The 55,947-nt window shown below is 70.5% G+C and carries 54 protein-coding genes and 3 pseudogenes (1 of these 57 only partly in view); 27 read left to right on the forward strand and 30 right to left on the reverse strand.

The window, feature by feature from the left end:
* Positions 1-146 precede the first annotated feature (146 nt).
* The 8 genes and pseudogenes from C8250_RS29105 to nucS form a co-directional block, all read right to left on the reverse strand.
* Positions 147-1,526 (reverse strand): helix-turn-helix transcriptional regulator, encoded by a 1,380-nt coding sequence (locus tag C8250_RS29105; protein ID WP_138357351.1) that lies wholly within the window; start codon positions 1,524-1,526, stop codon positions 147-149.
* A 73-nt stretch (positions 1,527-1,599) separates the two neighbouring features.
* Positions 1,600-1,959: pseudogene (locus C8250_RS29110) on the reverse strand (transposase); the annotation flags it as partial.
* Positions 1,960-2,083: 124 nt separating this feature from the next.
* Positions 2,084-2,428, reverse strand: a complete 345-nt coding sequence (locus tag C8250_RS29115; RefSeq protein WP_138357352.1) for a hypothetical protein — start codon at positions 2,426-2,428, stop codon at positions 2,084-2,086.
* 1,040 nt (positions 2,429-3,468) lie between these two features.
* Entirely contained in the window at positions 3,469-3,711 is a 243-nt protein-coding gene (locus C8250_RS44915) for a transposase (RefSeq protein WP_346268776.1), read from the reverse strand.
* On the reverse strand, positions 3,699-3,938 hold the full coding sequence (locus tag C8250_RS44920; protein WP_346268777.1) for a transposase: 240 nt from the start codon (positions 3,936-3,938) through the stop codon (positions 3,699-3,701). Before C8250_RS44920 ends, C8250_RS44915 begins: the two co-directional genes overlap by 13 nt.
* The gene (locus C8250_RS44925) at positions 3,935-4,228 is read right to left on the reverse strand and encodes a winged helix-turn-helix domain-containing protein (protein WP_346268778.1); all 294 of its coding nucleotides are present in this window, start codon (positions 4,226-4,228) and stop codon (positions 3,935-3,937) included. The genes C8250_RS44920 and C8250_RS44925 overlap by 4 nt, the downstream gene beginning before the upstream one ends.
* An 82-nt stretch (positions 4,229-4,310) precedes the next feature.
* Positions 4,311-4,538 (reverse strand): helix-turn-helix domain-containing protein, encoded by a 228-nt coding sequence (locus C8250_RS44930; RefSeq protein WP_346268779.1) that lies wholly within the window; start codon positions 4,536-4,538, stop codon positions 4,311-4,313.
* Between the two features lie 80 nt (positions 4,539-4,618).
* Positions 4,619-5,368, reverse strand: coding sequence for an endonuclease NucS (gene nucS, locus C8250_RS29130; protein WP_138357353.1), 750 nt, complete (start codon positions 5,366-5,368; stop codon positions 4,619-4,621).
* Between the two features lie 224 nt (positions 5,369-5,592).
* Here nucS and C8250_RS29135 point away from each other — a divergent pair, with 224 nt between their 5' ends.
* Complete coding sequence (locus C8250_RS29135) at positions 5,593-5,985, forward strand: SCO5389 family protein (protein ID WP_138357354.1); 393 nt, start codon at positions 5,593-5,595, stop codon at positions 5,983-5,985.
* Between the two features lie 39 nt (positions 5,986-6,024).
* On the opposite strand, the gene C8250_RS29140 is transcribed toward C8250_RS29135, so the two are convergent.
* Positions 6,025-7,053 carry an LLM class flavin-dependent oxidoreductase gene (locus tag C8250_RS29140; RefSeq protein ID WP_138357355.1) on the reverse strand — a complete coding sequence of 343 codons (1,029 nt, stop codon included), beginning with the start codon at positions 7,051-7,053 and terminating at the stop codon, positions 6,025-6,027.
* Positions 7,054-7,248: 195 nt separating this feature from the next.
* Between C8250_RS29140 and C8250_RS29145 the strand changes: the two genes are divergently transcribed.
* Positions 7,249-7,575, forward strand: a complete 327-nt coding sequence (locus C8250_RS29145; protein ID WP_138357356.1) for an ATP/GTP-binding protein — start codon at positions 7,249-7,251, stop codon at positions 7,573-7,575.
* A gap of 11 nt (positions 7,576-7,586) precedes the next feature.
* Here the strand turns inward: C8250_RS29145 and C8250_RS43755 are convergent, their stop codons facing one another.
* The 7 genes and pseudogenes from C8250_RS43755 to mce all read right to left on the reverse strand — a co-directional run bounded on the left by C8250_RS43755 (position 7,587) and on the right by mce (position 17,028).
* Positions 7,587-8,480: an ABC transporter permease subunit gene (locus C8250_RS43755; protein ID WP_138357357.1), complete on the reverse strand. Its 894-nt coding sequence runs from the start codon at positions 8,478-8,480 to the stop codon at positions 7,587-7,589.
* A 92-nt stretch (positions 8,481-8,572) separates the two neighbouring features.
* A pseudogene (locus tag C8250_RS29150) lies at positions 8,573-9,809 on the reverse strand (ATP-binding cassette domain-containing protein).
* 110 nt (positions 9,810-9,919) lie between these two features.
* Positions 9,920-10,693 carry an ABC transporter permease gene (locus tag C8250_RS29155; RefSeq protein WP_138357151.1) on the reverse strand — a complete coding sequence of 258 codons (774 nt, stop codon included), beginning with the start codon at positions 10,691-10,693 and terminating at the stop codon, positions 9,920-9,922.
* Positions 10,694-10,695: 2 nt separating this feature from the next.
* Positions 10,696-11,715 (reverse strand): ATP-binding cassette domain-containing protein, encoded by a 1,020-nt coding sequence (locus C8250_RS29160; protein WP_138357150.1) that lies wholly within the window; start codon positions 11,713-11,715, stop codon positions 10,696-10,698.
* Positions 11,716-11,830: 115 nt separating this feature from the next.
* Positions 11,831-12,769, reverse strand: a complete 939-nt coding sequence (locus C8250_RS29165) for a cellulose-binding protein (protein ID WP_138357149.1) — start codon at positions 12,767-12,769, stop codon at positions 11,831-11,833.
* Positions 12,770-12,872: 103 nt separating this feature from the next.
* Entirely contained in the window at positions 12,873-16,367 is a 3,495-nt protein-coding gene (scy, locus tag C8250_RS29170; protein WP_232485231.1) for a polarized growth protein Scy, read from the reverse strand.
* Positions 16,368-16,599: 232 nt separating this feature from the next.
* Positions 16,600-17,028 carry a methylmalonyl-CoA epimerase gene (mce, locus tag C8250_RS29175; RefSeq protein WP_138357147.1) on the reverse strand — a complete coding sequence of 143 codons (429 nt, stop codon included), beginning with the start codon at positions 17,026-17,028 and terminating at the stop codon, positions 16,600-16,602.
* Between the two features lie 163 nt (positions 17,029-17,191).
* On the opposite strand from mce, the gene C8250_RS29180 reads away from it, so the two are divergent.
* Positions 17,192-18,367 (forward strand): acetyl-CoA C-acetyltransferase, encoded by a 1,176-nt coding sequence (locus C8250_RS29180; protein WP_138357157.1) that lies wholly within the window; start codon positions 17,192-17,194, stop codon positions 18,365-18,367.
* A 20-nt stretch (positions 18,368-18,387) separates the two neighbouring features.
* Positions 18,388-19,344, forward strand: coding sequence for a methylmalonyl Co-A mutase-associated GTPase MeaB (meaB, locus tag C8250_RS29185; protein ID WP_138357146.1), 957 nt, complete (start codon positions 18,388-18,390; stop codon positions 19,342-19,344).
* Between the two features lie 79 nt (positions 19,345-19,423).
* Here the strand turns inward: meaB and C8250_RS29190 are convergent, their stop codons facing one another.
* The 5 genes from C8250_RS29190 to C8250_RS29210 are packed head-to-tail and all read right to left on the reverse strand — an operon-like array spanning position 19,424 to position 22,850.
* Positions 19,424-19,900: a MarR family transcriptional regulator gene (locus tag C8250_RS29190; protein ID WP_138357145.1), complete on the reverse strand. Its 477-nt coding sequence runs from the start codon at positions 19,898-19,900 to the stop codon at positions 19,424-19,426.
* A 55-nt stretch (positions 19,901-19,955) separates the two neighbouring features.
* Positions 19,956-20,744: an AIM24 family protein gene (locus C8250_RS29195; protein ID WP_138357156.1), complete on the reverse strand. Its 789-nt coding sequence runs from the start codon at positions 20,742-20,744 to the stop codon at positions 19,956-19,958.
* 5 nt (positions 20,745-20,749) lie between these two features.
* Positions 20,750-21,400: an AIM24 family protein gene (locus C8250_RS29200; RefSeq protein WP_138357144.1), complete on the reverse strand. Its 651-nt coding sequence runs from the start codon at positions 21,398-21,400 to the stop codon at positions 20,750-20,752.
* Complete coding sequence (locus C8250_RS29205) at positions 21,400-22,038, reverse strand: AIM24 family protein (protein ID WP_138357143.1); 639 nt, start codon at positions 22,036-22,038, stop codon at positions 21,400-21,402. The genes C8250_RS29200 and C8250_RS29205 overlap by 1 nt, the downstream gene beginning before the upstream one ends.
* A 2-nt stretch (positions 22,039-22,040) precedes the next feature.
* Positions 22,041-22,850, reverse strand: coding sequence for a DUF2127 domain-containing protein (locus C8250_RS29210; protein WP_138357142.1), 810 nt, complete (start codon positions 22,848-22,850; stop codon positions 22,041-22,043).
* Positions 22,851-23,245: 395 nt separating this feature from the next.
* Here C8250_RS29210 and C8250_RS29215 point away from each other — a divergent pair, with 395 nt between their 5' ends.
* From C8250_RS29215 to C8250_RS29225, 3 genes are all read left to right on the forward strand, one after another.
* Complete coding sequence (locus C8250_RS29215; RefSeq protein ID WP_138357141.1) at positions 23,246-24,448, forward strand: RNA-guided endonuclease TnpB family protein; 1,203 nt, start codon at positions 23,246-23,248, stop codon at positions 24,446-24,448.
* Between the two features lie 69 nt (positions 24,449-24,517).
* Entirely contained in the window at positions 24,518-24,859 is a 342-nt protein-coding gene (locus C8250_RS29220) for a DUF3817 domain-containing protein (protein WP_138357140.1), read from the forward strand.
* Complete coding sequence (locus tag C8250_RS29225) at positions 24,856-25,185, forward strand: MTH1187 family thiamine-binding protein (RefSeq protein ID WP_138357139.1); 330 nt, start codon at positions 24,856-24,858, stop codon at positions 25,183-25,185. Before C8250_RS29220 ends, C8250_RS29225 begins: the two co-directional genes overlap by 4 nt.
* A 9-nt stretch (positions 25,186-25,194) precedes the next feature.
* On the opposite strand, the gene C8250_RS29230 is transcribed toward C8250_RS29225, so the two are convergent.
* Complete coding sequence (locus C8250_RS29230; protein WP_138357138.1) at positions 25,195-26,178, reverse strand: DUF5937 family protein; 984 nt, start codon at positions 26,176-26,178, stop codon at positions 25,195-25,197.
* A gap of 70 nt (positions 26,179-26,248) precedes the next feature.
* Here C8250_RS29230 and C8250_RS29235 point away from each other — a divergent pair, with 70 nt between their 5' ends.
* Positions 26,249-27,547, forward strand: a complete 1,299-nt coding sequence (locus C8250_RS29235) for an MFS transporter (RefSeq protein ID WP_138357137.1) — start codon at positions 26,249-26,251, stop codon at positions 27,545-27,547.
* Positions 27,548-27,630: 83 nt separating this feature from the next.
* Here the strand turns inward: C8250_RS29235 and C8250_RS29240 are convergent, their stop codons facing one another.
* Entirely contained in the window at positions 27,631-28,815 is a 1,185-nt protein-coding gene (locus C8250_RS29240) for a peptidoglycan bridge formation glycyltransferase FemA/FemB family protein (RefSeq protein ID WP_138357136.1), read from the reverse strand.
* A gap of 301 nt (positions 28,816-29,116) precedes the next feature.
* On the opposite strand from C8250_RS29240, the gene murJ reads away from it, so the two are divergent.
* From murJ to C8250_RS29285, 9 genes are all read left to right on the forward strand, one after another.
* Complete coding sequence (gene murJ / locus C8250_RS29245) at positions 29,117-30,772, forward strand: murein biosynthesis integral membrane protein MurJ (RefSeq protein WP_138357155.1); 1,656 nt, start codon at positions 29,117-29,119, stop codon at positions 30,770-30,772.
* Positions 30,773-30,873: 101 nt separating this feature from the next.
* A complete protein-coding gene (locus C8250_RS29250) occupies positions 30,874-31,383 on the forward strand; it encodes a SigE family RNA polymerase sigma factor (RefSeq protein ID WP_138357135.1) in 510 nt (169 codons plus the stop codon).
* Complete coding sequence (locus C8250_RS29255) at positions 31,376-32,308, forward strand: hypothetical protein (protein WP_138357134.1); 933 nt, start codon at positions 31,376-31,378, stop codon at positions 32,306-32,308. Before C8250_RS29250 ends, C8250_RS29255 begins: the two co-directional genes overlap by 8 nt.
* 14 nt (positions 32,309-32,322) lie before the next feature.
* Positions 32,323-33,576 (forward strand): Ig-like domain-containing protein, encoded by a 1,254-nt coding sequence (locus C8250_RS29260; protein ID WP_244809436.1) that lies wholly within the window; start codon positions 32,323-32,325, stop codon positions 33,574-33,576.
* Positions 33,577-33,722: 146 nt separating this feature from the next.
* The gene (locus C8250_RS29265; protein WP_138357132.1) at positions 33,723-34,235 is read left to right on the forward strand and encodes a MarR family transcriptional regulator; all 513 of its coding nucleotides are present in this window, start codon (positions 33,723-33,725) and stop codon (positions 34,233-34,235) included.
* A 62-nt stretch (positions 34,236-34,297) separates the two neighbouring features.
* A complete protein-coding gene (locus C8250_RS29270; protein ID WP_138357131.1) occupies positions 34,298-34,636 on the forward strand; it encodes a DUF3817 domain-containing protein in 339 nt (112 codons plus the stop codon).
* A 149-nt stretch (positions 34,637-34,785) separates the two neighbouring features.
* Positions 34,786-36,486 (forward strand): methylmalonyl-CoA mutase family protein, encoded by a 1,701-nt coding sequence (locus C8250_RS29275; RefSeq protein ID WP_138357130.1) that lies wholly within the window; start codon positions 34,786-34,788, stop codon positions 36,484-36,486.
* Positions 36,487-36,605: 119 nt separating this feature from the next.
* Positions 36,606-37,190 carry a Uma2 family endonuclease gene (locus C8250_RS29280; RefSeq protein WP_138357129.1) on the forward strand — a complete coding sequence of 195 codons (585 nt, stop codon included), beginning with the start codon at positions 36,606-36,608 and terminating at the stop codon, positions 37,188-37,190.
* A gap of 108 nt (positions 37,191-37,298) precedes the next feature.
* Positions 37,299-37,463 (forward strand): DUF397 domain-containing protein, encoded by a 165-nt coding sequence (locus tag C8250_RS29285; RefSeq protein ID WP_138357128.1) that lies wholly within the window; start codon positions 37,299-37,301, stop codon positions 37,461-37,463.
* On the opposite strand, the gene C8250_RS29290 is transcribed toward C8250_RS29285, so the two are convergent.
* A complete protein-coding gene (locus tag C8250_RS29290) occupies positions 37,460-38,908 on the reverse strand; it encodes a HAMP domain-containing sensor histidine kinase (RefSeq protein WP_138357127.1) in 1,449 nt (482 codons plus the stop codon). The two genes, C8250_RS29285 and C8250_RS29290, sit on opposite strands and share 4 nt — an antisense overlap.
* A complete protein-coding gene (locus C8250_RS29295; protein WP_138357126.1) occupies positions 38,905-39,603 on the reverse strand; it encodes a response regulator transcription factor in 699 nt (232 codons plus the stop codon). The genes C8250_RS29290 and C8250_RS29295 overlap by 4 nt, the downstream gene beginning before the upstream one ends.
* Before the next feature lie 64 nt (positions 39,604-39,667).
* On the opposite strand from C8250_RS29295, the gene C8250_RS29300 reads away from it, so the two are divergent.
* Both C8250_RS29300 and C8250_RS29305 read left to right on the forward strand, forming a co-directional pair.
* On the forward strand, positions 39,668-40,798 hold the full coding sequence (locus C8250_RS29300) for a UDP-N-acetylglucosamine--N-acetylmuramyl-(pentapeptide) pyrophosphoryl-undecaprenol N-acetylglucosamine transferase (RefSeq protein ID WP_138357125.1): 1,131 nt from the start codon (positions 39,668-39,670) through the stop codon (positions 40,796-40,798).
* The gene (locus tag C8250_RS29305) at positions 40,795-41,811 is read left to right on the forward strand and encodes a GDP-mannose 4,6-dehydratase (RefSeq protein ID WP_138357124.1); all 1,017 of its coding nucleotides are present in this window, start codon (positions 40,795-40,797) and stop codon (positions 41,809-41,811) included. Before C8250_RS29300 ends, C8250_RS29305 begins: the two co-directional genes overlap by 4 nt.
* Before the next feature lie 13 nt (positions 41,812-41,824).
* Here C8250_RS29305 and C8250_RS29310 read toward each other — a convergent pair whose 3' ends face one another.
* The gene (locus C8250_RS29310; RefSeq protein WP_138357123.1) at positions 41,825-42,457 is read right to left on the reverse strand and encodes a TetR/AcrR family transcriptional regulator; all 633 of its coding nucleotides are present in this window, start codon (positions 42,455-42,457) and stop codon (positions 41,825-41,827) included.
* A gap of 273 nt (positions 42,458-42,730) precedes the next feature.
* Here C8250_RS29310 and C8250_RS29315 point away from each other — a divergent pair, with 273 nt between their 5' ends.
* From C8250_RS29315 to C8250_RS29330, 4 genes are all read left to right on the forward strand, one after another.
* Positions 42,731-43,705, forward strand: a complete 975-nt coding sequence (locus C8250_RS29315; RefSeq protein ID WP_138357122.1) for a tetratricopeptide repeat protein — start codon at positions 42,731-42,733, stop codon at positions 43,703-43,705.
* Positions 43,706-44,311: 606 nt separating this feature from the next.
* Positions 44,312-44,953 (forward strand): DUF6230 family protein, encoded by a 642-nt coding sequence (locus C8250_RS29320; RefSeq protein WP_138357121.1) that lies wholly within the window; start codon positions 44,312-44,314, stop codon positions 44,951-44,953.
* Positions 44,954-45,045: 92 nt separating this feature from the next.
* Positions 45,046-45,633: a DUF6114 domain-containing protein gene (locus C8250_RS29325; RefSeq protein WP_232485221.1), complete on the forward strand. Its 588-nt coding sequence runs from the start codon at positions 45,046-45,048 to the stop codon at positions 45,631-45,633.
* Positions 45,623-46,885 carry a hydrogenase expression protein HypF gene (locus tag C8250_RS29330; RefSeq protein ID WP_138357120.1) on the forward strand — a complete coding sequence of 421 codons (1,263 nt, stop codon included), beginning with the start codon at positions 45,623-45,625 and terminating at the stop codon, positions 46,883-46,885. Before C8250_RS29325 ends, C8250_RS29330 begins: the two co-directional genes overlap by 11 nt.
* A gap of 189 nt (positions 46,886-47,074) precedes the next feature.
* Here C8250_RS29330 and pyk read toward each other — a convergent pair whose 3' ends face one another.
* From pyk to pta, 3 genes are all read right to left on the reverse strand, one after another.
* The gene (pyk, locus tag C8250_RS29335; protein ID WP_138357119.1) at positions 47,075-48,505 is read right to left on the reverse strand and encodes a pyruvate kinase; all 1,431 of its coding nucleotides are present in this window, start codon (positions 48,503-48,505) and stop codon (positions 47,075-47,077) included.
* 67 nt (positions 48,506-48,572) lie between these two features.
* On the reverse strand, positions 48,573-49,754 hold the full coding sequence (locus tag C8250_RS29340; RefSeq protein ID WP_138357118.1) for an acetate kinase: 1,182 nt from the start codon (positions 49,752-49,754) through the stop codon (positions 48,573-48,575).
* Positions 49,751-51,862, reverse strand: coding sequence for a phosphate acetyltransferase (gene pta, locus C8250_RS29345; RefSeq protein ID WP_138357117.1), 2,112 nt, complete (start codon positions 51,860-51,862; stop codon positions 49,751-49,753). The genes C8250_RS29340 and pta overlap by 4 nt, the downstream gene beginning before the upstream one ends.
* A 527-nt stretch (positions 51,863-52,389) precedes the next feature.
* Here pta and C8250_RS44935 point away from each other — a divergent pair.
* The 4 genes and pseudogenes from C8250_RS44935 to C8250_RS29365 form a co-directional block, all read left to right on the forward strand.
* Positions 52,390-52,485: pseudogene (locus tag C8250_RS44935) on the forward strand (hypothetical protein); the annotation flags it as partial.
* Between the two features lie 76 nt (positions 52,486-52,561).
* Complete coding sequence (locus tag C8250_RS29355) at positions 52,562-53,272, forward strand: radical SAM protein (protein ID WP_138357116.1); 711 nt, start codon at positions 52,562-52,564, stop codon at positions 53,270-53,272.
* A 26-nt stretch (positions 53,273-53,298) separates the two neighbouring features.
* Positions 53,299-54,318, forward strand: coding sequence for a 2-hydroxyacid dehydrogenase (locus tag C8250_RS29360; protein WP_138357115.1), 1,020 nt, complete (start codon positions 53,299-53,301; stop codon positions 54,316-54,318).
* A 38-nt stretch (positions 54,319-54,356) separates the two neighbouring features.
* Positions 54,357-55,382 carry an ATP-dependent 6-phosphofructokinase gene (locus C8250_RS29365; RefSeq protein ID WP_138357114.1) on the forward strand — a complete coding sequence of 342 codons (1,026 nt, stop codon included), beginning with the start codon at positions 54,357-54,359 and terminating at the stop codon, positions 55,380-55,382.
* 61 nt (positions 55,383-55,443) lie between these two features.
* Here C8250_RS29365 and C8250_RS29370 read toward each other — a convergent pair whose 3' ends face one another.
* Positions 55,444-55,947: the 3' portion of an NADP-dependent oxidoreductase gene (locus tag C8250_RS29370; RefSeq protein WP_138357113.1), read on the reverse strand. Its footprint extends 420 nt past the window's final position; 504 of the gene's 924 nt are visible here — the last part of the coding sequence; the start codon falls outside the window, past its right edge; its stop codon occupies positions 55,444-55,446.

A 55,947-nucleotide genomic window follows, 5' to 3' on the forward strand; every position in this document is an offset into this window, starting at 1 on the left:
AACCGACGTTTTCAGCCGTGGGCGGGGGTGGTCAACGCGTTGCCCGCGGCCACCTGCCGAGGCAACGGAACACCCTCTTGAATCCGCTGGCGCCCTACTCGAAGCGGTGACCAGGCAGGCACGCTCGGTGAGTGGCGGGGGATCGGTCAGACAGGGTTTCCCGGTTTGCGGCGGTTGGCCTGCAAGCCGAGGGTGAGGAGCGGAATGGTGTGGCGGACGGTGGCGTTCTTCGGCCATCGTTTGAGCGCGCGGCTCAGGCGCAGCAGGTCCGCACGGATGGTCGCCGAATCGACCAGAGCAACCGACGAGGCCACCGATTCGGCCACCGCGCAGGCGTGTTCGACCTCGCCGACGTGTGCCAGCGCGAGAGCCAGCCGAACGCCGTAGCGAGCCCGCGCCCGCCGCGCCGTCGGGTCGATGGCTTCCAATCCGTCACCCAGCAAGGTCACCGCCTCCGCGGGGGAGCCGAGTTCCTGCATGCACCAACCTGAGATGAACGCAGTCAGGTCCGGCAGATGGACGCTGCCGAGCACCGGATCGTCCGTGTCCAACGGGGTCGTTGCGGAGGTCAGTTCGGCACCGATGTCCAGGGCGCGGCGGCATTCTTCGCGGCCGCCCACGAGAGCGTGACCCTGGGCCTCGCGCTGGGCGGCGAGCCCCCGGATCCGTCCGCTGCGCGCTTGCCGTCCGGCTCGGCGGGCGAGTTCCACGGTCGTCAGGGAGTCGCCGTTGTAGAGGGCCACCTCCGCCTTTCGGACCAGGGCGTAGGCCGCCAACTCATCGTCCCCGCCGGCCGCCGCGAGATGGACTGCCTGATCGGTCCACCACAGGGTCGCGTCGTCGTTTCCCGCCTCCTGGGCCATCCACCCGGTGTATTCGGCGAAGCGCGAGGCCAGGCGGAGAATGATGGAACGATGCTCGGGCTGGGCATTCCGCGTCATTCCGCGAAGCGCGCTCGTTGCCGCGATGGTGAGCTGTGCGACAACAGCTGGCCCGAACATCTGACCGAGCTGCCGAAATTCGTCGAACATAGTTCTGAAGTAGGGAAGCGCCAAGCCGGCTTCCGGAGTTTCGTGCCAGGCCGGCGTGATGGACCAGCTGACCATGTCGAAGGGTACGGTCCCGTCGGTGAGCGCAGCGGGATCGAAGGCGACGAAATCACTTTCACCACCGGCGTGCATGCGCAACGACCATGGAATCTGCAGATCCTGGTTGCTGACCTGGCGATTTGTGGAATTGCGCTCAGGTTGAGAAACCAGCCTGCCGAGCTGGCCGTCGGCCTTCATTACGGTGTCGCAGATCTGCGCCAGGTCACTGCTGGGCTGCTTCTCGCAGCGCTCCACCTTGCTCAGGTGTCCCTTGGAAAAATGGATCAAGCCCGCAAGATCACCCAGGGATAATCCCGCCTCGATCCTTCGCCGACGCAACTCGGCGCCGAAGGTTAAAGCTGGCGGCTGCATGCTCATTTGCCCCCGATCGCTCGCAACCAGTAAAGGCAGTCTGCCATGGAACATCTGACCGTTCACAGCTTCTTTACAACTCGAATTCTATCGTTTTGATTACGCCGGTCGACATTCTGGCCGACCGGTCGACGAGTCAGAACAGGCGGTCCGGGCTGGCCGACGCGGCCGGACGCAGCCACGGCGAGACATCGACCGCCAGGACCAGGCGCCCATCGGCGGCCTTCGGCTGCGGCAGCACGGCCAGTGCCTTGCGCAGCCTGTCCGCGTCGATGCAGCCCTGGTTGAGCGCGTGGTACAACGCGCCGCGCCCACGGCGGTGCTCGGCCGGCAACGTCGAATCGACCGGCGAGCTCACTGGGCCGTCCTCACAGAGCATCGCGTCGCAGAGCTCGAACAGCGTGTCAGCGCGCCGGGTCAGACATCCGTAGAAGCCCTCCCGAAAGTGGGAGGTGAAGTCGAATGCCTCGTCCCGGCCATCGTGGCGCAGCAGACTCATTCCCCACGGCCTTCGCTGGTCAAGTGCGCTCTTCGTCGGAGCACAGGATCAAGGGGGGCCGTGTTCGCGACCCCGGAATCCCCGTACGAGCGATCATGTTCGGTCAGCCGGGGAGTCAACGAGATCAAGCGATCTCTTCGGGCCCAACGTGGCGAAGGACTGTCTCGTGCTCGCCTGCGGCGACGAGCCCGTCGATGACCTTGACCATCGAAGGCACACCCGCGTCGCGCACAATGAGGCCATCCCAGCACCACCAGTAGTCGCCCTCCGGTTCGCCAGCCTGCCGCTGACGGTCCATGATCCGGTGCACCTCATCGAGAGTGAACACGGTTCCGGACCAGCGATCGCCGTCATCACGGATGACCCATATGTCCACATTGCAGACCTCGTCGAGGTCCTCCCCGGCACCGGGCACGAAGCAGATCTCGTCTCCGTCACGTCTGACTCGGTAGAAGGGGCCGTCCCACATGCTCACTCCGTAGCGCCCTGTCTCACGCCGCCTTCATCAACGAGCCGGACGGCCGACCAGTACACCACGCACCCCTTGAGGGCGCAGCAGGTTAAGACCAAGCTGAGACAGGCGACACCCGGGCGGCCCGCGCACGGCGCCGCCGCCGCATCCAGTAGAACGAGAAAGTCCCGGTCAGTGAACTGACCGGGACTTTCCGACGTGGGGCCGCCTTCGGGATTCGAACCCGAGACCTACGCATTACGAGGTGTCCGATCTTGGTCCGGGGGCGTCCGTGAGTATCCGCGAAACAAGCTTCTCGGCTGGTCGGAGGGGTTCGCAAACTTCCGTGAACGCGCACGGACGGTGCCGGAATAAGCGCCAAGTGAGACTGCAACTGAAACTCACCTCCTGCAGCCCCAAGATCCGAAGATTGACTGGCTATGTGCGCGCAATGCTGTTGAGTCCATAGCGCACCCCGATACATCCCGCTACCTTGTGACTTGTCCACACGCCCATCGGGGGGAGGGCCACCTGCGGGTGGTCTGTCATCCCTAGGGAAGGGGAGGTGTGGATATGGGGGACAAGTCGTCCACCCGTCGGGCACAGCTTGCGGCAGAGCTCTCCAAGCGGACCGTCGCCTCACTGAGTGCTCGCGCTCTGTGGGCGATCCTCGGGGAGGTGTATAGCAGCTACTTCTGATGCCCGGGGAGGAGGCACGGGGCTGGGAGCTAATCTCCCCCCGAGTTTCTCGGCTCGCTACGTGCCTCCTCTCAAACCGCCGGCCCGGTAGGGCCCGGCCTCGCGCCTGTCCTGACGAGGCAAATAGCGACCGTCATGGTGCAGCGAAGCCTCTACAGACGGAGACCTTAGACCTGCACCGGTCGCCCCCAACACGCTTTCCAACTGGCCGCACGCTTGTACGAGGACGTCCGTACAACGCTCTTGATCGTTGCCCGCCATGTAGGTCAACGTGCAACCGTCGCTGTACGGGGGCCCAGCCGCGCACCTCTTCGCTGTGACCCCTAACGGACCTATCTAGAGAGCTGTAGTGGTGGGGGTTATGGCGGTGTGAGGTCGAGTCTGGTCTTGGCGATGAAGCCGTCGATGAGCTCGGTCCGGTACTGCATCCGTTTGAGCCGCGTCTTGACCAGCGCGGTCAGTTGGTCGATGTCCCGCTTGGCGAGGTTGGCCAGGGATCTCTTCAGGTGGGACCACACCGCCTCGACCGGGTTGAGTTCCGGCGCGTACGACGGCAGTTGGTAGACAGTCAGCCAGGATCGGGCAGCAATCAGCCCCCGCATCGTGCGGCTGACGTGCGTGTTGAGGTTGTCCCACACCAGGACGGGCTGTCGAGTTGCTGGTGGGCGGCGTCGAGGAGTCGGATGTACTCGGTCTCGGTGAAGCCCTTGCGGCGGTCCTTGCGCGGTCCGCGGTCGATGTGGGTGCGATAGACCAGCCGGGCCCGGTGGCCGGGCTTGGTGCAGATCAGCCCGGCCAGCGAGACACGCTTGCTGCCCGCCGCAGTCACCCGGACCACCGGAGCGTGACCGTGCCGGCCCCACGTGCGGCCCTTAGGCGGCCTCGGACCCTGGCCTGCCTCGTCCTCGAAGCATAGCCAGGCGCCCAGGTCGGCCGCCGTCCTTTTTTGACGGGCCACTGCTCGTCCTTCCACTCGGCGATCTTCACCTCGTCGCGCTCGGCGGCCTGCCGGGTCGGGACCTGCACGCTCCAGCCGATCCGGTGCAACAGCAGGTCCAGCCCGGCCAAGGTGTAATCCACCTTGAAGTGCCGTCGCACGACCTCGGCGATCCGGGCCAAAGTCCAGCACTGATCCTCACTCCACCCATGGACCGCCGGGCCCGCGTCCAGCACCGCCTCCAACAACCGCAGCTGGGCCGGGTCAAGCCGGCAACGTGCGCCGCTCGGACCCTTCGAGGCCAAGGCCCGGCCTGCCACCCGCGGCTAAGGCCCGCCGCCAACGGCTCGCCGACATACGCGTCACCCGAAAACGCCGGGCCACCTCCAGGTCACTGGCACCCGCCTCGATCAACTCAGCCGCAGCCAGCCGCACCTGCTCACGCCGGGCCCGCTCCTCAGCCGTCAGCCCACCACCATCGGGATACCTCATACAACCGGCATAGCGAACCCAGCGACAGCCGTCACCAGGCAGAGAACCCTCACCGTTAAAGATCTCTAGCTGCCTGTCCGCTAGAAGAGCTTCAGCTTGTCGTCTTCGATGCCGCGCATCGCGTCGTAGTCGAGAACCACACAACGGATGCCGCGATCTTCGGCCAGGGTGCGGGCCTGGGGCTTGATCGTTTGGGCGGCCAGGATGCCTCGGACGGGCGCGAGGTGGGGGTCCCGGTTGAGCAGCTCCAGGTACCTGGACAGTTGTTCGACGCCGTCGATGCCGGCCACGCGTTTGATCTCGACAGCCCACGTGTTGCCACTGGAAGCTACGGAAGCGGTGCCTTCTGTAGACTTTGACCCGTCGATGTCGCCGCGCCGCTTGAGCTCGACCGCGACCGTGACGCCTTCGGCGTCCCGGCAGAGGATGTCGACCGGGCCGATCGCCGTCATGTACTCGCGCCGGATCAGGGTCCAGCCCGCACCCAGTACTTCCATGCGATCCGCGAGCAGCTCCTGGAGGTGGGCCTCGACGCCGTCCTTGATGAGACCGGGGTCGATCCCGAGCTCGTGCGAGGAGTCGTGGAGGACCTCCTCGATGGTGATGATCAGCTGCTCACCGGCCTTGTTCACCACCGTCCAGACACCGTCGTCGCCCACCTTGAGGGTGCACGGCGGGGACATCCAGTTGAGCGGCTTGTAGGCGCGGTCATCGGCGTGGATGGAGACCGAACCGTCAGCCTTCACGAGGAGCAGACGGGTCGCCGACGGAAGGTGGGCGGAGAGCTTGCCCGCGTAGTCCACGGAGCAGCGGGCAATGACGAGGCGCATGGTGGGCAACGCTACTCGACGCCCCGCCCCGTGCGCGATTCGCCCTCAAGAGGAGGGTCCGGGCGACTGTTGAAAATTGGCCGGTTGTGGGCGCTACCTCCTGGTGCGCCAGGACCGTGCCGCCTACCGTTGTATGTGGAAGCCGTCGTGCGGGAGAAGCTCGGCCGGTTTCCGGTCCATGTCCGTCTGGCCCCGCACATCGCGGGGTCACGAGAGGAGTACCCATGTCGCTCGACGTCTCACCGGCCCTCCTCGAACAGGCCGAGCGAGGCGAGGTCGACGAGAAGGAATTCGTCGACTGCGTCCGGACCTCCCTGCCGTACGCATGGGAGATGATCAGTTCACTGGTGGCGCAACTCAAGGTTGACGGTGGTTCCTTCGCCGACAACCAGGTGCCGCCGCCGGACGAACAGGCGCGCGGTCAACTGCTGCGCGCGCTGGCGAGTGACGCGATACGCGGTGCCCTGCAGCGCCATTTCGGGGTCCGACTCGCGTTCCAGAACTGCCACCGGGTAGCGGTTTTCCCGCTCGACCCGGCCGTTGACGGGAGTTACGGGAAGTTTACATCCGTTCGCTCCCAACTGCTCAACCAGTCACCGGAGTTCAGGGACTGCTGATCCTCGTGTGACAGCGGTTCACGTGCTCCCGCCTCCGGTTCAGGCCAATTGCGGGAGCACGTCGCTGCCCAGTCGCATGACGTTCTCCTCGGTGACAGCCAGATCTCCCGAACCCTCCACCAGCAGTGCGAAGCGGGTGATCCCGGTCCGCTCGGAGGTGGCCGCCAGCCGGTCGGCGCAGAGCTGGGCCGTACCCACCGGGTGGAGATCGCAGAGCAACTCCGTGTAGCTGAGCGGGTTCCGCATCGCGCGGGCGCTGCCGTCCACGGTCTGATGGGCCGCCAGCCCGCGTTGCAGCCAGCCGGGCATCGCCTTGACCAGCGCCTCGACCGCGTCCTCACGGCTGTCGGCGATCTGGACGACGCCCGCCGACACATGTTCGGCGCCGGCCGCCGCGACGACCTCGGGGGAGAGCCCCGCGGCCCGCGCCGTGAGCTGCCAGAGCTCGACCATCCCGGCCTTCTCCTCGTCGCCGCAGTGCATCCCGAGCAGCATCGGCAGACCGCGTTCCGCGGCCAGCCGGACGGAGTTGGGGGAGGTGCAGGCGACCACCACCGGGGGTCCCGGCTCGTCGAGCTCGTCGGGGCGCGGGACGACGGGCACCTCGCGGAACGCGTAGCGCGGCCCGTCCGCCCCGACCCGGGGCTCGCGCAGCCAGCGCATCAGCAGGTCGAGTGATTCCGGGAAGCCGTGCTCGAAGGCCTCGATGCCGGCGCCGAAGACCTCCAGGTCCACCCAGGGGCCGCCGCGCCCGACACCGAGGGTGAAACGGCCGCCGGAGGCTATGTGCAGCAGTGCCGCCTGCTCGCCGAGCGCCACCGGATGGGCGGTCGGCAACACGCTGACCGCCGTGCCGACCCCGATGGTGCTGGTGCGACCCAGCAGAAACGCAGCGAGCGTCACCGCGGACGGGCAGACTCCGTACGGAACGAAATGGTGCTCGGCCAGCCATACGGCGTCCAGCCCCGCGGACTCGGCCAGCTCGGCCGACCGTACGGCGCGGTGCAGCACCTCACCCTGGCCCTGGCCGGGGAACTGAGCCGCGAGAACAAAAGTCCCAACACGCATTGGTCACTCCCTCCTCTACAGGCACTAACGCTTGACACGTGCCAAAGGCACGGCCTACCGCAGCGATTTCATGATTTTCGGCAGTGGATGTCGGACAGGGCCGGGTGGGAGCGGGATCGGAGGTACGTCCGCCTCATGACCCGCCGCGTACTCTGGGACGAGCTGCCCCGATCCGACCGAACCGCGAGGTGTCCCATGTCGCCGCGTCGAAACCACCCGCGCGGTGGTGACAGCCCCGCCGACCGTCCCGGGGAGTCGGGTTCGGGCCGCGGCCCCGAGCGTACCGAGACCTGGCAGGGCGAGGAGTGGTCGGTTCGGCCGATCGCCGGAAGTGCCGCGGGCAAGAGCTACCGGTGCCCGGGCTGCGACCAGGAGATTCCGCCCGCCGTCGGCCACTTGGTGGCCTGGCCGGAGTACGGCGGGGGCGTCGACGACCGCCGGCACTGGCACCGGGCGTGCTGGAACGCGAAAGACCGCCGCACCACGAGGGTGCAGCGGTCCCGTAACGCACCGCGCTACTGAAAAAAGCGCTGTCAGACGTCGCGCTTGGCCAGTACCGCGTAGGCGCCGCCCAGGGCGATCGCCGTGATGATCGCCAGCAGCCCGAGGCCGGGCCAGCCGGTACTGGTGCCGCCGTCCATCGGGATCCGGTACATGGACGCGAGCCCGTTGAGCGCCGAGTACTTGATCAGGAAGTCGCGCAGCGAGTGCATGCTCTCGGCGAACATGAAGAGCGCGAGGATCAGCGGCAGCAGCACCACGCCCATCATGGCCGTGATCGCGCCCGCCGAGTGCCGCAGCAGGGTGCCGATCGCCAGCGAGAGCAGACCGAGCAGCGCCACGAACAGACCGGCGCCGACGGTGGCGCCCAGCCACTGGCCGCCGTGGGCGACGACCTTGCCGGCCTCGATCGAATCCCGCATCACCGAGTCCTCGTAGGCGGAGGACGGGACCTTCTGGTCCGACAGGGCCGCGGAGTTGATGAGCGCGGTGATCCCGCAGGCCGCAGTCGTCGTCACGAACGACAGGCCGAAGAAGACGATCGCCTTGGCCGTGAGCACCCGGGACCGGCTCGGGCAGGCGGTGAACGTCGTACGGATCATGCCGGTGCTGTACTCGGAGGTCACCACCAGGACGCCGAGGGTGATCACCGCGAGCTGGCCGAGCATCAGCCCGAACAGGCCGCCGCTGAGCAGCGGCGCCCCGACGTAGTCGCTGTGGGTCATCGCCAGGGTCACCAGCATGCCGATGCCGATGACGACGGCGAGCATCACGCTGAGCGTCCACACCGTGGAGCGCACCGTGCGGATCTTCGTCCACTCGGACTTCAGCGCGTGCGCGAGCGTGGTGTTCTGCACCGGGATCGGCGACGTGTACTGCTGGGCGTACGCGTAGGGAGCGCCGGGGGCGGGGACGGGGGCGGTCATCGGGCGTCCTCGCTGTCGGACTTGTTGAGGCTGGGAGCGGTGGGCGGCACCACGGGGGGGCGCGGCGGGAGCGGCGGGAGCGGCCGGGGAGCTTATGGCGCGGCCGGGGCGGCAGGCGCGACCGGCGGCTGCGCGGGCACGGCGGTGGTCGCCGCGTACGGCTGCGGCGGCGGTCCCGTTTGGCTGCTGCCCGTACGGCTGCGCGTAGGGCTGGGCGGGCTGCGCCGACGGCTGGGTGTAGAGCTGCTGCTGGGCCTGCTGCGTGGGCGGATGACCCCAGCCGGCGGGCGCCTGCTGCTGGTAACCGGCCGGCGGGTAGCCGCCCTGCGGGTACTGCCCCTGCGGCGGGTAACCGGCCTGCTGGTACCCCTGCTGCGGGTGCGGGGCGGGCTGCTGCAGCCCCTGGCGCAGGTCCTCCGTGGAGCGGTAGTCCACCGCGCCGCTGGTCATCCGCATGTACGCCTCTTCCAGCGAGGCCTGGTGCGGCGACAGTTCCCAGAGGCGTACGTCGATCTCGTGCGCGAGGTCGCTGATCCGCGGCAGCTCCAGGCCGGTGACGCGCAGGGCGCCGTCCTGCTCGGGCTGCACGAGGCCGCCGGCCTCGCTGAGTGCCTTCGACAGCTTCTCGCGCATCCCGGCGTCGTCAGGGGTGCGGACCGTGGCGTGCGCGGTCGAGTTGCGGGCGATGAAGTCCTTGACGCTCATGTCGGCGAGCAGCTGCCCGCGGCCGATCACGATCAAGTGGTCGGCGGTCAGCGCCATCTCGCTCATCAGGTGGCTCGACACGAAGACCGTGCGGCCCTCGGCGGCGAGCTTCCGCATGAGGTTGCGGACCCAGAGGATGCCCTCGGGGTCCAGGCCGTTCACCGGTTCGTCGAAGAGCAGCACCTCGGGGTCGCCGAGCAGGGCGCCCGCTATGCCGAGCCGCTGGCCCATGCCGAGCGAGAAGCCCTTGGAGCGGCGCGACGCGACGTCCTGCAGCCCCACGACGCCCAGCACTTCGTCCACCCGGCGGGCCGGGATGCCGGACAGCTGCGCCAGGCACAGCAGGTGCTGGCGCGCGCTGCGGCCGCCGTGCACGGCCTTGGCGTCGAGGAGCGCACCGACCCTGCGGGGGGCGTTGGTCAGCTGCCGGTACGGCTGGCCGCCGATGGTGACACGGCCGGCCGACGGGTCGTCCAGGCCCAGGATCATCCGCATGGTGGTGGACTTGCCCGAACCGTTCGGTCCGAGGAAGCCGGTCACGGCGCCCGATCGGACCTGGAACGACAGGTTGTACACAGCCGTCTTGGCGCCATAGCGCTTGGTGAGGCCCGTTGCCTCGATCATGCTTGCCCCTCGCCTTCAACCGGGGCACGTGCCCCCGTGAGGTTTAGGAGGCTACAGGGGCCCGAACGGTTCCAGCAGGGGTGCACTTCCGGTACCCGTGCCGGTACCGCTCACGCGTCACGGTTCTTGAGAATCAGATATCCGCCGAGCAGCGCGGCCACCACCCATGCCGCCATGATCGCGAATCCGGCCCAGGGGCCGTACGGCGCGGCGTTGTCGCCCACCTGCACCACGGTGGTGATCTGGCGGCCTGCCTGGTCGGGGAAGTACTTCGCCACCGTCTTCACCTTCGGCACCGCCGACAGGATCGGCGAGACGAGGAAGAAGAACGGCATCAGGATGCCCAGCCCGAGCATCGGGCTGCGCAGCATCGTGGCGACGCCCACGCAGAACAGCACCAGGAGCGTCATGTAGAGGCCGGTGCCGATCACCGCGCGCAGGACGCCGGGGTCGCCGATCGACGCTTTGTGGCTGCCGAGCAGCGACTGGCCGAGGAAGAACGAGATGAAACTGGTGGCCATGCCGACCACCAGGGCGAGCGCTCCGGCGACGGCGACCTTGGAGAAGTAGAACGAGGCACGCTGCGGGACCGCCGCGAGCGAGGTACGGATCATGCCCGAGCTGTACTCGCTCGCGATCACCAGGACACCGAAGACGACCAGTGCGAGCTGGCCGAGCAGAATCCCGGCGAAGCTGGTGCCCGTGGGGTCGAAGGTGAGCTTCTCCTCTGCGGAGAAGGTCTTGAACTGGCTGTTCACCACTGCGCAGATGATCGCGCTGAAGGCGACGGTGACGAGGAACGCCAGCGCCAGCGTCCACACCGTGGACCGTACCGTCCTGATCTTGGTCCATTCCGACTGCAGGACCGCGCCGGGAGCCGCCATGGTCAGGACTCCTTTCCGGTGCTGGGGGTGCTGTCCTTGCCGCCGGACCAGCCGGCGCCCCACTGCGGGGCGGCGCCGTCCGTGACGGGTACCGCACCGGCCGGGTCGCCGGCGAGGTGCCCGCCCGCGTGGTATTCCACCGAGTCGGCGGTGAGCTGCATGAACGCTTCCTCCAGTGAGGCCCGCTGCGGGCTCAGCTCGTGCAGGGTCAGCTGGTGCTTCGCGGCCAGCTCGCCGATCCGCGCGGGATCGCCGCCCTCGATCTCGAAGGAGCCGTCGCCGGTGACCACCGGGGTGATCTGCGCGGCGGCCAGCGCGTCCCGCAGCCGTTCCGGATCAGGGGTCCTGACCCGGACGTACGAGCGGGAGTTCATCGCGATGAAGTCGGCCATCGAGGTGTCCGCGAGCAGCCGGCCCTGGCCGATGACGACCAGGTGCTCGGCGGTCAGCGCCATCTCGCTCATCAGGTGGCTGGAGACGAAGACCGTACGCCCCTGGGCGGCCAGATCCTTCATCAGATTGCGGATCCAGTGGATGCCCTCGGGGTCGAGCCCGTTGACCGGCTCGTCGAACATCAGGATCTCGGGGTCACCGAGCAGGGCGCCCGCGATGCCGAGCCGCTGGCCCATCCCCAGGGAGAAGCCCTTGGACCGCTTCTGGGCGACCGAGGACAGGCCAACGGTCTCCAGCACCTCGGCGACCCGGGTGGCCGGAATGCGGTTGGACTGCGCGAGGCACAGCAGGTGGTTGTACGCGGTGCGGCCGCCGTGGATGGCCTTCGCGTCCAGGAGGGCGCCGATGTACTTGAACGGCTCGTTCAGGTCCCGGTAGTGCTTTCCGTCGATGCGCACATCACCCGCGGTCGGGTTGTCCAGGTCCAGCATCATGCGCATGGTCGTGGACTTGCCCGCGCCGTTCGGCCCGAGGAAGCCGGTCACCACGCCGGGGCGCACGGTGAACGTGAGGTGGTCGACAGCGGTCTTGTCCCCGTACCGCTTGGTGAGCCCCTGCAGTTCAATCATTGTCCCAACGTAATGTCCGCCCGGACGCCCGTCACGCCAAAAACCCCCATCCGAGGAGGACGGGGGCTTCTGGTGATGGGGGATCAGCGGGAGGGGTGTGCCCGCTTTTGTGGTGTTACCTGCTCTGCTGTGCCGGGACGCCGCGGGAGATCGGCTCCTCGTCGGCCGGGCCGGTGGCCGCGGCCACCGCCGCACCGGTGAGGGTGGCCAGCATCTCGCGGACGTTGGTCAGCTGGGCGTTGATGCTGTCGCGGCGGTTGGTCAGCGCCGCCAGCTCGCGCTCGGACTCGCTGCGGATCCGGTCGGCCTTCGCGTTCGCGTCCGCGACGATGTCCTCGGACTGGCGCTGGGCCGTCTCCACCGTCTGGCGGGCGCGGCGCTCGGCGTCGGTACGGAGCTTCTCGGCCTCGAGGCGGAGCTGCTCGGCGCGGTGCTCGATCTCCGCCAGGCGCTTCTCGGCCTTGGCCTGACGCGACGCCAGGTCACGCTCGGACTGCTCGCGGCGCTTGGCCAGGTTCGTCTCGAAGTCGGCTGCGGCCTGGGCGGCCTTGGCACGGGTCTCCTCGAAGAGGGCGTCGGCCTCCTCGCGCTTGGCCTGGGCGTCCTTCTGGGCCTCGCCACGCAGCTGCGTGGAGTCGGACTTCGCCTTGTCGACGATCCGGGCGCCCTCGTCCTCGGCCTTGGACTTGCGGTCCGCGGCGAAGGTCTCGGCGTCGTTGCGCACCTGGTTGGCGGCGGACTCCGCGAGCTCGCGGTGCTGCTCGGCCGCGCGGCGGGCCTCCTCACGAAGGTCCTTCGCCTCCTCCTCGGCGAGGCGGAGGATCTTCTCGACGCGGGCGCCGAGGCCGGCGTACGACGGCTCCGCGTCGTTGACCTGCGCCTGCGCGTTCTGGGTCTCGAGGTGTAGCTCCTCGATGCGCTTCTCCAGCGCGGTGATCCGGGTCAGTGCGCTATCACGGTCGGCGACGAGCTTGGTGATGCGGTCGTCCACCTGACCGCGGTCATATCCGCGCCGAACGAGTTCGAAGCCGAAGGGGGAGGAGGTGTCACTCATGGGGTTCCTGTCAATTCAGACCGGGTGAGGTGATAGAGGGAATCCTAGGGGCCCGGACGGCGTGTCACCGAGCCATTGCCTATTAGGTATGGAGAATGTCCGCTCAATCGAGTGGAGCATCGTCGTTGCGCTTGCCCCCCGAACGGGTGGTTCCGGCCCCCGCACCGGCGGTCACCGCGTTCTTCCCGGCTCCAGGGGTCTCGAATGACTCCAACGCCTCCAGGACGTCCTGGACACGGGAGATCTCGGCATTGATGTCCTGTCGGCGGCGCACCAGGATCTCCAACTCGCGCTTCCCCTCGGTGACCGTACGCTCCGCCTCGGCACGGGCCTCCCCCTTGATCCGCTCGGCATCCCGCTCCGCGTCGGCCTTCTTCTGCTCGGCCTCCTTGAGCAGCCCCTCGGCCTTCTTCACGGCGGCGATCCGTACCTTGCTCGCCTCGGACGAGGCCATGGACTTGAGCTCCTCGGCCTTCGCCTCGGCCTCGGTGAGCTGCTCGGTGGCGGCCGCGACCAGCTTGTCGACCCGCTCGCCGGCTGTCCGCATCTGCTCGGAGGACTCCTTGCGGGCCCGCTCGTGCAGCTCCTCGACCTCGGTCTCGACGCGGTTGCGCAGTTCCTCGGTGCGTTCTCTTATCGACGTGGCGTCCCGGCGCGCCTCGCCGAGCAGGGTGTCCGCGTCCGTACGGGCCCGCTCGACCAGTCCGTTGCACTCCAGCGTCGCCTCGGCGAAGATCCGTTCGGCCTCGGTGCGGGCGGCACCGACCATCGTGTCGGACTGCTCCTCGGCGGCGGCGCCGATCCGAAGCGCCTCGGCCTGCGCCTTGGCGATCAGCTCGTCCGCCTGCTCGGCGGCCTCGCTGCGGCGGCGGTTGGCGTCCTCGCGGGCCTCGTCGCGGATCCGGTCGGCCTCCGCGCGGGTCGCCTCCGACTCGCGCTCGGCGGTGTCCAGGGCGTCCTTGGCCAGGATGCCGAGACGTTCGGCCTCCTCGCGGGCCTTCGTGATCAGCTGGTCGGCCTGGCCGGCAGCGTCGGTACGGCGGCGGTTGGCGTCGTCACGGGACTCCGTGCGCAGCCGCTCGGACTCGTCGATCGCCTCGGAAACGGTGCGTTCCGCCAGCGACTTGGCGGCGTCCGTCTCCTCCTTGGCGTCGCGGCGGACCCGCGCGGCGTCCTCGGCGGCCCGCTCCCGTTCGGAGTTGGCGTCCGCGTGCAGCCGGTCGGCCTCGCCCTGGGCCTCGGTACGCAGCCGGTCGGCGGCGTGCTCGGCGGCGGAGCGCAGTCCGGCGATCTCCTCGGCAGCCTGCTCGTGCAGATGCGCGACGGCGTCACGGACCTGCTGAGCGGTCTGCTCGGCGGCGGCGACCAGTTCGGTGGCACGCGATTCGGCCTCGGCGACCAGCCGGTCGGCCTCGACCCCGGCCTCCTGGACCCGGGTTCGGGCCGACGCGAGCAGCTCCTCGCTCTCGCGGCGGGCCTGGGCCCGCTCCTGATCGGCCTCGCCGCGCGCGGCCGCGAGCAGTTCCTCGGCCTCGCGGCGGCGGCGGGCCGCCTCCTCCTGGGCGGCGGCCAGCGCCTCGCCGGCCTCGGTGCCGGTCCGCTCGGCGGCCGCGGCGGCCTCCGAGCGCAGCCGGTCCGCGGTCTCCTGCGCCTCGGTGCGCAGCTGTTCGGCCTCGGTCGCGGCGTCGGTACGCAGCCGCACCGCGATCGTCTCGGCCTCGGCGCGGGTCTGCGACGCGTCGGCCGCGGCCTCGTCACGCAGCCGTACCGTTTCGGCCTCGGCCTGCTCCTGCAGGACCCGGACCCGCTCCGCTGTCTCGTTCCGCAGCCGTTCCGCCTCGTCGGCGGCCTCGCGGCGCAGCCGTTCGGCCTCGCCACGGGCGTCGCGCAGCGCCTGCTCGGCGGTGGTGACGCGCTGCTCGGCCTCCTCGCGCAGCCGCACCAGGTCCGCCTCGGCGTCGGCACGCAGCCGCAGCGCGGTCTGCTCGGCCTCGCCGCGCTGCCGCAGCGCGTCGGCCTCGGCGTCGTCCTTGACCTGGCCGGCCTGCTGCTCGGCCTCGCCGCGCAGCGCGTCGGCCTCGGCGCGGGCCCGCTCCAGGGCCTCCTCGGCCTTCTTGTTCAGTGCGGAGGCACGCTCGGTGGACTCGGCCCGCATCCGGTCGGACTCGGCGGACGCGCCCTGGCGCATCTCGTCGCCGTCCGCCTTCGCCTTGGCCAGCAGGCCCTCGGCGGTCCTGGCGGCCTCCTCGATCTGCTGGACGGCCTCACGGCGGGCCTCACCGCGGATCCGCTCGCCCTCGGCGACCGCGTCGGCCCGCAGCTGCTCGGCCTCGCCGCGCAGCCTGCGCGCCTCCTCCTGCAGCTCGACGGTCTTGGCCCGGTACTCCTCGGTGTCGTCCTGCGCGGCGCCGCGCAGCTCCTGAGCGGACGCCTCGGCCTGGCCGCGCAGCCGCTCGGCCTCCGCCTCGGCCTCGCCGCGGATGCGCTCGGCCTCCTCGGCGGCCGCCCGGGTGGTGGACTGGGCGTCCTGGGACGCCTTCGTCAGCACCTCCTCGGCGCTCCTGGCCGCCTGGGCCAGCTGCGCCGCGGCGTCCTCGGACGCGGCGGACCGCGCCGTCTCCTGGGCCTCGGCCCTGACCCGCTCGGCCTCGGCGACCGCGTCGGCCCGGACCTGCTCGGCCTCGGCCTTGGCGGCCTCCGACTCCTTGGTCGCCTCCGTCACCATGCGGGCGATCTCGGCGCGGGCGGTACGGGTGCGCTGCTCGTTCTCGGCCTCGGCGGTGGACAGCCGCTTCGAGGCGGCCGTGTTGGCCTCCTCGCGCAGCCGGTCGGCCTCGGCACGGGCCTCGCGCAGCGAATCGTCCGCCTCGCGCATCCGCTCCTGGGCGAGCCGGGTGAGCTCGGTGGCCTCCTGGCGGGCCGCGTCGGACTCGCTGAGGGTGGAGGTGCGCAGCTGCTCGGCCTGGCTGCTGGCTTCCTGCGCCTGGTTGGAGGCCGCGTTCAGCAGCCGTTCCGCATCGGTCCTGGCCCGCCGCAGCAACTGCTCGGCCTCGGACTTCGCGGACTCCGCCTCTGCGGTGAGCCGCTCGCGGGTCTGCTCGGCGATCCGGGTCGCCTCGGCGCGGGCGGCGGCGAGCGCCGCCTCGGACTCGGCGCGGGTCTCGTCCAGCAGCCGGCGGGCCTGGGACTCGCTGCGGGCCCGCAGCTGCTCGGCCCAGGCCACGTTCTCGTTGACGTGGGTCTCGACGGTGGCCCGGCGCTCGCCCAGCTCCTCGTCGAGCTGACGGCGCCGGGCGACGGCCTCGGCATGCCATTCGGCCTCGAAGCGGGACTGGCGCTCGGCCTGTTCCTGCAGCAGGCGCTGGGTGGCGGCGCGCGCCTCGCGCAGCTCGCGCTCCGCGTCGGTGCGCAGCTGGTCCGCCTGGATCTGGGCGTTGCGCAGCAGCTGGTCGGCCTGGTGGCCGATGTTGTCGTAGGCCGGGCGGGCGGCGAGATTGCGGCGTGCCTCGTGAAGTTTGGCGCGCAGAACCTCGACCTGGTAGCCCAGGTCGTCGGCGTGCTCGACGGCCTTACCCCGCTCGGTGCGAAGCCGCTCCATCTCAGCTTCGAACAGCGAGAGGTGATCGTCGGCCTCGTAGCGGTCGTTGCCCCGCACTCCGCGGTCCCATCCGTCCCCTGGCGTTCTCACCCGCCAACCGGGTGAGACTCTCCGGAGCCCTGTTCGCACAGAGCCCTACGGAGAAGTGTGTCTGATCCACGCCGTGGAGCGGGCCGGTACCCCACGCCCACCCGTCGGCTGGGCCACTCTACCGGCCCAAGGGGGGCTGGGGTCAGTGGTCCTTGGCGGCGGTGACCAGCTCGGTGAGGACACCATGGCAGTCCTTGGGGTGCAGGAACGTGATCCGTGACCCCATGGAGCCGATTCGCGGCTCTTCGTAGAGCACCCGGACGCCCTTCCCCGCGATGTCCGCGGCGTCGCCGTCCACGTCCGCGGTGCCGAAGGCGATGTGGTGCACGCCCTCGCCGTTCTTTGCCAGCCATTTGCCGACCGCGGAGTCCTCGCGGGTCGGTTCCAGGAGCTGGAGGTAGGAGGCGCCGCCGTCGGAGGTCTCGTTGATCTTGAGCATGGCCTCCCGTACGCCCTGCTCCTCGTTCACCTCGGAGTGGTGGACCTCGAAGCCGTACGTGGCGCGGTAGAACTCGACGGTGGCGTCGAGATCGAAGCACGCGATACCGATGTGGTCGATGCGAGTCAGCATGGGAACAGTGCACCGCTACCTGACCCGGTAACGCAACGTGCGCGCGATCACACGTTCCGCCCGATGACCGCGCGCTTACCGCTCAGTACATTGACGGTAACCCTCGTTAACTTCTCTCTTCCTCTGCTGAAGGGGCCGCACCATGAGCCAGCCACGTACGTCCGTGATCGTCGCAGGTGCCAGAACTCCCATGGGAAGGCTGCTCGGATCCTTGCGATCCTTTAGCGGCGCCGACCTCGGGGGCGTCGCGATCAAGGCGGCGCTGGACCGCGCGGGGATCGGCGGCGACCAGGTGCAGTACGTCATCATGGGCCAGGTGCTGCAGGCCGGCGCCGGCCAGATCCCGGCCCGCCAGGCCGCCGTCAAGGGCGGCATCCCGATGAACGTCCCGGCCCTGACGATCAACAAGGTCTGCCTGTCCGGCCTCGACGCGATCGCCCTCGCCGACCAGCTGATCCGCGCCGGCGAGTTCGACATCGTCGTCGCCGGCGGCCAGGAGTCGATGACCAACGCCCCGCACCTGCTGCCGAAGTCCCGTGAGGGCTACAAGTACGGCGCGATCGAGATGCTCGACGCGATGGCGTACGACGGCCTCACCGACTCCTTCGAGAACATTCCGATGGGGGAGTCGACCGAGAAGCACAACACCCGCCTCGGCATCGGGCGTGCGGCCCAGGACGAGATCGCGGCCCAGTCCCACCAGCGCGCCGCCGCCGCGCAGAAGAACGGCCTGTTCGAGGCCGAGATCACCCCCGTCGAGATCCCGCAGCGCAAGGGCGAGCCGGTGATCTTCAGCCAGGACGAGGGCATCCGCGCCGAGACCACCACGGAATCGCTCGCCAAGCTCCGCCCCGCCTTCGCCAAGGACGGCACGATCACCGCCGGCACCTCCTCACAGATCTCCGACGGCGCCGCCGCGGTGGTCGTCATGAGCAAGGCGAAGGCCGAGGAGCTGGGCCTGGAGTGGATCGCCGAGATCGGCGCGCACGGCAACGTCGCGGGCCCGGACAACTCGCTGCAGTCCCAGCCCTCCAACGCCATCGCGCACGCGCTGGCCAAGGACGGTCTGACCGTGCAGGATCTGGACCTGATCGAGATCAACGAGGCGTTCGCCGCGGTCGCCGTGCAGTCGATGAAGGACCTCGGCGTGACACCTGAAAAGGTGAACGTCAACGGCGGTGCGATCGCCCTGGGTCACCCGATCGGGATGTCCGGGGCGCGGGTCGTCCTGCACCTCGCGCTGGAGCTCAAGCGGCGCGGCGGCGGAACGGGTGCCGCCGCGCTCTGCGGCGGAGGCGGCCAGGGCGACGCCCTGATCATCCGCGTCCCCGGCAAGTAGTAACGAGAGACGGAGCACTGATGGTGGACGTCGCCACGCTGGTCGAGCAGGCGCGGGAGGGCAGGCCGCGGGCCGTGGCCCGGCTGATCTCGCTGGTGGAGGGGGCGTCCCCGCAGCTCCGGGAGGTGATGGCCGCGCTCGCGCCGCTGTCCGGCGGCGCGTACGTGGTCGGCCTGACGGGCTCGCCGGGCGTGGGCAAGTCCACCTCGACATCCGCGCTGGTCACCGCGTACCGCAAGCGCGGCAAGCGGGTCGGGGTGCTGGCGGTGGACCCGTCCTCGCCGTTCTCCGGCGGCGCGCTGCTCGGTGACCGGGTGCGGATGTCGGAGCACGCCTCCGACCCCGGCGTCTACATCCGCTCGATGGCGACCCGGGGCCACCTCGGGGGCCTCGCCTGGTCGGCGCCGCAGGCGATCCGGGTGCTCGACGCGGCCGGCTGCGAGGTGATCCTCGTCGAGACGGTGGGTGTCGGGCAGTCCGAGGTGGAGATCGCCGCCCAGGCGGACACCTGCGTGGTGCTGCTGGCGCCGGGCATGGGCGACGGGATCCAGGCCGCGAAGGCCGGGATCCTGGAGATCGGCGACGTCTACGTGGTCAACAAGGCCGACCGGGACGGCGCCGACTCCACCGCGCGTGAGCTGAACCACATGCTCGGGCTGGGCGAGTCACGCGGCCCGGGGGACTGGCGGCCGCCGATCGTCAAGACCGTCGCGGCCCGCAGCGAGGGCATCGACGAGGTCGTCGAGGCCCTGGAGAAGCACCGCGCCTGGATGGAAGAGCACGGCGTCCTGGACGCCCGCCGCCGGCGCCGTGCCGCCAACGAGGTGGAGAACATCGCCGTCACCGCCCTGCGCGAGCGAATCGGCGACCTGCACGGCGACCAGCGGCTCGACGCCCTGGCGGAACGGATCATCACGGGCCACCTGGATCCCTACACCGCGGCGGACGAACTGATCGAGAGCGTCACGCAGGCGTAGGCTCCCGCCGCCACCTCAGCGGGGCAGTGACGCGAGAGCCCGGCCCCGCCCGCAAACCCAGCCCGCCTCGGGCAGGAAATCAACTGCGGCCGCGCGCCGAACGCAAGTGCTCCGCGATCGGCAGCAGCGCCTTGTGCAGCGCCGCCAGGTCCGCCGCCGGCAGCAGTCCGATGAAGTTCTCCCGGACCGACGCCACGTGATGCGGCGCGACCTTCCGCATCGTGTCCCAGCCGAGCTCCGTGAGCACGGCGTACAGCCCGCGCCGGTCGGACTCGCAGTTCTCCCGGCGGACCAGGCCGGTGCTCTCCATCCGGGTGACCTGGTGGGAGAGCCGGCTCTTGGACTGGAGAGTGACGCGTGCGAGATCGCTCATCCGCATGCGCCGGTCGTCGGACTCCGAGAGGTTGACCAGGATCTCGTAGTCGTTGTTGGTGAGGCCGAACGGCTGCAGGTCACGCTCCAGCTGGTGCATCAGCAGTCGGCTGACGTCGAGATGTGTGCGCCAGGCGCGCTGCTCGTCCTCGGTGAGCCACTTGGTGCCGTTCTCAGTCTCCATGTGAAGATTCTACATGTAGTTGAAAACCGTACGAACGGCCCCCGTAGTCAACCGGTCACAGCCCGAAGCGCCGCTGCAGATCGCCCAGCTGACCGGGCAGCCGCGGCACCTGTCCCTGCTGGCCGCCCGGCGCCCCCGGCACGCCCGCGCCCGGCACGCCGGGCCCGGCGGAGGCCGGCACGCCGCCGGTCGCCGTCTCCGGCATCAGGACCTCGGTGGACTGCAGCAGCACCTGACCGGCCCCGACGAACTCGAACTGGTGCTCCTCGCCCGACGTCCCGCCGATCCCGGTCAGCGCCCGCAGGCCGCCCAGGACGCCGCGCATGTAGCCGTGGTCGTAGTGATGGCAGGGGGAGGGGCAGTCCGCCCAGCCGACCAGCGCCTGCGGGTCCACCCGGATCGGCGGCTCCACGAAGTGCACGGCCCCGTTCGAGGCGGCGACGAACTTGCCGGTCCCGATCAAGGTGAGGAAGCCGGGGATGATCGACTGCTTGAGCGCCAGGCCCGGCTGGAAGGCCAGCAGGTTGCCCGACCGGATGGTCAGGTTGCCGTTCTCCAGGTCGAACGAGTTGACGTCGTACGCCCGGTCCGCGAGCAGCAGCTTGCCCTGGCCCTCGGCGACCACCCAGTCCGCGGCGTGCAGCGGCGAGTGGAAGTTGGTGGCGACCAGCCGGTCGAGCCGGCCGTGGCCGATGCCGTGGAAGTCGATCTGCCCGTAATAGGCGATCATCTTCCCCTTCTGCAGGAACCACTGCCCCTTGAGCTCGACGCTGAACGCGTACGGGTTGACGTTGTCGTCCACCGGCAGCGTGTGCGGATCATGAATGACGGGCCCACCGGCCATCGCGGTCACAGCTTGTCCTCCGACGCCTGTACGTACACCGTGCCCTGGCCCGACAGTTCCAGCTGGAACGCCTCGCCCGAGCCCCGTCCGACCATGTCCCGCCAGCCCAGTGCCGTGGACAGCTTGTTGCGTACGTCGCCGCGGTGCGCGACGTACGCCTGCGGGTCGACGTGCACCGGGCCCTGGTGGGTGATCGGCAGCTCGATGACGCCGCCGTGCGCCATGACGGCTACCGAGCCCTTGCCCTGCAGCGTGGTGGTGAACAGCCCCTGGCCGGTGACCTGGCCGCGGATCACGCCCATGACGCCGCCCTGCGAGCCCATGAACATCGTGGACTGCTGCAGCGTGCCGTCGAAGGCCAGCAGCCGGTCCGCCTCGACGTAGAGCGTCTCGCCGCTCAGGTCGATGGTGTGGATGTGGTGGCCGCCGTGCCCGAACATCACCGAGCCCTGGCCCTCGACGGTCATCAGCGGCGTCGCCTCGTTGGCGACCCGCCGGCCGATCATCGAGGCGATACCGCCCTGGCCGCCCTGGATGTTCGGCGTGAACGACACCTCGCCGCGGTAGGCGAGCATCGCGCCGCGCTGGCTGAACAGCCGCTGGCCGGGCAGGATCTGCGCCTCGACCATCTTGGAATTGATCTTGGTGAACGGCACTAGAGCTGTCCCCCGATCGTGTTGCGCTCGCTGGGCTGCACGTAGACCAGCCCCTCGCCCTCGAAACGGATCTGGAAACTCTCCCCGGATCCCTCGCCCATCACCGTCCGCCAGCTGATGCCGGTCTGGAAGTGCTGCTGCAGATTGCCGGTGTGCGCCACGTACGCGCCCGGGTCGACCTGCAGCGGCATGCCCGCCGAGACCCGCAGCACGATCGCCGGACCGTCCGAGGTGATCGCGGCCTGGCCGACGCCCTCGACGGTCGTGGTGAACAGGCCGTTGCCCTGGCTCGCGCCGCGCAGCCCGGTGAAGGTGGTGCCGGTGCGCAGCCCGGGGTCGGTCGCCAGCAGGTTGCTGGCCTCGACGTAGAGCTTCTCCCCGTTCAGCCGCACCAGGTTGATCTCGCTCGCACGGTCGGCGAAGTAGCACGTGCCGTGCCCCTTCACCTCCATGACCTCCATGGATTCGCCGGTGAGCCGGCGGGTCACCATGCCGCGGATCCCCTCACCGCCCCCGGACATCTTTTTGAACGCCATCTGGCCGTCGTAGGCCACCATCGCGCCGTTCTTCGCCTTGACGGCGTCGCCGGTCATCTCCACGGCGAGTACTTTGCTGCCCTGCAATCGGAACATGGCCACGGTCAGACGCTATCCGTCCGTGCGGGAGCCGTCACCGGAATCGGGCGAACAGGCGCTTCCCCGGCTGCCACCTCGACCTCCAGCAGTGATGCGCCACGGCGCTCGGCCTCGAACGCCTCGACGCCGCCGCGCAGCCCCAACAGCCGCTTGGACAGCGCGATCCACAGCACCGCCAGCACGTTGAGGGTCAGCGTCGCGATCTTGACCCAGCTGACCTTCTCGGTCAGTTCGTAGACCTCCAGCGGCAGGAACGCGGCGGTCGCGACGACCGTCAGGTACTCCGCCCAGCGCTTGCCCCACCAGAGCCCGAACGCCTCGACGATCTCGATGAGCGCGTACACGAGCAGCGCGACGGCGACGATCACCAGCGTCGAGTGCTTGTAGTCGAAGGTCTTGCGGATGGTGTCGATGACCGGGGAGTGCTCCAGGTCGTAGTGGAAGTGCTTGGCGACCGGGCCGAAGACCGAGAGCTGATCCTCGAAGAGCTTGCGGACGGAGTCCTGGGAGTTGCTGAACTGCCACACCGCCCACGCGGCGAGCACGATGAAGACGCCGCGCACCAGCCGCTCGGCCGCCAGGAAGCGCAGGATGAACAGATCGCGCAGCGCCCGCCCGCGCGGTACCTCGGGTGCCTGGTCGGCCGGCCCCGAGCCGTGCGGCTCGCCCAGTGCGAAGTCACCGCAGCGCAGACAGCGCCAGACCTCGCCGACGGACGTGGTGGCGTGCAGCCGCTCGCGCAGATGGCGCTCGTCCGGCGCGTAGGTGATGTGGCCCCGGCGCGAGCAGTGGCGCCGGTCCCAGTCGAACTTCATCGGTCCCGTTCCCCCGGTTGTCGTCGTCCGTCGGTGTCTTTCACGTGTTCTACGTGGAGGGGGACGCTATCGCCCTCCCTCCGGTTCTCGACCCCCGGGGCGGGCCCAGGGAAGGAGGCGGCGATAAATGGACCGCCTTGTGATCACATTCACAGAGCATCCGGAGGATGCCCAGGCCTCTAGGCCGGGGAGGAATCCGGCTTCCTGCGTAGCGGGGCGGGGAGAACCGATTCGCCGGCGGGTGGATCGGCGGGAGTGGCCAGGGCGACCCCGGCAGGTGCGGGATGTCGGAGTTGATGGACAGCCGGTCGATACGTGTGCGATCGGTCACTCGTTCGTGTGATCGTCGGGGAATCCGAGCAGAGAAGCGAAAAACGCGACCCTACGGTCGCGTCATGACGACAACGGCCGCCGCCGACGGCGCCGGGCACGCCCGGTACACCTACCGGCTTCGCGTGTCGTCCACCGCGCTCGCCGCGCTGTCGGGCGAGTGGGACCGGTGCCGGTGGATCTGGAACGAGTGCGCGGCCCGGTCCAAGAAGGCATACCGGGACCAGGAGAAGTGTGGTCCGGCCCGGCTCGACGCGATGCTGACCGAGGCCCGCAGCCGTCAGGAATGGCTGCGCGAGGGCAGCAGCGTTCCGCAGCAGCAGATCATCCGGGATTTTGCCAGGTCCCGCGCCAAAGCACTCAAGGACATCAAGGCCCGGTTGCCGGTCAAGCAGCGCGCGGGGATGCCCCGGTACAAGAAGAAGGCCCTGGCCGACCCGACCCTCAACTACACCCAGCGCGGTTTCCGGTTGAAGGACGGACGCCTGCACCTCGCGGGGGGTATTTCGCTGACGGTGGTGTGGTCGCGGGACTTGCCCGCCGACCCCACGAGCGTGCGTATCCACCGCGACAGCATCGGGCACTGGTACGCCTCCTTCGTCGTCAAGACACAAGCGCAGCCGCTCCCCGCGACCGGCGCCGCGCTCGGCATCGACTGGGGCGTGAAGGAAACCGCGACCACCACCAGCGACGACCACGACCTCCCCCATCCCGGGCACGGCAAGAAGGCCGCCGGGAAGCTCGCCGGATATCAGCGGATGATGGCCCGCCGCAAGCCCAAGCGCGGGCAGGCCGCTTCGAAGGGATACCGGAAGGCGAAGCGGCAGGCCGCGATCACGCACAAGAAGATCGCCCGGCAGCGACAGGACACTGCCCGCAAGTGGGCCAAGCGTGCCGTGACGGATTTCGATCAGCTCGCGGTGGAGGACTTCCGGCCGAAGTTCCTCGCCAAATCCACCATGGCCCGCAAAGCGGCCGACGCGGCGATCTCCGCCACCAAGCACGAACTGATCAACATGGCGCGCAAACACCAGCGCATCCTGCATCTGGTGCACCCCGCGCACACCACCATGGACTGCGGACACTGCGGAGCGAGAACCAAGCACGCACTCCCGCTGTCGGAACGTACCTACACTTGCACCGCGTGCGGAGCCGTCTCCCCCCGAGATAAGAACTCCGCCCGCGTGATGCTCGTCCGGGCTGGTCTCATCCCGGCTGGCGTTGATCGTGGAAGACCTGATAGCCCGCCGGGCCGCCAGGCAACGTGAGCCAGGAATCCCCCTCCTTGGGAGGGGGAGGATGTCAAAAGAACCGCCCCCGTCGATGATGAGGAATCCGTGGACATCAAGACCGCCTCCGCCCTGCGCCGGCTCCGCCTGGTCTCCGCCCCCGAGGCGGTCTCCTTCCTCCTGCTGCTGCTCTGCTCGATCCTGAAGCGCACCACCGACTTCAACGCCGTCCCGGTCATGGGCATGGTGCACGGGGTGCTGTTCGTCCTCTACGTCGTCCTCTGGGCCCTGGCCTGGTACCGGGCCAAGTGGACGCTGGGCCGCGGCGCGCTCTACGCGGTGCTGTCCGTGCTCCCCACCGGCGGTTTCTTCGCCGAGCGCATGCTGCGCCGCGAGGCCGAGTCGGAGATCATCGCCGCCCGTGCCCGCCAGGAAGGCGTCGTCGCGTGATCGTCGCCTTCTCGGTCTCCCCGCTGGGCGTCGGCGAGGACGTGGGCGAGTACGTCGCCGACGCCGTCCGCGTCGTGCGGGAGTCCGGTCTCCCGAACCGCACCGATGCGATGTTCACCTCCATCGAGGGTGAGTGGGACGAGGTGATGGACGTCGTCAAGCGCGCCGTCGCCGCCGTCGAGGCCCGCGCGCCGCGCGTCTCCCTCGTGCTCAAGGCCGACATCCGGCCCGGCGTGACGGACGGGATGACGTCGAAGGTCGAGACCGTCGAGCGGTTCCTCGCTCCCGCCGCGGATTCCGCCGCGGCCCCCGCCGCCGGGAGCTGACGGACGCCGCTACCCCCCGCCGGTGGCGAGGGTGAGGCCGAGCGGGGTCCTTTCGTACAGCACCCGGTGGCCGTCGCGGTGCGAGGTGAGCAGGCCCGCGTCGCGCAGCACGGACAGATGCGCGGAGACCGACGACAGCGCGAGGTCGTGACGGCGGGCGAGCGCGCTGGTGGTCGCGGGCGCGTCCAGGTTGGTGAGGATCGCCGCCCGGTTGGGACCCAGCAGCCGGATCAGCGGCTCGGCGGGCGCGGGGCCCGGCACGGTCCACAGGGTGGCGGTGCCGCGCGCCGGATAGACCATCGTGGCCTGCCAGGGCGGGTCGAAGCCGCTCACCACGTCCGGCCGGACGAAGACGCTCGGCACCAGCAGCAGCCCTTCGCCGCCCAGCGTCCTGACGTGGTCGGTCCGCTGGTCCACCGTGAGCGTGCCGTCCGACCAGCTCACCTTCGGGTGCAGATCGGCGAAGAGCCGCTCCGGGCCGCCGTCGGCCAGCCGGCGCGAGTGGAAGGCCACATCGGCCTCCAGCACGGCGCGCATCCGGGGCCAGAACGGGGCGAGGAGCGTGTCCCAGACCCGGGCCATCAGCTCCGCGAGCTCGTCCACCGTCCGCGCCGGGTCGTCGAGCAGCGCCCGGGCCCGTTCGTCGGCGGCGGCACCCGGGATCACCGCCAGCGCCCTGGCCAGGTCCGCGTGGGCCACGGCCGGGTCGGTGCCGCGGACCCGGGCCAGCTCCTCGTCTATCGTGGCGAAGACCCCGTCGGGCGGCGGGCACAGGAAATCCGGGTTGTGGCCGCGCCGCGGCATCACCAGCTCGAAGGGGCTGAGATCGAGCCCACGGGCCACCGACCGGACCTGTCGCAGCCACGGCAGGTGGTACCCCTGGCGCGCGGGTGTCCGGAGGGTACGGATCGCCTCCTGGGTCTCCCAGAGCGGTGAGATCGCGAACCGGGAGGACAGCACATCGTCGGCCGTGAAGTGCATGTGGAACGGCATGACGTCTCCCAAGTTTCGTTTTCAGCCGAAACAGTAGAAGCCATGTCCCGATGTCCGCCAGGCTGCGTCCATGACAACGGAAAACTCAGACTCGGGACTTCAGAAAAGTGACGAGCCGACGTGCGACGGGACAGCGGGGACGACGGCCGATCCCGTCGAGCCGCAGCCCGTCGGATATCGCACGGTGTTCGCGGTCCGTGAGTTCCGGCCGATCTTCGCCGCCCACGTACTGTCCATGTTCGGCAGCTTCTTCGCCGAGGTCGCACTGGCGGTACTGGTGTTCCAACGCACCGGGTCCCCGTTGCTGACGTCTCTGATCTTCGCGCTCGGCATGCTGCCGTACGCGCTCAGCGGGGTGCTGCTCTCGGGGGTCTCCGACCGGTACCCTGCCCGCCGGGTGCTCGTGACGTGCGACCTGCTCTGCGCGGCCTGCGTCGGCGTCCTCGCGCTGCCGTTCACGCCGCTGGCGCTGCTGTTCCTGCTGCGGGCGGTCCTTGCGATGATCACGCCGCTCTTCCAGGGGACGCGGGCCGCGAGCCTCGCGGACATCCTGGAGGGCGATGTGTACGTCCTGGGCCGTTCGCTGCTGAGGATCGTCTCGCAGAGCGCGCAGATCATCGGGTTCGGGATCGGCGGCCTGGTGCTGGTGGTGCTGTCGCCGCGCGCCGCGCTCACCGTGGCCGTGGGGACCTTCCTCTGCTCGGCCGCGCTGCTGCGCTTCGGCACCCTGGACCGGCCGGCGCGGGTCACCGGCAGCGGCTCGATGATGCGGCAGTCGCTGCTCGGCGCCCGCGAGTTGCTGAGCCACCGCAGGATCCGGGCGCTGCTGCTGTGGTGGTGGGTGCCGCCGATGTTCTTCGCGGTGGCCGAGGGGCTGGCGACACCGTTCGCCGCCGCGGCCGGCGCCGGTTCCGCCGGGGTCGGTCTGCTGCTGGCGGCGATGCCGGCCGGAACGGTGATCAGCGAGCTGGCGGCCGGCACGCTGCTGTCACCGGCCGCGCGCACCTGGATCGCGATGCCGCTCGCCGGCCTGGCCCTGGTGCCGATGGTGCTGTTCGCCTTCCACCCGCCGCTGCCGGTGGCCATCGGCATCATGCTGGTGGTGGGGCTGTGTTCCGCCTACGCGCTCGGGATGGACAAGTGGTTCGTCGAGGCGGTGCCGGAGGAGATGCGCGGCCAGGCGATGTCGTTGCTGGGCGCGGGCATGATGACGCTCCAGGGCCTCGGCATGACGATCGGCGGCGCGATCGCCGAGGTCGCCCCGCCGTACGCCGTGATCGCCGGCGCCGGGAGTCTCGGTCTGGTGAGCACGCTGCTGGTGCTGCGCTCCGTGGCGGCGACCGGCCGCGGTGTGGTGGAGGCGGTCTGAGGCAGGAGATTCCTTTGCCGCTGGTCGACGCGCGTAACACCTCCCGGGCACCGGCCGGTTCCGGCCGGCCGGCGCCGTACGGTTCAGCGCCGCGCCAGGTACGCGTTCATCGCCCGGTGCAGGGTCTTGTTGACCGCGCCCTGGAGCGGCAGCTCCCACTCGCCGAGCGTCTCCACCGCCTCGCCGCCGGTACCGAGCTTCCAGCGCAACAGTCCGAACGAGCGCGCGTCCGGGTCCAGGCTGTCCGGTACGCCCCGCATGTCGTACACGGACGCGCCCAGCACGTGCGCGTCGCAGAGCATCCGCCACTGCAGCGCGTTGCTCGGCCGCACCTCGCGGCGGTGATCGGCGGAGGCGCCCGTCTGGTACCAGACGCGGGACCCGTCCGGTGAGACGAGCAGGGTGTGCGCGGCGAGGATCTCGCCGCCGTGGCGGGCGGTGTAGAGCCGCATGGCGCCCGGCCGTTCCGCGTTCAGCACCTCGTACTGGCGCCGGTAGTAGGCCAGGTCGCGCCCCAGCCGGAAGCCGTCGCGCCGCTCCGTGACGCCCAGCAGCTCATGGAAGGCCGCCATCTCCTCCAGGCCCCCGACGGCGGTCTCCACCCCCGCTTTGGCTGCCTTCTTGACGTTCCGCCGCCATTCCTGGTTCAGCCCGGTCCACAGGTCGTCGAGGCCGCGGCCGGCCAGCGGTATCTCGAAGATCAGCCGGGGCTGGGCGTCCCCGTTGGCGCCGTCCTCGCCGCCGCGCCGCCAGCCCGCCTCGCGCAGCCGGTCGGCGACCGCGGCGCCCAGCGGGTCCACCAGGTCCGGCAGGACGTCGCCCATCCGGCGGCCGGGCGCCACCGCCTCCTTGAGGGTGCGCGCCGACCACCGCCGGTACGGCAGCGGCGGCCCCATCCGTACGGCGAAGGCGCCGGTGCCGCGCAGATGGTCCAGAAGCGGCTCCAGCAGGCGGTCCAGGTTCGGGTCGGACCAGTCCAGCACCGGGCCCTCCGGGAGGTACGCGAACGATCTCCGGGTGCCGGGCAGCTGCCGGTACAGCACCAGTGCCGAGCCGACCATCGCCCCGGTGTCGTCGAACCAGCCCAGACTCTCGGCCGACCAGCCCGGTTTGACCCGGGCCCAGGAGGGGCTCTGCAGGAAACTGACCGAGCGCGGGCCGCGCCGCCGCACGAACGCCAGGTGTTCGTCCTCCGGGACGGGACGCAGTCGCAGTCGTGGCGCCGGGCCGGGGAGGGCGTTGCGGGCGGCGTCCTGGTGGGTGGTCATCGTCAAGGTCGTCCTCCGCGGTGCGGTGGGCCTGGTGGCCCGCTCACCTCTCTCACGCCCCACAGGACCGCTATGTGACAGAGATGTTCGCGACAGCGCGCACCGGTTTCCCAAGCGGCCCCGGGACGGGCAGACTTCGGCGTCTGCGCGGCCGACGGCCGCGACCGGCCGGGGAGCACAACGGGTGACATCAGCAGTGGGCAGTGACGCGGGGACCGGCGATCCCGGCGGTCAGGACGCGGTGCGCAGCGCCCCCTTCGGCGGCCCCTGCCCGCCGGAAGCCGCAGCCCCTCCCGCTCCCATGGAGCCGGCCGCCGCCTCCTCCACCACGACCGACACCGCGGCCTCGCTGAAACGCAGCGGCAGCGTCATGGCCCTGGGCTCGCTCGCCTCGCGCGCCACCGGGTTCGTGCGCAGCGGCATCATCACCGCCGCGCTCGGCACCACCCTGCTCGGTGACGCGTTCAGCGTCGCGAACACCGTCCCGAACATCCTGTACATCATGCTCATCGGCGGGGCGCTGAACTCGGTGTTCGTCCCTCAGCTGGTGCGTGCCGCCAAGGAGCACGCCGACGGCGGCGCCGCCTACACCGACCGGCTGCTCACCGTCTGCCTGGCCGCGCTGCTGGTGATCACGGCCGGCGCCGCGCTCGCCGCCCCCTGGCTGGTCAGCGCGTACGGGCCGGACTTCACCAGTGCCCAGCGCGACCTGACGATCGCGCTCGCCCGGTACTGCCTGCCGCAGATCCTCTTCTACGGCGTGTTCACCCTGCTCGGCCAGATCCTCACCGCCCGCGACCGGTTCGGCGCCATGATGTGGTCGCCGGTCCTGAACAACGTCGTCGTCATCGCGGTGTTCGGCCTGTACCTCGCGGTCGCGCACGACACGACCGCCGCCGGCACCATGAGCGACGCCAACGCGCTGCTCCTGGGGCTCGGCTCCACCGCGGGCATCGCCGTGCAGGCCCTGGCGCTGATCCCGGCCCTGCGCGGCGCCGGATTCCGCTGGCGGCCCCGTTTCGACTGGCGCGGCTCCGGGCTCATGCAGCCCATGCGGGCCGCCGGGTGGACGCTGCTGCTGGTCTTCGTCAACCAGATCGCCTACTGGGTCGTCACCCGGCTCGCCACCTCGGCCGGTGCCCACGCGCTGGCCGGCGGCAGTCCCGTGGGTGTCGGCTTCGCCGCCTACAGCAACGCCTACCTGCTGTGGGTCGTGCCCCAGGGGATCATCACCGTCTCCCTCGTCACCGCCCTGCTGCCGCGGATGAGCCGGGCCGCCACCGAGGGCGACCACGCGCGGATCGGCGCCGACCTGTCGTACGGGCTGCGCGGCTCGGCCGCCGCGATCGTGCCGGCGGTGCTGGCCTTCCTGGCGCTCGGCCCGCAGATCACCGGGGTCGTCTTCCAGCACGGCCGCACCACCGACGCGGACGCCCAGGCCATCGCCTGGATCCTGATGGCGTTCGCCCTCGGCCTGCCGGCCTTCGCCGGCCAGTACCTGCTGGCCCGCGGCTTCTACGCGCTCGGCGACACCCGTACGCCCTTCTTCCTCAACGTCGTCATCGCCGCCGTCAACGCCGGGCTCGCCGTCGCCTCGTACACGCTGCTGCCGGCCCGCTGGGCCGTGGCCGGCATGGCGGGCGGTTACGCCATCGCCTGCTGCGCCGGGCTGGCGTGCACCACCTGGGTGCTGCGCCGGCGGCTGAACTGGCGGCCCGCGGTCCTGGGCATGCACGTCCGGCTGGCCGTCGCGTGCCTGCCGGGCGCGGCCGCCGCGTACGGGATCGCGCAGAGCAGCGGGCGGCTGCTCGGCACCGGCTTCGCCGGGGACTGCGCCGGGCTGCTGCTCGGCGGCGCCGCCCTCGGCTGCTCCGTTCTGGTCCTGGCGGGCCCGTTGCGGCTGACCGAGGTGCAGTCGCTGGCCGCCCCGGTCCTGCGGCGGCTGCCCGGCCGCTGAAAGTTTTCCTGATTTCGTTGTCACCTTTCGGGCCCGCCGTGCGTGTAGGTAGCGGGAGGGACATTGAACATCCGTACGACACACGCGCCTCCGGGGTGGGTGTGAGCCCGGGCGCGACGCCGCAGGACGACTTCGACGAGTTCTACGCCGTCACCGCGAAACGCCTGGTCGCCGCGGTGTACGCGGTGACCGGCGATCTCGGCGAGGCCGAGGACGCCGTGCAGGAGGCGTATGCCCGTGCGTGGCAGCGGTGGGCGAAGCTCACGGCCGAGGGGGACCCGACGCCGTGGGTGCGGACGGTGGCTCTGCGGCTGGCGGTGAGCACGTGGCGCAAGACACGCAACCGGGTACGGGCACACTTCAGGTACGGGGTGCCGGCGGACGCGCCCGCGCTGGCACCCGACCGGGTGGCTCTGATCGCCGCTTTGCGTGAGCTCGGCGAGGAGCAGCGCACGGCCGTCGTGCTGCACCATTTGATGGACCTGCCGGTCGAGGAGGTCGCCCGGGAGACCGGAGTGTCCAACGCGGCGGTACGAACCCGGCTCAGCCGCGCACGCAGGGCGCTGGGCGACCGGCTGACCGAGGAAGAGGAGGTGCCCCTCCATGGCTGACCCGCTCGACGACCGTCTCCGGGACCTGGCTCGCGACACCGAGCCGCTGATCCTCCTCGCCGGCCCCGCGGACGTCCGCAGGCGTGGGGAGCGCCGCCGTGCCCGGCGCCGGGTCGGCGCGGTGGCCGTGGTGGCCGCGGCCGCGCTGGCCGTCGGCTCCTGGGCGGTCCTGCCCCGGCTGGAGAGCGGCGCGCAGCCCCCGGCGGTCAGTGGTTCCCCCTCGCCGGACCCGCTGCCGACCGAGCCGCTGACCGGCGCGCTGCTCCGGCCGACCGCGCTGCCCTGGGACTCCTACTGGCACTGGCGCACCGTCGCGGGGGACGTCTCGGCGAAGATCCCGCTCATGCACTGCGGAACGTCGCTGTACGATCCGGCCTCGGCGAGTGTCCGTTTCTATCAGGGGAACGCGAACAGCAGCGCGCGGTACGCGATCCATGACCTTGGTGACGGGGCCAAGGCTGCTGCCGAACTGAACCGCATACGTGATGAATTGGGCAAATGCGGACTAGTTGCTGCCTACACTGGGAAGGAGGAGGGGACCATGGAGACCGTGTTCCGCGTCTATGCGACAACGAAGCTGGGCAGCCAGGTGAGCCAGGTCTGGCTGGCGGACCGGGGCCGGTACGTGTCGGTGCTCCAGGTGGTCATGCCGGCGAGCGCGCGCCCGAATCCGCCGTACTTCGACGGGACGCCGGTGCAGTGCATGGCGCGGTCCCTCGAGAAGCTCGTTCCCCCCTCCGTCCCGGCCACCCCCACCCCCAGTACTTCTCCGCCGTCCGCATTCGCCGGGGGCTCCGGGGGCTCGATCGGGGGCTCGGCCGGCGGCACCGGCCCGGCGACCGAGGGCGGCGTCCCGTCGGTCCCGCCGCCCGATCCGAAGTTCCCGCCGGACTACGTCCCCCCGACTTCTTCCGACCGCTGCTGATGAGGACATTTCCCGTGACACCCATACGAACGTCCCGCATTCCCTTTTCCCGTATACGTGCCCTGGCCGTGCCGGCCCTGCTGGCCGTCGCGCTGACCGCCTGTGGCGGCAGCGGTGGTGATGACAACGCCAAGGGCGGCAGCGACAAGGGCGGCGCCGGCGCCCCGGCGGCCGTGCCGGTCACCGTGTCGCCCGCCAACGGCAAGACCGGGGTCGACCCCGGCAGCCCGGTGAAGGTGTCGCTGACCGAGGGCACCATCGGCGCGGTGACCGTCACCGCCGCGGCCAAGAGCAACGACGGCGTCGAGGCCGTGGAGGTCACCGGCAAGCTGGACGCCACCAAGCACAGCTGGCTGTCCGACCGCACGATGACCCCCGGCACCGCCTACACGGTGAAGGTCACCGCGGCCGACAAGTCCGGCGCGCAGAAGGAGCAGACCAGCACCTTCACCACGCTGGCCGCGGCCAAGACCAACGGCGTCACCGTCACCCCGGTGGGCAACGCGGTGGTCGGCGTCGGCCAGCCGGTCTCCATCGCCTTCGACAAGCCGGTCACCAACCGCGCGGCCGTCGAGAAGCAGCTGTCCGTGACGACGACGCCCGCCGTGCAGGGCAGCTGGGGCTGGATCACCGACCCGCTGACCGGCACCCAGCGCGCCGACTGGCGGCCGGCCGCGTACTGGGCCAAGGGCACCAAGGTCACGATGACGGCCAAGCTCAGCGGCCTCGACACCGGCGGCGGCCGCTACCTGCGCCGCGATGTCACCTCCACCTTCACCATCGGCACCGCCCGGGTCTCCAAGGTCGACATCGGCGCCAAGAAGATGACGGTCACCGAGGACGGAAAGACCGTCAAGGTCATCAACATCTCGGCGGGCAAGAGCGACTTCCCGACCTGGAACGGCCGCATGGTCGTGCTCAGCAAGCAGTCCACGATCCACATGACGTCGACGTCGGTCGGCATCGCCACCAACAAGGACGCCGCGGACTTCTACGACAAGGACGTCAAGATGGCGGTGCACCTGACCACCTCGGGCACCTTCGTCCACGCCGCTCCGTGGAACGACGCCAACATGGGCAAGGCGAACACCAGCCACGGCTGCGTCGGGATGTCGGACGCGGACGCCAAGTGGTTCTTCGACAAGGCCGTCCGCGGTGATGTCGTCGAGGTCGCCGGATCGACCCGCGCCACCGTCGACAAGGGCAACGGCTACGGCGACTGGAACCTCACCGCCGAGGCGTGGGCGAAGCTGAGCGCCCTGTCCTGACCCGTCCTTGAATCCGTCCCGGGCCCGTTCCGGAACCGGTCGCCGAGCCTGCGCTCGCACCCGTTCCCGAACGGGCCCGGGTGTCTCCGGTTCCGATGGACGAGACAGCCTCTCCCACTATGTGACCGACCGGTAGGCTCATCGGCGTGCCGAAGCCCCTGAGCCTGCCCTTCGACCCCATCGCCCGCGCCGACGAGCTGTGGACCCAGCGCTGGGGACGCGTTCCGTCGATGGGCGCCATCACCTCGATCATGCGCGCCCAGCAGATCCTGCTGGGCCAGGTGGACGCCGTCGTCAAGCCGTACGGGCTGACCTTCGCCCGCTACGAGGCGCTGGTGCTGCTCACCTTCAGCAAGGCCGGCGAACTGCCGATGTCGAAGATCGGCGAGCGGCTGATGGTGCACCCCACGTCGGTCACCAACACCGTGGACCGCCTCGTCGGCTCCGGCCTGGTCGCCAAGCGCCCCAACCCGAACGATGGACGCGGCACCCTCGCCTCCATCACCGACAAGGGCCGTGAGGTGGTCGACGCGGCCACCCGGGACCTGATGGCGATGGACTTCGGCCTGGGCGTCTACGACGCCGAGGAGTGCGGTGAGATCTTCGCGTCGTTGCGCCCGCTGCGGATAGCCGCGGGCGACTTCGAGGACGGGCGCTGAAGCGTCCGGCGTTCGAGGAGGGGCGTGAGGGCGCCGGAATCGCACCGGTTACGCTCAATGCCATGAAACAAGGGACGCTGACCCGCTACCGCGTGATGGCCTATGTGACCGGCGTCCTGCTGGTCCTCCTCACCCTGGGCGTGATCGCGAAGTACCTCCTCGACATGAACGGCGCGGCCGGCTTCGTCACCGCCGTCGGGATCGCCCATGGCTGGCTCTACGTGGTCTACGTGGTGTTCGCCTTCGACCTGGGCTCCAAGGCGAAGTGGCCGCTGGGCAAGCTGGCCTGGGTGCTGCTGGCGGGCACGATCCCGACCGCCGCCTTCTTCGTCGAGCGCAACGTGACGCGCGAGGTGGCCCCGCTGGTCGTCGCCGCGAACGGCGAGCCGGCCCAGGTCTGACGCCCGTCGTGTGACACCTTGGACGTGACGTTTGGACGTGACGTACGGGGTGTGACACATGGCACGTGACGCATCGCACCGCCCTTCCCCGCAAGGGGTGGGCGGTTTGCCATCGACATTTACTAGGACGTCCTAGTAAATTCGAGGGTATGGACGCCGAAGGCATCGAAGAGGGCCGCCAGCGCTGGCAGGCCCGGTACGACGCGGCTCGTAAGCGGGACGCGGACTTCACCACGCTCTCCGGGGATCCGGTCGAGCCCGTGTACGGGCCCGCCCCCGGTGACACCGTGGACGGCTTCGAGCGGATCGGATGGCCCGGCGAGTACCCGTTCACCCGCGGTCTGCACCCGACCGGCTACCGGGGCCGTACGTGGACGATCCGGCAGTTCGCCGGCTTCGGCAACGCCGAGCAGACGAACGAGCGCTACAAGATGATCCTGGAGGCCGGCGGCGGCGGTCTCTCCGTCGCCTTCGACATGCCGACCCTGATGGGCCGCGACTCCGACGACAGCATGGCGCTGGGCGAGGTCGGCCACTGCGGTGTCGCCATCGACTCGGCCGCCGACATGGAGGTGCTCTTCGCGGGCATCCCGCTCGGCGACGTCACCACCTCGATGACGATCTCCGGCCCGGCCGTTCCGGTCTTCTGCATGTACCTGGTCGCCGCCGAGCGGCAGGGCGTCGATCCGGCCCTGCTCAACGGCACGCTGCAGACCGACATCTTCAAGGAGTACATCGCGCAGAAGGAGTGGCTCTTCGCTCCCGAGCCCCATCTGCGCCTCATCGGCGACCTCATGGAGCACTGCGCGACGGGCATCCCCGCGTACAAGCCGCTCTCCGTCTCCGGCTACCACATCCGCGAGGCCGGCTCCACGGCCGCGCAGGAGCTCGCGTACACCCTCGCCGACGGCTTCGGCTACGTCGAGCTGGGGCTGTCGCGCGGAATGGACGTCGACGCGTTCGCCCCCGGGCTGTCGTTCTTCTTCGACGCGCACCTCGACTTCTTCGAGGAGATCGCCAAGTTCCGCGCCGCCCGCCGCATCTGGGCGCGCTGGATGCGCGACGAGTACGGCGCCAAGACCGACAAGGCGCAGTGGCTGCGGTTCCACACCCAGACCGCGGGTGTCTCGCTCACCGCCCAGCAGCCCTACAACAACGTCGTGCGCACCGCCGTGGAGGCGCTGGCCGCCGTCCTGGGCGGCACCAACTCGCTGCACACCAACGCCCTCGACGAGACCCTCGCGCTGCCGAGCGAGCAGGCCGCGGAGATCGCGCTGCGCACCCAGCAGGTCCTGATGGAGGAGACCGGCGTCGCGAACGTCGCCGACCCGCTGGGCGGCTCCTGGTACGTCGAGGCCCTCACCGACCGGATCGAGGCCGACGCCGAGAAGATCTTCGACAAGATCAGGGCGCTCGGCGCGAAGGCGGTCCCCAGCGGCAAGCACTCTGTCGGCCCCATCACCAGCGGCATCCTGCGCGGTATCGAGGACGGCTACTTCACCGGCGAGACCGCCGAGTCGGCCTTCCAGTACCAGCGCGCCCTGGAGAAGGGCGAGAAGCGCGTCGTCGGCGTCAACTGCCACCACGGCTCGGTCACCGGTGACCTGGAGATCCTGCGGGTCAGCCACGAGGTCGAGCGCGAGCAGGTGCGCGTGCTGGCCGCCCGCAAGGCGGCCCGTGACGACAGTGCCGTCCAGGAGGCCCTCGCCGCCATGCTCGCCGCGGCCCGGGACGGCTCGAACATGATCGTCCCGATGCTGGCGGCAGCCCGCGCCGAGGCCACCCTCGGCGAGATCTGCGGTGTCCTGCGCGAGGAGTGGGGCACGTACACAGAACCGGCCCGCTTCTGAGCCGAGATCGGGGGCTCCGCTTCACCCCGGACGGGGGGAGCGGAGCCCACGAGCGCGTGTTCCGCGACCACAGCGAATAGGCTGGAAGCGGTTCGAAGAACACCGCTGGAGGGACCGCCGTGGAGTACGCCCGCATGCGTCTTATCGCCGATGAGTTGTCCACCAGGCCGGAAGCCTGGGCCGTTGAGATCAGCGGCGGAGAGATCATCATGATAACGAGCCCGGCGAAGCGGCATGAATTCATCTCGTTCCAGATCGCTGACCAGCTCAACGACCAGCTCAGGGGCACGACCCCGCGAGTGATCGCGCAGTCCGGTGCCGAGATCGAGGACCCGCGCGGGGCAGCAGCTCTGCGCCGTCCGGACATCACGATCCTTCCCATGGATGTCCTTGATGAGGACGGCGACACCGTTGACCCCGCGGATGTGACGGCAGTCGTGGAAGTCGTATCGAGGTCGAACCCGGAGAACGACTACGAGGGCAAGACCCGCGACTACGCGGTGATGGGTATCCCCTACTACCTGCTTGTGGATCCCCGCAAGGGCACCGGTCTTGTCCTGTCCCAGCCGCGCTCCACGCCGGAGGGTCAGCGGTATGCGGCCCGCGTCGAGTTCCTGTTCGGTGAGACGGTGCAGGTGGGCGAATGGCACGTCGATACGGAGGGCTTCCCGTTGTACGGAGCGCCGGGCGCCGGCAGCCGGTAAGGCACCTGCGTGCCGGGGCGGCTCGCGGGCGGAGCGGGGGGCGTTGCTTCCGGCGGGGGATCTGGATCACGATGGCCGCGTCCATGGAGCACGACCGGAAGGCAGCACATGTCCCTCGAAGCGACCGTTGGAGACGACGGGATGATCTACATCCGCGAGACCGACGAGCCGGAGATCGTGGCCGTCACCAGTCCCGCCAAGTGGGAGGCGTTCGTGAAGGGCGTCAAGGCGGGGGAGTTCGACGCGTTCGCTGAGGAGCCGGACACGGCTTAGAGCTTGCCCTCAGCCCGGTCCTGTCGCGGCGGATCCTGGAAGCTCACCCGGAACAGGGCGCCGCCGCCCGGTGCGGGTTCCGCCGTGATGGTGGCGCCATGGGCGTGGGCGATCTGCCGGGCCATGGCGAGGCCGAGGCCCGAACCGGGCAGTGCGCGGGCGGAGTCCGCGCGGTAGAAGCGGTCGAAGACGTAAGGGGCGTCCTGCGGGGCGATCCCCGGCCCGTGGTCGCGGACGGTCAGCTCCACCACCTCCCCCTCCCCGGGACGGGACCCGGAGCCGGTCCGGGTGAGGGCGACCTCGACCGGGGCTCCCGGCGGGCTGAACTTGGCCGCGTTGTCCACGAGGTTGGTCAGCAGCCGGCTGAGCCGGGCCGGGACGCCGGGGACGTGCGCCTGCGCGGCGGCCGGGTCCGTGGCGAGGGTGAAGGGGACGTCGGGCCAGTGGCCGCGGGCGGCCCGTACGGCATGGCCCGCCAGGTCGGCGAGGCCCACGTCCTCGACCAGCGGCAGCGGTTCCTCGTCCCGCGCCAGCTCGATCAGGTCGTTGACGAGCTGGGTGACCTCGCGCAACTGCCGCTGCAGAGCGCCGGAGGCGCGGTCCCGCTGGGCGTCGGTGAGCCGGTCGGCGCGCGCCAGCAGGTCGGCGTTGGTGCGCAGCGCTGTGAGCGGTGTGCGCAGCTCGTGCGAGGCGTCGGCCACCAGCCGGCGCTGCGCCATGACGGACTGCTCCAGCTCGCCGAGCATGGTGTTGAAGGCGGTGGCGAGCCGGGTGACCTCGTCCTGGCGGTGTTCGGGACCGGCCGGGATCTCGATCCGGTGCCGGGCGTCCCGGGTGGCGGCGATCCGCTCCGCCGTGGCCGTCAGCCGGGCGACCGGCGCCAGTCCCGTCCGGGAGACCCAGTAGCCGAGGAGGGCGGCGAGCAGCACCCCCGTGCCGCCGACGCCCGCGAGCAGCCAGGCGGCCTGCCGGACGCCCTGCTCGACGGTGTCGGACCGCACCGCCACCTGCAGCGCCCGGCCGCCGCCGAAGCCGCTGGTGAACATCCGCGCCGGATGCCCGGACAGCGTGATGTTGCTGAAGTACGCCGGACGGTCGCCGGCCGCGACCTCCCGCACCGGCGCGGAGACCGGCAGCGGATACGGCTCCCGCGGGTCGGCCGCCGGGTCCGCCGGGACGATCTGCGAGCAGGCGGGCGCCGACAGGAACACGCACTCCCCGGCCACCACCTGCGGGCTCTCGCCGCGGTGCTGCTGCTTGACCAGCGTCGCCGACTGGGTGAGATGCAGATCCAGTTGGTGGACGAGTTCGTAGCGGATGACGAAGAAGGCCGCCGCGCAGACCCCGACCGCGACCAGGGCGACGGCGGCGGACGCCGCGACCGCCAGCCGGGTGCGCAGTGGCCGGTGCCGGCGCCAGCGCGCCATCCCGCGGGTCCCCGTCACCCGAGGTCCAGCCGGTAGCCGACGCCGTGCACGGTCTGCACCAGCCGCGGCTCGCCGCCCGCCTCCAGCTTCCGCCGCAGATAACCGATGTAGACGGCCAGCGAGTTGGAGTCCGGGCCGAAGTCATGGCCCCAGACCCGCTCCAGGATCACCTCGCGCGGCAGCGCCTGGCCCGGATGCCGCATCAGCAGCTCCAGCAGCGCGAACTCGGTACGGCTGAACTCCAGCGGGCGGCCGCCTCTGCTGCCGGTGCGGGTGACCGGCTGGACGACCAGATCCGCGTACGAAAGTTCCGGTTCCTCGCCGCCCCCCGACGCGGCCCGGCGCAGCAACGCCCTTAGCCGGGCCAGCAGTTCGTCCAGTGCGAACGGCTTGACGAGATAGTCGTCGGCGCCCGCGTCCAGGCCGTCGACCCGCTCGCTCACCGAGTCGAGCGCCGTGAGGACGAGCACGGGCGTACGGTCGCCCAGCCCGCGCAGCCGCCGGCAGACCGCCAGCCCGTCGAGCACCGGCATCATCACGTCCAGCACGATCGCGTCCGGCTGCCAGGCCGCCACCTCCGACAGCGCGGCGAGCCCGTCGGCGGCCCCGCGCACCGCGTAGCCCTCGACGGTGAGGCCGTCCTCGACGGCGGCGCGTACCTCGGGTTCGTCGTCCACGACGAGGATGCGGGCGGGCGGTGGTGCAGTGTCCATGGGCCCAAGGGTCCCAAACCGGGCTCTTAGAACCCTCTTAGACCGTCCCGTCAGCGTTGCGGCCATGCGGACCTCACAGGACATTCCACTGTCAGTGGTCATCGGGGCGGGCGGCACCGGTGGGCACATCTATCCAGGACTGGCACTCGCCGACGCGCTGCGCCGGGCCGATCCACGGGCGGTCGTCACCTTCGTCGGCACCGAACGCGGGCTGGAGACCCGGCTGATACCGGAAGCCGGCTACCGGCTGCACACGGTCAACATGATCCCGTTCGACCGGTCGCTCGGCGCCCGCCGCTATCTGCTGCCGGCCGCGCTGCTGAGCTCGGCGGTGCGCTGCCGGACGATCCTGCGCGAGCAGGGCGCGCAGATCGCGGTGGGGATGGGCGGCTATCCCAGCGCGCCGGTGATCCTCGGGGCGCGGCTGGCGGGGCTGCCGAGCCTGGTCCACGAGTCCAACGCGGTGCCGGGCCGCGCCAACCAGTTCGCGGCCCGGCTCACCCCGAACATCGCGCTGGCCTTCGACCGCAGCCGCGCGCATCTGCCGTCCGGCAGCACGGCGGAGACCGTGGGCATGCCGCTGTCCGGGCCGCTGGCCACCCTGGACCGGGCCGCCCTGCGCGGCCGGGCCCGCGCCGAGCTGGGCGTACCGGCCGGGGCCCGGCTGGTCCTCGTCAACGGCGGCAGCCTGGGCGCCACCCGGCTGACCGACGCGGCGATCGGACTCGCCGCGCGCTGGCGGGACCGGAACGACGTACGGCTGCTCATCAAGACGGGCCCGGCCGCGCTCGCCGAGGCCAGGACCCGGCTGGCCGGGAACCCGGTCGCCGAGGCCGTCCCGTACCTGGACCGGATGGACCTCGCCTACGCGGCCGCCGACCTGGTGATCTGCCGGGCCGGGTCCGCGACCATCGCCGAACTGGCCACGACCGGGGTGCCCGCCGTGCTCGTCCCTTATCCACACGCGCCCGGCGACCACCAGACGCACAACGCCCGCGTCCTGTCCGACGCCGGGGCCGCCGTGCTGCTCCCCGACGCCGAAGCGACCGCCGACCGGCTGGCCGCGCTCGTCGAGCCGCTGCTGCGCGACCCGCGCCGGCTCGCCGCGATGAGCGGCGCCGCCGACCCCGGCACCCACGCCCGGGCGGCCGATCTGCTCGCCGCCAAGACTCTCGAACTGAGGAACGCCGCATGACAGCGACCACATCTTTGAACCCTGTCGACTGGACCGGCCGCACCGTCCTGGTGACCGGCGCCGAGGGCTTCATCGGCAGCACCCTGGTCGACCTGCTGGTCGAGCGCGGCGCGAACGTCCGCGCCCTGGTGCACTACAAGCCCTACGGCGAACGCGGCCACCTCGCCGGCTATCTGCGGCCGGACAGCCCCGTCGAGATGCTCGCGGGCGATGTCCGCGACGCGGGCCGCGTCATGGACGCCGTCGACGGCTGCGACACCGTCTTCCACCTCGCGGCACTGATCGGCATCCCGTACAGCTACCAGGCCCCCGAGGCCTATGTGCAGACGAACGTGGCCGGCACCCAGAACGTCGCCGGTGCCTGTCTGCGGCACGGAGTGCGCCGGCTCGTCCACACCTCCACCAGCGAGGTCTACGGCAGCGCGCTCACCGTGCCGATCAGCGAGAGCCACCCGCTGCAGCCGCAGTCCCCGTACTCCGCCTCGAAGATCGGCGCGGACATGACGGCGCTGTCGTACTTCCACTCCTTCGAGCTGCCCGTCACGGTCGTCCGGCCCTTCAACACCTACGGCCCCCGGCAGTCCGCGCGCGCCGTCATTCCGGCGATCCTCGCCCAGCTGCACTCCGGCGCCCGGCAGATCCGCCTCGGATCCCTCGCGCCGACCCGCGACTTCACCTACGCCACCGACACCGCCGCCGGCTTCCTGGCCCTGGCCGGCTGCGACCGGGCCCTCGGCGAGGTCGTCAACCTCGGCACCGGCCGCGAGGTCTCCATCGGCGACATCGCCCGCTCCCTGATCGCCGCCTCCGGCCGAGAAGCGGAGATCGTCGTCGACCCGGCCCGCCTGCGCCCCTCGGGCAGCGAGGTCCAGCGCCTGCTGTCGGACAACTCCCGGGCGCGCCAGTGGGCGGGATGGGAGCCACAGGTGTCCCTGGAGGAGGGACTGCGCCGCACCTCGGAGTGGGTCGCGGAGAACCTGAACCTCTTCGCGACGGACCGCTACCAGGTGTAGAGGCGGCCCCGGGTCAGCGGATGGCCGCCAGGCCGCCCAGCAGCAACGTCGTGAAGGTGCGGGCCCAGGCCGCGTCCACCGGTTCGCCGCTGACCAGGGTGCGGTGGACGACGGCGCCGGCGATGACGTCGAAGATGAGGTCGATCTGGGTGGCGGTGTCCGTGCCGTGGGGGCCCAGCGGCGGGCCGTCCGGCGGGAGTTCGCCGCGCTCCTGGGCGCGCCGGCGGCCGAGGACCACGAGGCACTTCTGCCGGTCCACGATGGCCTCGCGGATCCGCCGCCGCAATGCTTCGTCGTGGGTGGACTCGGCGACGACGGCCATCAGGGCGGTCCTGGCCTCGGGGAGCGCGAGCAGCGCCGCGAACTGCAGCACCACGTCCTCGATGTCGGCCTGGAGGCTTCCCCGGTCGGGCAGCTCCAGTTCGTCGAAGAGCACCGCGACCGCGTCGACGACCAGCTCGTTCTTGCCCGCCCAGCGGCGGTAGAGGGTGGTCTTGGCGACGCCGGCCCGGGTGGCGACATCGCCCATCGTCAGCCCGCCCCAGCCCAGTTCGACCAGGGCGGCCCTGGTGGCTTCCAGGATCGCGTGGTCGGCGTCGGCGCTGCGGGGGCGGCCCGTCTTCTTCGCTGAAGTGCCGTTGTGCATGGCTGGGACCATACCGGCCAGTACGCCGGGTGGCCCGCGACCGCTCCGTGACCGGGATCACGCCGCCCCGCGGGGTTGAAGCTTGCGGGGACCGGACAGTTTGGAGTTACGCTACGACTCGTAGCGAAAGAGCGATGACCACTGGCGCAGGTGGGGACCCACGCCGAGAAGGACACTCTGGAACAGCGGTGGAGGCTCCCGGCTGTCCGCGATCCGGCGGACGGTTCGGGGGCCGTTCACACTTTTTTACGACGAGGGGGGAGGATTGACCTCATGCAGCCACGGAACATGTCCATGAGCGGCGTGGTCGACCTCGCCGCGCTGAAGGCGGCCGGTGAGGCCAAGGCGAAGGCCGAGCAGGCCAGGGCGCAACGGCAGGACGCCGGCGCCCCCGCCCCTTCCGCCGCCTCCCCGCTCGTCATCGATGTCACCGAGGAGACTTTCGAGAGCGAAGTACTGCAGCGCTCCTCCGAGGTCCCGGTCGTCATCAGCTTCTGGGCCGAACAGGCCGAGCAGAGCAAGCAGCTCAACGAGACGCTGGAACGGCTGGTCGGCGAGTACGCCGGCCGCTTCCTGCTGGCCCGCGCCGATGTGTACGCCAACCAGCTGCTGTTCCAGCAGTTCGGCGCCCAGGGCGTGCCGGCCGTCTTCGCGGTGCTCGCCGGTCAGGCGATGCCGCTCTTCCAGGGTGCGGCCGCCGACGACCAGATCCGCGAGGTGCTGGACCAGCTGATCGCCGTGGGCGAGCAGCGCTTCGGCATCGTCGGCGCTCCGGTCGAGGCGGGCGCGGCTCCGGCCGCCGCCGCCACCCCCGAGCCCCGGCCCGCCACTCCGCAGGAGCTGGCGCTGTCCGCCGCGCACGACGCGCTGGACGCGGGCGATCTGGGCGGCGCCGTCCAGGCGTACCGGAATGTGCTGGCGGACGAGCCGGCCAACGCCGAGGCCAAGCTCGGCCTGGCCCAGGCCGAACTGTTGCAGCGGGTGCAGGACGCCGACCCGCAGGCGGTCCGCAAGGCCGCCGCCGACAACCCCGCCGATGTGCCGGCCCAGCTGGCCGCGGCGGATCTCGACCTCGTCGGCGGGCATGTCGAGGACGCCTTCGGGCGACTGGTGGACACCGTGCGCCGTACGGCCGGTGACGACCGGGACGCGGCACGGCTGCGTCTGCTGGAACTCTTCGACGTCATCGGCACCGACGACCCCCGCGTGGTGACAGCGCGTGTCGCACTGGCTCGCGTCCTGTTCTGACCGCAGCTGATTCATCGATACGGCGACCGCACTTTACGCAATCGTGATGAAGTGCGGTCGCTGTTACTTCCGGTAAGAGAGTGACCCCTTTTCTTCCGGAAATCTTTCTCTTTGTCGGACATTCACGCCCTCGCCGCAACTACGCTGCGTGATATCGCGACGTTTGATGATCGCGCTCTCGACATCCTTCCGTTACTCGCTGGTAACGAGACCTCTTGTGCAGCGGCTGGGAATGGACCACCATCGGCCAAGCTCGGTCCTGTTCCCCCGACCATCCGGCAGCCAGCTGGTGCGGCTGGGGGCGACCCCCAGCGGTAGCCGGGGGAGGGTCCCCACCGAGTGGAAGTGCACGGCGTAACTGCCGCCGCTTCCGGACAGGGGGGTCTCTGCCCACCCAGCAGGGCCTGTCCAGCAGGTTGCGCGAGAGCGTGGCCAGTGGTTGTCGCTCGGGGGTGATCGCTGATGATTCGGACTGCGCCGTCCGCATACCCGCGGACCGGCCTTCGATGACGGCGCTCCCTTTCCCGAGGACGTAGCTCTTCTCCCCATCCCGGCCCCGGATCTCCATATCCGGCCGGATGTGTACGTCCGATCAGGAGGAAAGTCATGGAGTCGGTCGTTAGAGGCGGCACCAAGTGGAAGCGGTTCGCCGTTGTCATGGTGCCGGGTATTGCTGCCACGGCAGTGATCGGCATGGCGCTCGCACAGGGCGCGCTCGCCGCGTCGTTCGCAGTGTCCGGCCAGAACTTCAAGGTCAGCGCTGACGAGCTGCACGGCTTCGGGTTCGTCCAGTACGGCGCGATGGACGCCCAGGTCGGCGGCACCACTGTGCCGGTCGCGGTCTCGGGCTTCCACTCCGCCGACATCACCAAGATGTGCCAGTCCGTTATCACGCATGTCCCGGTCTTCGGCGATGTGACGCTGCGGCTGGAGGCCGGTGGCAAGGGCACGCCGGTCCACGCCGAGAACCTGTACATCGACCTGGACCAGCTCAACGCGGACGCGTCGTTCACGAACATCAACATCGGTGTTCCGGCAGGCGCGGCGGGCAACAACAAGGACGCCACGGGCATCGACGGCCCGCACAAGGCCGGCCAGGGTCCGCAGAACCCGGGCGCCTTCGCCCAGGAGGCCCAGGAGGCCACGCTGACCAAGGTGCAGCAGACCGCTTGGGCGACCAGCGCGGGCACCTTCAAGCTCAGCGGATTGAGCCTGTCGGTCAAGAAGGGCAGTAACGAGTGCTACTAGGCACTTGACCGGTCGGGTGAGGGGTTTGCGCCCCTCACCCGGTCGCCCTCCAACTTTCTTGCGCAAAAAAGTCAGTCCCAGGGAGCTGTTCCATGAGTGCCGAGTCGACAGGGCTGCAGGGTCACGAACCAAACGCCTTCCATACCGCCCACACGCGTTTCCGTAACTGGCGGTGGCAGCGGCCGTTCTGGGCGGGCCTGCTGACCCTCCTGGGGGGCATCCCCATCGCGTACCTTCCGTACGCGAACCTGACCCTCGGCCAGCTCACCGTGCGGATGTCCACCACGGCGGGCGCCGGGTCGCTGATCATCGGCATCCTGTTGATGGTGCTCGGGCTGACCATGTGGTTCCAGCCGGTCGTACGCATCTTCGCGGGTGTCGCCGCGATCCTGTTGGCACTGGTGTCGATCCCCGTGTCCAACTTCGGCGGATTCCTGATCGGCTTTCTGCTGGGCCTGGTGGGCGGTTCCCTCGGCATCGCCTGGGCGCCCGGAGTTCCGGCGGCCGACGCTCCCGGTCAGTCGGCCCAACTGCCGGACGGTGCGCCGACCGGTGGCCACGACTCCGGCCCGGAGCCCGAGTACCACCCCGCACCACAGCTGGAGAAGCACTCGGTGTCGCCGGGTGCCGGAGTGGACGAAGTGACCACAGACGACCATGGGAGGCGTAGTGCGGGGTGACGAGGCTCTGCCGGCCGACGGCGACGGACCCCGTACGAGACTGGTGCCGCGCCACGCGGCGCCGAGGAAGTCGCTCTTCACCAAGCTCCAGATGCCCGCGGGCAAGGCGATAGCCATCGCCGCGATGCCCACAGCGGTACTGATGGGCATGGGCATAACCCCGCATCTCGCCCTCGCCGACGAGATGCCGAAGAACCCCTACGCTCCCGGTCCGTGTGTCACGCAGTCCGACACGCCGGCACCGGATGCCACCACAGCCAAGCCGAGCGCGACGCCCTCCGCGACGGAGAGCTCCGCGCCCAGCACGAAGCCGAGCTCCTCGCCGAGCCCGTCCGCGAGCACGGCCGAGCCGAAGAGCGCCCTCAAGGCGCTGCCGAAGACCGTGCCCACGACCGCATCGAAGACCGGGCCGACGGCCACGCCGAGCGCGGCTCCGAAGGCGACGCCGAGCCCGACGAAGTCCTACAACCCGTGGGACCCGCTGGGTGTCGGTGACGCGATCAAGGACGTCCTCGGTCTGAACAAGCCGGCCGCCCCGACGACGGCGCCCACCACGGCACCGCCGACGACCGCTCCCACGACGGCGCCGCCCAAGGCGCCGAGCACGACTCCTGCCAAGGCACCGGCGGCGAAGCCGTCGTCCACGGCGACCACGGCGGCGAAGTCCGCCAAGGCAGCGGCGGACGCGGCGGCCAAGGCGGCCGAGAAGTCGGCCACCGCCACCCCGTCGGCCACCCCGACCACCGTGGACGGCAAGACCCCGTTCCCGTGTCCGACGCACGACGCCAAGGCGCTGGCCGACGCGCCGTACGAGACGGAGCACGGTCTGCTCCCGGACCAGCCCTGGTACCTGGAATCCAGCGTGCTGACGCTGAAGGGCCTGGACTACAAGGGCATCGTCACGGTCCGGACGACCAACGGCACGATGAAGAAGGTCCTGAAGTTCACCGCGTCCTCGCTGGACATCAAGGATCTGCACCAGCTCGTCAACGGCCCCGGCTACGTCCACCACGTCCAGGGTCCTGGCACGACGTCCACGATCCAGAACGGCACGGTGACGATGTACACCGAGGAGCTGAAGGGCAACCTCTTCGGCCTCATCCCGGTGACGTTCAGCCCGGACACGCCCCCGCCGATCAACGTTCCGCTGGCGGTCTTCACGAACGTCAAGATCCGCCAGGCCGGACAGTTCGGCGGCACGCTGCACATCAGCAACCTGCACCAGTCGATCACCAAGGGCACCTACCCGTAACCGAGGGCGCCCCCAGAGACCCGTCCGGGAGCCGCACAAACGCCGAGGGCGCCGAACCCGTCAGGGGTTCGGCGCCCTCGGCGCATTGCGTGCCACGACCTTCCGTGCCACGACCTTCCGTGCCACGACCTTCCGTGCCACGACCTCCGTGCCGCGACGCCGTGTGCGGCGGCGTCGCGTGCCGGGCGGCTACTTGCGGATGTCGTCGCCCAGGTGGTGCACCCGGACCATGTTGGTGTTGCCGGGGACGCCGGGGGGCGAACCGGCGGTGATGATCACGGTGTCACCCGCGTTGTACTCCTTGAGCTTGAGCATCTCGGTGTCGACGACGTCCACCATGGCGTCGGTGTTGTCGACGTACGGGACCACGTACGTCTCGACGCCCCAGGTCAGCGCGAGCTGGTTGCGGGTCGAGGGGTCGGTGGTGAACGCCAGCACCGGGGCCGGGACGCGGTAGCGGGCCAGCCGGCGGGCGGTGTCGCCGGACTGGGTGAACGCGACCAGGGTCTTGGCGTCCAGGAAGTCGGCCAGCTCGGCCGCGGCGCGGGCCACGGCGCCGCCCTGGGTGCGCGGCTTCTTGCCGGGCGCCAGCGGCTGCAGGCCGCGCTTGAGCAGCTCCTCCTCGGCGGCTTCGACGATGCGGGACATCGTCTTGACCGTGTCGATCGGGTACTTGCCCACGGAGGACTCGGCGGAGAGCATGACCGCGTCCGCGCCGTCGAGGATCGCGTTGGCGACGTCGGAGGCCTCGGCGCGCGTCGGGCGCGAGTTGGTGATCATCGACTCCATCATCTGGGTCGCGACGATCACCGGCTTGGCGTTGCGGCGGCAGAGCTCGATGAGCTGCTTCTGGACGACCGGCACCCGCTCCAGCGGGTACTCCACGGCGAGGTCGCCACGGGCGACCATGACCGCGTCGAAGGCCATGACCACGGCCTCCATGTTCTCGACCGCCTGCGGCTTCTCCACCTTGGCGATGACGGGGACCCGGCGGCCCTCCTCGTCCATGACGCGGTGGACGTCCTTGACGTCCGAGGCGTCGCGGACGAACGACAGGGCGACCATGTCGACGCCCATCGCCAGCGCGAAGCGCAGGTCCTCGATGTCCTTCTCGGACAGCGCCGGGACGTTCACGGCCGCGCCGGGAAGGTTGATGCCCTTGTGGTCGGAGATCACTCCGCCCTCGACGACCAGACACCGCACCCGGGGGCCCTCGACCTGGATGACCCGCAGGGCGACGTTGCCGTCGTTGATCAGGATCGGGTCGCCCTTGCTGACATCGCCGGGCAGGCCCTTGTACGTGGTGCCGCAGATGGTCTTGTCGCCGGGGACGTCCTCGGCGGTGATGGTGAACTCGTCACCCGAGACCAGCTCGACGGGTCCGTCGGCGAACTTGGCCAGCCGGATCTTGGGGCCCTGCAGGTCGGCGAGGACGCCGATCGCACGGCCGGTCTCCTCGGCGACCTTGCGCACGCGCTGATAGCGCTCCTCGTGCTCGGCGTGAGTTCCGTGGCTGAAGTTGAAACGGGCCACGTTCATGCCGGCCTCGGCCAGCGTCTTCAGCTGGTCGTAGGAGTCGACGGCGGGTCCCAGGGTGCAAACAATCTTTGCTCGGCGCATGGGCGCAATCCTATCGGGTTTGTTCCGCTCCGGAATATTCCTGGGGCGTCGTGGGTATGAAGCGAGGTCAGCGTTGGGCGAGCGCATAGGTGGCACGGGCGATCTCGAGCTCTTCGTCGGTGGGGATCACGGCCACCGCGACTCTGCTGGTGTCCGTGGAGATCAGCCGCGCGGCATGGCCGCGGACGGCGTTGCCCACGGCGTCGACCTCGATACCGAGGGTCTCCAGGCCCTGCAGGGCCGCTTCGCGCACCGCGGCGGAGTTCTCCCCGACCCCGGCGGTGAAGGCGATGGCGTCCACCCGGCCCAGTACGGCGGTGTACGCGCCGATGTATTTGCGCAGGCGGTGGATGTAGATGTCGAACGCCAGCCGGGCGGCCTTGTCGCCCTCGGCCATGCGGCGTCCGATCTCGCGCATGTCGTTGTCACCGCACAGGCCGAGCAAGCCACTGCGTTTGTTGAGCAGGGTGTCGATCTCGTCCACCGTCATTCCACCTACGCGCGCCAGGTGGAAGACTACCGCCGGGTCGAGATCGCCCGAACGGGTGCCCATGACCAGACCCTCCAGCGGCGTCAGCCCCATCGAGGTCTCCACGCAGGTTCCGCCCGCCACCGCGGAGGCGGAGGCGCCGTTCCCCAGATGCAGCACGATGACGTTGACCTGGGACGACTCCTTGCCGAGCAGCTCCGCTGCGGCGCGCGAGACGAACGCGTGCGAGGTGCCGTGGAAGCCGTAGCGGCGGATCTCGTAACGGTCCGCCGTCCCGGTGTCGATCGCGTACCGGGCGGCGTGCTCGGGGATCGTCGAGTGGAACGCGGTGTCGAAGACCGCGACCTGCGGCAGGTCCGGGCGCAGCTCGCGGGCGACCTTGATGCCGGTGATGTTCGCCGGGTTGTGCAGCGGGGCGAGCGGCACCAGCTTCTCGATCGCCGCGACGACCTCGTCGGTGATCAGCGTCGGCTCGGTGAAGCGGGTACCGCCGTGCACGACGCGGTGGCCGACCGCCGCCAGCTCGGGGGAGTCCAGGCCGAGGCCCTGCCCGTCCAGCTCGGCGGCGATGATGCGCAGGGCGGCGTCGTGGTCGGCGACCTCGCCCTCGCCGATCCGCTCGACCAGCCCGGCGGCGAGCCGGCTGTCCGCGCCGGGACCGGCGGCCATGTCCAGCAGCTGGTACTTGACGGAGGACGAGCCGGAATTGAGGACGAGGACGCGGGAGGGGCTGCCGGCCGGTCCTGCGGGGCTGCTCACTGGGTGTCTCCTTCGCCCTGCTGCCGCGCCGGGGATTCGCCCTGCGCCTGGATGGCCGTGATGGCGACCGTGTTCACGATGTCCTGGACCAGAGCACCGCGCGACAGGTCGTTGACCGGCTTGCGCAGGCCCTGCAGCACCGGACCGACCGCGACCGCGCCGGCCGACCGCTGGACGGCCTTGTAGGTGTTGTTGCCGGTGTTGAGGTCGGGGAAGACCAGCACGGTGGCCTGGCCAGCCACCGCCGAGTCCGGCATCTTGGTGGCCGCGACCGACGGTTCGACGGCCGCGTCGTACTGGATCGGACCGTCGACGGCCAGGTCGGGGCGGCGCTCGCGCACCAGCTCGGTGGCCTTGCGGACCTTGTCGACGTCCGCGCCGGAGCCCGAGGTTCCGGTGGAGTACGACAGCATCGCGATCCGCGGCTGCACACCGAACTGGGCGGCGGTTGCCGCCGCCTGGATGGCGATGTCCGCCAGCTGCTCGGCGTCCGGGTCCGGGTTGACGGCGCAGTCGCCGTAGACGAGGACCTTGTCGGCCAGGCACATGAAGAACACCGAGCTGACGATCGCCGCGCCCGGCGCGGTCTTGATGATCTCGAAGGCCGGGCGGATGGTGGCCGCGGTGGAGTGCACCGCGCCCGACACCATCCCGTCGGCCAGGCCCTCCTGCACCATCAGGGTGCCGAAGTACGAGACGTCGGCGACGACGTCGTAGGCCAGCTCGTAGGAGACGCCCTTGTGGGCGCGCAGCTTCGCGTACTGCTCGGCGAACCGCTCCCGCAGCGGTGAGGTCTGCGGGTCGACGACGGTGACGCCCGGCTGGTCGAGGGAGATGCCCAGGTCGGCGGCCTTCTTGCGGACCGCGTCCTCGTCGCCGAGCAGGATCAGGTCGCACACTCCGCGCCGCAGCAGCACCTCGGCGGCGCGCAGGATGCGCTCCTCCGCGCCCTCCGGCAGCACGATGCGGCGGCGCTGGGAGCGGGCCCGTTCGATCAGGGTGTGCTCGAACATCATCGGGGTGACGCGCTCGCTGCGCGCGACCGACAGCCGCTCCGTCAACTCGGCGGTGTCCACGTGGGTTTCGAACAGCCCGAGCGCGGTCTCCGCCTTGCGCGGGGTGCCCGCGCCGAGCTTGCCGTCCAGCGCGAACAGCTCGGCGGCGGTGGGGAAGCTGCCGGCCGCGACCGCGATCACCGGGGTGCCGGGCGCGAGCCGCGCCGCCAGCGCCAGGATGTCCGGGCCCGGCCGCTCGTCGAGGGTGAGCAGCACGCCCGCGATCGGCGGGGCACCGGCCGAGTGCGCGGCGAGCGAGCCGATGATGAGGTCGGCGCGGTCCCCGGGGGTGACCACCAGACAGCCGGGGGTCAGCGCGGGCAGGAAGGCCGGCAGCATCGCGCCGCCGAAGACGAAGTCCAGCGCGTCGCGGGAGAGCCCGGCGTCATCGCCGAGCAGGACGTCCGCGCCGAGTGCCTCGACGATCTGCGCCACGGTGGGCGCCGACAGCGCGGGCTCCTCGGGGATGACGTAGACGGGCACCTCGGGCCGGCGGGCGAGCCGGCGGCCGGCCTCGTCCGCCTCCGCCGGGCCGACGCGGTTGGCGACCATGGCGATGACGTCGCAGCCGAGGTTGGTGTAGGCGAGGTAGGCGTTGCGGACCTCGGCGACCACCGATTCGGCCGTCTGGTCGATGCCGCCGATCACCGGCAGCACGGAGGCGCCGCATTCGTTGGCGAGCCGGGCGTTGATGCCCAGCTCCGCCGGAAGATTCGTTTCCGCGAAGTCGGAGCCGAGAATCAGCACCGCCTCGTACTCCCGGGCGACCTCGTGGAACCGGTCCACCAGCCGGGCGGTCAGCGCGTCGCGCCCCTGCTCGGCCTGGAGGGCCGCCGCCTCCGCGTACCCCATGCCGTAGACCGTGGACGGGTCCTGGGACAGCCGGTAGCGGCTGCGCAGCAGATCGAACAGCCGGTCGGGCCCGTCGTGCATCAGCGGCCGGAACACCCCCACCCGGTCGACCTGGCGGGTCAGGAGCTCCATCACCCCCAGTTCGACCACCTGGCGGCCGTCGCCGCGGCCGATCCCCGTTACATAGACGCTGCGCGTCACGCGCGTTCTCCGATCCATCGTCGCGCTGGGTTGCTGCTCATCGCTGCCGGCTCACCACTGCTTCCCGCCACTGCTCTCTTCGTGCCGCGCTCCGTCCCCGGTGCGGCCGCTCTCCCGTTCGTACCTACTCCAAGACGCTAACGCGACGCTGGTGCCGTCGCTTGCCGGCACAGGGCCCGCGGAGGTGCCCTTCGACCCTCCCCACGATGCCATTCGCCTGCTCACCAGCGAAAACACCGGGAGGAGACTGGAAAAGTCCACCAGCGGAACAGCTCCAGTGCAAGGACAGGTGAGTCGGACATGACCGCGACGCAGCCGGAGAAGGCAGCCGCCCGGGCACCCGGGACACAGCCCCCCGCGCCCTGGGAGGGCTTCAGGGGCGGACTGTGGCGGGACGCCGTCGACGTCCGTGACGTCATCCGGTCGAACTGCACGCCCCACGAGGGCGACGGCTCCTTCCTGGCTGGTCCGACCGAGCGTACCGAGAAGGTCTGGCACCGGGTGAAGTCTGGCACCGGGTGCTGGGGATGCTCCCGCAGGAGATAGCCCGCGGCATCCACGACGTGGACGTGCGGACGCCCTCCGCCATCGACGCGTTCGCCCCCGGCTGCATCGACGAGGACCTCGACCTGATCGTCGGGCTGCGGACCGACGCCCCGCTCAAGCCCGCGATCATGCCCAAGCCTCGCCGGCTGTCCGCTGAGCCGCCTGTACTGCCACAACCCGGACACCATGCCGATGCGCGGCGGTACCCGCACCCCCGCCGACGAGATCGTCGGGAAGGCCGCCTCGTTCACCCCGTTCATCCCCGCCGCTGGCGGCGCCACCGTCAGCGGCGGCGAACCGCGGCTGCAACCGGTCTTCGCCGGTGAGCTGCTGCACCGCTTCCGGCACGAACTCGGCCTGCACACCGCCCTGGACACCTCCGGCTTCCTCGGCAGCCGGGCCCACGACGCGCTGGTGGCCGACACCGACCTCGTCCTGCTGGACATCAAGTCCTGGGAACCGGCGCTGTACCGGGAGCTCACCGGGCGCGAGCTGCGGCCGGCCCTGGACCTCGCCCGCCGGCTGGAGACGCTCGGCAAGGAGGTCCGGGTGCGCTTCGCCGTGGTGCCGGGACTGACGGACGGCGAGGCCGACGTCGAGGGCGTGGCCGCCTTCGCCGGCGGCCTGCCGAACGTCACCCGGGTGGACGCTTTGCCTTTCCACAAGCCCGGTGCGGGAACGTACGAGGCGCTCGGCAAGAGGTTCCCGGCGGCCGCCACCCCGTCGCCGGATCCGCAGGTCATGGACCGGGTACGGGCCCAGCTCCGGGCGCACGGCCTGCACACGGTCCGACCTTCGCCCCACGGGCCGGCGGAAGCGGGGATGCGGGGTGGTACGCATCTCCGCACGGTTCCCATAGGGTGAAATAAGGTGATGAGAGAGGAGTGTCGGTGGAGATCCTGGCGACCGGAGTGCAGAAGGACGAGCGGCCCCTGCTGGAGCGGGATTTCGCCGCCCGCTACCAGCTGCGCTGTCTGGAGACCTTCCTGACCATCGACACCGTGCCGCTCGCCGCAGGCTACGAGATCGTCAGCACCAGTGTGAACGCGCAGCTGGACGCCGACGTCCTGGAGGTGCTCGCCGAGGGCGGCACCAAGCTGATCGCCCAGCGGTCCACCGGATTCAACAACATCGACCTGGACGCGGCCGAACGTCTCGGCCTCACCGTCGCCCGCGTCGCCTACTACTCCCCGTACTCGGTGGCCGAATTCGCCTGGACGCTGGCCACCGCCCTCAACCGCCGGATCGTCCGCGCCGCCACCCGCACCCGCGACTTCGACTTCCGCCTCGACGGCCTGCTCGGCCGGGACTTCCGGGGCCGTACGGTCGGCGTCGTCGGCACCGGCAAGATCGGCGCGGCGTTCACGAGGATCGCGCACGGCTTCGGGATGAAGCTGCTGGGCTGGGACGTCGTACCCGATCCAGCCTGTGTCGAGCTGGGCATGGAGTATGTCGAACTGGACGTGCTGCTCACCGAGTCCGACCTGATCTCCCTGCATGTACCGCTGCTTCCCGACACCCACCATCTCGTCGGCGCGCACGCGCTGGCCCGGATGAAGGACGACGCGATCCTCATCAACTCCAGCCGCGGCGGGCTCATCGACTCCGCGGCCCTGGTCGAGACGCTGCGAGCCGGCCGGCTCGACGGCGTGGGCCTGGACGTCTACGAGGAGGAGGCCGGCGTCTTCTTCTTCGACAAGTCGTTGGAGATCATGACGGACGACACGCTGGCCCGCCTGCTCACCTTCTCCAACGTCCTGATCACCTCGCACCAGGCCTACTACACCGTGGACGCGCTCGACCAGATCGTCGAGGCCACGGTCCGCAACGTCGACGACTTCCTGGCCGGCCGGGTCGGTGCCGGCACCCTGGTCCCGAAACGCCCGGCGCGCCCGGCCCCCGCCCCGTGACACCCCAGGCCCCGAAACCATCCAGGAGAGACCAGCCCATGCGTATCGGAGTCCTCACCGCAGGCGGCGACTGCCCCGGCCTCAACGCCGTGATCCGATCGGTCGTGCACCGCGCGCTCACCGGGCACGGCGACGAGGTCATCGGCTTCGAGGACGGCTTCGTCGGGCTGCTCGAAGGCCGCTACCGCCCGCTCGGCCTCAACTCGGTCAGCGGCATCCTGGCCCGCGGCGGCACCATCCTCGGCTCCGCGCGCCTGGAGCGCGGCCGGCTGCGCGAGGCCGCGGACAACGCCGAGGAGCTGTGCCGCCAGTACGGCATCGACGCCCTCATCCCGATCGGCGGCGAAGGCACCCTGACCGCCGCCAAGATGCTGTCGGACGCCGGAATGCCGGTCGTCGGCGTGCCGAAGACCATCGACAACGACATCTCGGCCACCGACCGCACCTTCGGCTTCGACACCGCCGTCATGGTCGCCACCGAGGCCATCGACCGTTTGAAGACCACCGCCGAATCGCACCAGCGCGTCATGGTCGTCGAGGTCATGGGCCGGCACGCCGGCTGGATCGCCCTGGAGTCCGGTATGGCGGGCGGCGCGCACGGCATCTGCATCCCGGAGCGGCCGTTCGACCCCGCCGACCTGGTCGCGATGGTCGAGGAGCGCTTCGCCCGCGGCAAGAGGTTCGCCGTCATCTGCGTGGCCGAGGGCGCCCACCCCGCCGAGGGCACCATGGACTACGGCGTCGGCGAGGTCGACAAGTTCGGGCACGAGCGGTTCACCGGCATCGGCACCCGGCTCGCCGTCGAACTGGAGGAGCGCCTCGGCAAGGAGGCGCGTCCCGTCATCCTCGGCCACGTGCAGCGCGGGGGCGTCCCGACCGCCTACGACCGGGTGCTGGCCAACCGCTTCGGCTGGCACGCCGTCGAAGGCGTCCACAAGGGCGCCTTCGGGCACATGACCGCGCTGCGCGGCACCCAGATCGAGATGGTGCCGCTCGCGGACGCGGTGGTGGAGCTGAAGCGGGTCCCGGACGAGCGGATGGACGAGGCCGAGTCGGTGTTCTGACCCGGCCGTTCCCTGGCCGCTTCGCCGGGACCGCTTCCAGGGCCCGTTCCAGGGCGGTGGTTCAGCCGATGGTGAGGACGATCTTCCCGGTGTGGTGGCCGTGCTCGCTGGCGCGGTGCGCCTCGGCGGCGTCCGTCAGCGGGTACGTGCGGGCGATGCTCACCTGCAGCGAACCCTCCGCGTGCAGGGCCAGCGCACCGGCCAGCGCCGCCTCGGTGCGGTCCTGGCCGGGGCCGCCGCTGGAGAAGCGCACCTGGTGGGCGGGGGCGTGCATCGCGTCGGCGATGGTCACCACCCGCTCCGGGCCGCCGGCCAGCTCCACCGAGACGCCCAGCACGTCCCGGCCCGCCGCGTCCAGGACGGCGTCGACGGGGCCGCCGGACACGGCGCGGACCCGCTCGGCCAGGCCGTCGCCGTATGTCACGGGAACGGCGCCCAGCGAGCGCAGGTACTCGTGGTTCGCCTCGCTCGCCGTGCCGATGACCCGGACGCCGCGGGCCACCGCGAACTGCACGGCCAGCGTGCCGACGCCGCCGGCCGCGGCGTGGATCAGCAGGGTCTCGCC

This window comes from Streptomyces sp. So13.3, from assembly GCF_005860785.2.
Taxonomy (GTDB): Bacteria; Actinomycetota; Actinomycetes; order Streptomycetales; family Streptomycetaceae; genus Actinacidiphila; species Actinacidiphila fildesensis.

Coding starts and splice junctions, on each gene's coding strand:
- C8250_RS29115 (WP_138357352.1), bottom strand. CDS start 2,428: ATGTGGGACGGCCCCTTCTACCGAGTCAGACGTGACGGAGACGAGATC.
- C8250_RS44915 (WP_346268776.1), bottom strand. CDS start 3,711: ATGCGGGGGCTGATTGCTGCCCGATCCTGGCTGACTGTCTACCAACTG.
- C8250_RS44930 (WP_346268779.1), bottom strand. CDS start 4,538: ATGAGGTATCCCGATGGTGGTGGGCTGACGGCTGAGGAGCGGGCCCGG.
- nucS (WP_138357353.1), bottom strand. CDS start 5,368: ATGCGCCTCGTCATTGCCCGCTGCTCCGTGGACTACGCGGGCAAGCTC.
- C8250_RS29135 (WP_138357354.1), top strand. CDS start 5,593: ATGTCGCTCGACGTCTCACCGGCCCTCCTCGAACAGGCCGAGCGAGGC.
- C8250_RS29140 (WP_138357355.1), bottom strand. CDS start 7,053: ATGCGTGTTGGGACTTTTGTTCTCGCGGCTCAGTTCCCCGGCCAGGGC.
- C8250_RS29145 (WP_138357356.1), top strand. CDS start 7,249: ATGTCGCCGCGTCGAAACCACCCGCGCGGTGGTGACAGCCCCGCCGAC.
- C8250_RS43755 (WP_138357357.1), bottom strand. CDS start 8,480: ATGACCGCCCCCGTCCCCGCCCCCGGCGCTCCCTACGCGTACGCCCAG.
- C8250_RS29155 (WP_138357151.1), bottom strand. CDS start 10,693: ATGGCGGCTCCCGGCGCGGTCCTGCAGTCGGAATGGACCAAGATCAGG.
- C8250_RS29160 (WP_138357150.1), bottom strand. CDS start 11,715: ATGATTGAACTGCAGGGGCTCACCAAGCGGTACGGGGACAAGACCGCT.
- C8250_RS29165 (WP_138357149.1), bottom strand. CDS start 12,769: ATGAGTGACACCTCCTCCCCCTTCGGCTTCGAACTCGTTCGGCGCGGA.
- scy (WP_232485231.1), bottom strand. CDS start 16,367: ATGGAGCGGCTTCGCACCGAGCGGGGTAAGGCCGTCGAGCACGCCGAC.
- mce (WP_138357147.1), bottom strand. CDS start 17,028: ATGCTGACTCGCATCGACCACATCGGTATCGCGTGCTTCGATCTCGAC.
- meaB (WP_138357146.1), top strand. CDS start 18,388: ATGGTGGACGTCGCCACGCTGGTCGAGCAGGCGCGGGAGGGCAGGCCG.
- C8250_RS29190 (WP_138357145.1), bottom strand. CDS start 19,900: ATGGAGACTGAGAACGGCACCAAGTGGCTCACCGAGGACGAGCAGCGC.
- C8250_RS29195 (WP_138357156.1), bottom strand. CDS start 20,744: ATGGCCGGTGGGCCCGTCATTCATGATCCGCACACGCTGCCGGTGGAC.
- C8250_RS29210 (WP_138357142.1), bottom strand. CDS start 22,850: ATGAAGTTCGACTGGGACCGGCGCCACTGCTCGCGCCGGGGCCACATC.
- C8250_RS29215 (WP_138357141.1), top strand. CDS start 23,246: ATGACGACAACGGCCGCCGCCGACGGCGCCGGGCACGCCCGGTACACC.
- C8250_RS29230 (WP_138357138.1), bottom strand. CDS start 26,178: ATGCCGTTCCACATGCACTTCACGGCCGACGATGTGCTGTCCTCCCGG.
- C8250_RS29235 (WP_138357137.1), top strand. CDS start 26,249: ATGACAACGGAAAACTCAGACTCGGGACTTCAGAAAAGTGACGAGCCG.
- C8250_RS29240 (WP_138357136.1), bottom strand. CDS start 28,815: ATGACCACCCACCAGGACGCCGCCCGCAACGCCCTCCCCGGCCCGGCG.
- murJ (WP_138357155.1), top strand. CDS start 29,117: ATGGAGCCGGCCGCCGCCTCCTCCACCACGACCGACACCGCGGCCTCG.
- C8250_RS29255 (WP_138357134.1), top strand. CDS start 31,376: ATGGCTGACCCGCTCGACGACCGTCTCCGGGACCTGGCTCGCGACACC.
- C8250_RS29270 (WP_138357131.1), top strand. CDS start 34,298: ATGAAACAAGGGACGCTGACCCGCTACCGCGTGATGGCCTATGTGACC.
- C8250_RS29275 (WP_138357130.1), top strand. CDS start 34,786: ATGGACGCCGAAGGCATCGAAGAGGGCCGCCAGCGCTGGCAGGCCCGG.
- C8250_RS29285 (WP_138357128.1), top strand. CDS start 37,299: ATGTCCCTCGAAGCGACCGTTGGAGACGACGGGATGATCTACATCCGC.
- C8250_RS29295 (WP_138357126.1), bottom strand. CDS start 39,603: ATGGACACTGCACCACCGCCCGCCCGCATCCTCGTCGTGGACGACGAA.
- C8250_RS29300 (WP_138357125.1), top strand. CDS start 39,668: ATGCGGACCTCACAGGACATTCCACTGTCAGTGGTCATCGGGGCGGGC.
- C8250_RS29305 (WP_138357124.1), top strand. CDS start 40,795: ATGACAGCGACCACATCTTTGAACCCTGTCGACTGGACCGGCCGCACC.
- C8250_RS29310 (WP_138357123.1), bottom strand. CDS start 42,457: ATGCACAACGGCACTTCAGCGAAGAAGACGGGCCGCCCCCGCAGCGCC.
- C8250_RS29315 (WP_138357122.1), top strand. CDS start 42,731: ATGCAGCCACGGAACATGTCCATGAGCGGCGTGGTCGACCTCGCCGCG.
- C8250_RS29320 (WP_138357121.1), top strand. CDS start 44,312: ATGGAGTCGGTCGTTAGAGGCGGCACCAAGTGGAAGCGGTTCGCCGTT.
- C8250_RS29325 (WP_232485221.1), top strand. CDS start 45,046: ATGAGTGCCGAGTCGACAGGGCTGCAGGGTCACGAACCAAACGCCTTC.
- pyk (WP_138357119.1), bottom strand. CDS start 48,505: ATGCGCCGAGCAAAGATTGTTTGCACCCTGGGACCCGCCGTCGACTCC.
- C8250_RS29365 (WP_138357114.1), top strand. CDS start 54,357: ATGCGTATCGGAGTCCTCACCGCAGGCGGCGACTGCCCCGGCCTCAAC.